Source organism: Kribbella sp. NPDC049174, from assembly GCF_043197365.1.
In the GTDB taxonomy this organism is placed as follows: Bacteria; Actinomycetota; Actinomycetes; order Propionibacteriales; family Kribbellaceae; genus Kribbella.
In genome coordinates this window covers 112286-169823 of the sequence record NZ_JBICSZ010000001.1, presented here as the reverse complement: position 1 = coordinate 169823, position 57538 = coordinate 112286, and the positions used below count along the sequence as shown (strand labels likewise).

Here is a 57538-nt window from a genome sequence, read left to right as displayed (position 1 = left end):
CGGTTCGTGCTCACCGCCGTACTGTTCACGATGCTCTTCGGGGCCGGCATCATCCCGAACTTCCTGCTGGTCAAACAGCTCGGCCTCTACGACACGTACGCCGCTCTGGTCGTGCCGGGTCTGGTCAGTGCCTTCAACTTCCTGGTACTGCGCAACTTCTTCCAGAACATCCCCGCCGAACTGCTGGACAGCGCCCGGATCGACGGCGCCGGCGACCTGGCGATCCTGCTGCGGATCGTGCTGCCGCTGTCCAAGGCGGTGCTGGCCGTGGTCGCGTTGTTCTACGCGGTCGGCCACTGGAACGCGTTCTTCAACGCACTGCTCTACCTCAGCGACACGGACAAATGGCCGCTGCCTCTCGTGCTGCGGCTCTACGTCCTGCAGGGCCAGCCGGTCGGCGCGGGCGCCGAGTCCCCCGGCGAGGCGGTCGCATCGATCCAGGCCGTGCAGATGGCGGTCGTGGTCGTGGCGCTCGTCCCGATCCTCTGCGTCTACCCGTTCCTCCAGCGCTACTTCACCAAGGGCGTCCTCACCGGTGCCATCAAGGGTTAGGAGAAAACCGTGACCACCTCATCGGCCGGCCTCAGCCGCCGGAGCTTCCTGCGCAGTGCCGTCGGTGTTGCCGTGATGAGTGCCGCCGGCGTCCCCACGCTGGTTGCCTGCAGCAACGGTAGTACGGCGGCCGGCACCGCCCGGGCCTCGTCCCTGACACTGCCGACGTACGTCGCCTTCGCCGGGCCGAAACCCGATCTGGCCGGCACCGCGGACGGCGTACCGCCGGGTTTCCGCAGCTACCCGAAGGACCTCGTCAAGACCGTCCCGCAACCGCCGTTGAGCGGCGGCAAGGTGTCGGTGATGACCAACATCTTCGACCCGCTGCCGCCGTCGAAGGACAAGAACGCCGCCTGGCAGGAGGTCGAGCGTGCGCTCGGCGGCAGCCTGGACCTGACCATCGTTCCGGCCAGCGACTGGGAGACGAAGTTCCAGACCGTGCTGGCCGCGAACGAACTGCCCGATCTGGTCCTGTTGTCCGATCCGTCGGTTGTCAACAATCTGCCGGCGTTCCTGGCCGCCAAGTGCACCGACCTGACGCCGTACCTGTCCGGTGACAAGGTGAAGGACTACCCGAACCTGGCCAACATCCCGGCCGTCATCTGGCAGGCGTGTGTGGTCGACGACAAGCTGTACGGACTGCCCATTCCGCGCAGCATCACCGGCGGCGCCGGCTTCTACAACAAGCACCACCTCGACCAGGCGGGCGTCGGGTATCCCACCTCGGCCGAGGAGTTCCAGGCCGCCTGCAAGACCCTGACCCGGCCGCAGCAGGGCCGGTGGGCGATCGTCAACTCCAAGGGCAACACGTTCTTCACGATGATCCAGCAGATGTTCGGCGTACCGAACGGCTGGCGGCTCGAGGGCGGCAAGCTGGTGCGCAGCTTCGAGACCCCGGAGTACAAGGCGGCGCTCGAGTTCGCCGTCGGGCTGGTCAAGGCCGGCGTCGTCGTACCGGGCTCGGACGGGATCGACAGCCAGGCCCGGAAGAACGCGTTCAAGGCCGGCAAGGGCGCCTTCGTGTACGACGGCTTCCCGGCGTACCCGGACTACCTGAAGGACATGAAGCGGCTCGACGCGGCCAACGACCCGCGGGCCTTCGTGCCGATGGCGCCGGCCGGCGGCACGGCGAACACCTGGTCCGACAACATCCTGTTCGCCTACACCCTGATGAAGAAGGCCGACGAGGCCCGAGCCAAGGAGTTGCTCGGGGTCGCCAACTTCTTCGCCGCACCGTTCGGCAGCACCGAGAACCTGCTGCTGACGTACGGCGTCGAGGGCGTCGACTTCACCCGGGACGGCAGCGGAAACCCGAAGCAGACCGCCAAGGGCGAAGCCGAGCTGACCGTGCCGTGGAAGTACATCGCCGGTCCCCCGCAGGCGCTCTTCAACGCGTCCGATCCGACGTACGTCGACAAGGCGCATGCCGACCTGGTGAAGCTCATCGGCATGGTTGTGAAGGACCCGACGGCCGCGATGATCTCGCCGACCAACGACAAGTCCGGCGGTGACCTGGGTCAGGCGCTGTCCGACGTACGCAACGATGTGATCGCCGGGCGCAAGCCGATCAGCGCGTTCGAGGCGGCACTGAAGAAGTGGGCGAAGGACGGCGGCGACAAGATCCGCGCCGAGTTCGAGTCAGCGCTGGGTGGGGCGAGCCCGCGGTGAGCTGGCTGACCGAGGCGAGGTTCGGGCTGTTCGTCCATTGGGGGATCTACGCGGCGGCCGCGCGGCACGAGTGGGTCAAGTCGTACGAACGGCTCACCGACGAGGACTACCAGCCGTACTTCGACCACTTCTCGCCCGATCTGTACGACCCGGTCCGCTGGGCCGACGACGCGTGGGACGCCGGGATGCGGTACTTGGTGATCACGACCAAGCACCACGACGGCTTCTGCCTCTGGGACTCGAAGCTGACGGCCTACTCGGCTCCGCACACGCCGTGGGGTAAGGATCTGCTCGCTCCGATGGTCGACGCGTTCCGGGCGCGTGGCTTCCGGATCGGGCTGTATCACTCGCTGCTCGACTGGCACCATCCGGACTTCCCGGTCGACCTCTACCATCCGCAGCGCGGCGACGTGGACTTCATCGACCGGACCGCGGACCGGGACGTTCGGAAGTACGCCGACTACTTGCACGGTCAGGTGCGTGAGTTGCTCACCGGCTATGGGCAGATCGACGTGATGTGGTTCGACTTCTCGTACGCCGATCGTGGCTTCAACGCGAAAGGACCGGACGAGTGGCGGTCCGAGGAACTGCTGGCGATGGTGCGCGAGCTCCAGCCGGGCATCCTTGTCAACAATCGACTGGGTCTCGGGCAGGGTGACTTCACCACGCCCGAGCAGGTCCAGCCGCCGGGTAACGAAGTTGCTGCCGGCAACGGTACGCAGGTGCCATGGGAAGCGTGCCACACGCTGAACGGGAGCTGGGGCTACCACCGCGACAACCACGACTGGAAGTCGCCGGCCCTGCTGATCCGGATGCTGGTCGACTCGGTCTCGAAGGGCGGCAACATGCTGCTCAACGTCGGCCCGAACGGACGCGGCGCCTGGGAACCGCGGGCGCTCTCGGTCCTCGCCGGCATCGGCGACTGGATGCGGCTCCACGAGCGGTCGGTGCGCGGGTGCGGTCCGAGCGCCTACGTGCCGCCTGCCGACTGCCGCTACACCCAGAACGGCAACCGACTGTACCTCCACATCTTCGCCTGGCCGATGGGCCACATCCACCTACCGAGGTTGGGCGACAAGGTGAGGTACGCACAGTTCCTGCACGATGCCTCGGAGGTGAAGCGGGTGACCGTCGATCCTGCGGCGCCCGCTCACACCTACCTGACCGGATTGCCGGACAACACGTTGACTTTGAAGCTGCCGAACCGCGCCCCCGAAGTCGACAGCTGTGTGATCGAACTCTTCCTCGACGACTGACCGCTCCGGCCGAGCTTCCTGGAACGGCGAAGGCACCCACCTCGACCCGGTGGGTGCCTTCGTCTTTCGCTCAGCTCGGTGGTGCTTGGCGGATGGTGGTTGGGTCGGTCGGCGGCGCGCTCAACCCGAGCTCGGCCAACTGTGCGACCGCCTCGGCATCGACCGGCACTCCCCAGGCTCGGAAGAAGTCACTCAGGTCGTACCCGGCGGTCCGGCTCGACAGCACCACCAGGTTCCGCAGCCGCAACGCTTCGTCCGTGTAGGAACCCGCGTACGGGCGCTCGACTCGCACGAGCTTGTGCAGATCAGGCCAGAAGTTGTCGCCGAACGCGATCCTGAGCTGCTCGAACATCACCAGCTTCTCGTACGGATCGAACGTCTTGCCGTAGTCCACCCCGGGCTGCCGGAGCTTGCCCGGCGCGCTCTCCCACGGTGTCAGCCCGGTCTTCGCATCCGGCGCGTGCAGCCGCGGCTGCTGCCCGTACTTCGTCGCGAAGGCTGCGTTGACCGCCAACGAGTAGATGTTGACCGTCACCTCGGTGAGCGAGCTCGGCTTGTACGTGATCTGCTGATGCTGGTGCCCGAGCTCGTGGTAGATCCCCCAGCCACGGGTCCGCAGCCCCGCGACGGTCAGCATCCGGTCCTGGATCGGCGGCGGGAACGACATGTGCCCGTGCGTCGCGTACGCACCGACCCCGGTGATCGCCGACGGGTAGCCGACGAAGTGGTACGGATGCGCCTGCCGCACGTGCAACGGCGACGACCCGTCGAACCCGCTGACCTCGTCCTCGATCCGGACGATCTCCTCGTACGTCGACAGCAGTGAGGTGTGGCTCTCGGTGCGGTAGGTGAGTGCCGAGGCCCGTTCGACGGTGATCAGCGTGTGCGGTGCGACGAGTTCGACGTACGGCGTGGGGCGTTCGTCCAACTGGCGCTGGAACTCCGACTCCGTCGTACGGCCGAGAACGAAGTACGGCATCGGCTGGATCGTGTCACCGAGGCTCACCTTCGCCTGACCGGTGGCTCCGATCAGCTTCAGGTAGACCACGCCACCGCCGGCGTCGGTGATGGTGTTGCGGCCGAGCTGGAGCGAGTACTGACGCGATGCCTTGAACTCCTTGCGGGCGTCCGCGTCCGGTGCGCCGACGACCAGGGTCGGCAGCAGGCTGCCCTGATGGACGACGACATTGAGCGCGGTGTCCGCGGGCAGGTAGAAGCCGGTGGTACGCAGTTCGGTGTTGCTCAGTGAGTTCTGCGTCCGTTCGATCTCAGTGGTCCGCGCCGAGGGCAGGGCGGGGATCACGAAGGTGTGGCACAGCTCGGCCGCCGCGGTCCGGCGGGCGGCCGCGGCGGTTGCCGTGGGTACTGCGGTCATTGCTGCACCGACCGCGGCGGCGGACAGGATCCGTCGCCTCGAGTAGCGGGTTGGTCGGACGTGCGGCATCAGAACCTCCTGGTGTGGTGCCAGCACCCGGCGACCCGGCCGGCTCCGTCCGCCGACCCCGGTTGCTTGCGAAATCTGTTCTCCGTCCCAGCCCGTCAGCTCCGGGCGTCAGCTCCGGGCATCAGCGGCGGGCATCAGCGCCGGCGTCAGGGCCGGCTGAAGGTTGCGGTGTGGGTTGCGCCGCGGCTGCCGCCGACGGCGATGTCGAGCACGATCTGCTTGCCCGCAGCAACAACGGTCACGGTGTCGTCCGCGCTCAGCACCCGGGCCACCCGGTTGTCGACAATCAGACGCAGCGTCTGGACGGTCCGGCTCGGGTCGGACACCGCGACGGTGATCGTGCGACCTTCCGTGCCGACGACGACCGACGCCGGCCCCGACGCGATGATCCCGTCGGCCGAGCCCGCGGTCCAGAAGTTGGCCAGCGTCAGGCGATCCCGACCCGACCGAACCGCTTGGACGTCCGCGGTGTTCGCCAGCACCGTGACGCCAGGGTCCGCCGCCCGCGCGGCCGTCCGCCACCTACTTGCCCCGGGCAACAGGATGTACGCGTACTCACCGACGTCCGTCCCATGCTCGACCACCAGCGACACATAGCGTCGGGTGTACGGCGTCGTCGAGCCGCCCGTGTCGTTGCCGGTGTTGATCTCCCGCCATGAGCCGGTGCGATCCTCCCGGGTGGCGCGCAGGCTTCCACCTCGCGGGAAGACATAACCACCCACGCCTTCGAGGTGCGCCCACCGCGGATCGTCGTACGAACCGTTCCCCGGCTGCGTGACGCCGTCGACCACGAGCGCCGCCGTACCGTCCGCGTGCAGGTTGCGGTTCTCGACCACGGTCTCGACCGGGAAGCCGTCGGTACCGGCGATTCCGGCGCCCAGGGCAACGATCGAGTCCGACAGGCAGAACCACGATTTCCTGGCCTGCAACGTCTTGTCGTGATTGATCAGATGCATGCCGACGGCTCCGGCTGTGTCGCAGTACGACGCTCCGCCGACCCACTCGGCGTACGCGGCGATCGTCCCAGTGCCGCCGCCGGTTCCGTGCGGCTGGCGTGGTTTCGTGCTGACCGTCGTCCCAGGCAGCCGCTGGGCGTCGACGGTCGGCCAGTACGCGTCGTAGAACTGGGCGTGGTCGTCGTTGTAGAGGTACGTCATGCCGTCGCCGACGTACCAGCCGCGAAGGTTCTCGCCGTTACCCCACTCGTAGCGGGCCATCCGCTTGGACGACATGGCGATCGCGAAGGTCCAGCCCGAGCGCCGGTGGACGACGCGGTCCTGGTTGTGGAACTGGAAATGCGCAGGGGCCGCGGGCGCGGGAGCCGTGCTGGTGTCGTCGAGGACCGCCTTGGCACGGGAGATCTCCGGGATCGATGCGCCCGTCACGTAGTCGGCGAGGCGGTCGCGCGTGATCCAGCCCTTGGCCAGCGCCTTGTAGCGGCTCGCGTACGGCTCGGCGACACCACTGGCCAGCAACAGCACGCTCGAGGTGCTGCCGTGACCATTGCGGTGGTCGCCGGCGCGTTCACGGGAGATGGCCCGGCCGGAGACGCAGTCCATCATCAGACCGTTCACGATGAACGGCGCGAAACTCGCCTCGACCGCGTCCAGGATCACCGCCCGGTTCGGGTCCGCGATCTGCCAGGTCGAACCGCCGAGCAGGGAGAACAGGTTCGCCACACCGCCGAGCGCGACGTTGCCGTAGGTGCCGACGTACGCGAGGTTGCCGTGCTGGACGAACGAGCCGTCCCGATAGAAGCCGTCGCCGCTGGTGACGTAGGTGAAGACACTGTTCTTGCCCGCCTCGGCGACGTCGCTGAGTGCGTCGCGCGCGGCGGCGATCTTGTCGGCCGACTTGCCGACGATGCCGCGGAGGGCGACGATCAGCGCCTTGTCGACGCGGTTGGCGCCGGTCTCGCGCAGGTTCGGGGAGTTGGTCCGGCGGTTCGGGTCGGGGACGAAGCGGTCGACGGCTCTCAGGTACGACGTGAGTTGGTCGGGGCTGAGGGCGTCGTACGCGAGGATGCAGGTGTCGAGCAGGGCGCGCGGTGCGCCGATCTCCCAGAACCACCAGTTGCCGGTCTCGGGGAGGGTCTCGTTGTAGGCGCGCTGGTTGAGGAAGTCGAGGGCGCTTGCGAGTCGGTCGGCCGGGTCGGCGGTGAGGGTGGTGCCTGGGGTCGCACGGGCGAGGGCGATGGTCTTCAGCCTGGTGTAGCTGATGGAGAAGTTTCCTGACGACGAACTGAGCGGAAGGTCCGGCCAGAGGGCGGTCCGGCCGGCGTCGATGATCAGATTGTCGACAAGGTCCTGTGCCTGCGCGGTCAACTTGGTCAGGGCGTCGGCGTACACCGGCTCGGTGGGGTCGAACGCCCCACCGGTGTTGAGGGCGGCCCACCGATCGCGCAGTACGTCGAACTCGTCGGCGGCCGCGGCCGGCCGGGTGCTGTGCAGACCACTGGCGGCCAATGCACCGGTGGCGAGTCCGGCCTGAAGTAGCAGACGTCGACTGACGAAGGGCGGCATCGAGACTCCTCGGGGCGGGAACAGTAAACGCTTACCGGATAGCATCGAGGGTGCACACAACAGTCGTCAACAGCTTGCTGTGATCACTTCTGATCACTTTGCGAGGCGGGTCAGGCGTGAGGTCGTCCGCGCCGAAGGGTCAGGGCAGGAGGTCGCGGACCACGGCGTCGGCGAGCAGGCGGCCTCGGTCGGTGAGGACCAGGCGGTTGGCCGCGATCTCGGCGAGGCCGTCCTTGACCACCTCGTCGACGGCTTCGCGTCCGGGCTGGTCGAGGACGTCCAGGGGGAGGCCGGCGGACAGGCGGATCTCCAGGAGGACGCGTTCGATCCGGCGGGTTTCGGGGTCCAGGGTCTCGCGGGCGTGGGCGGGGCTTTCGCCGGCGCTGAGGCGTTCGGCGTATGCGCTGGGGTGCTTGACGTTCCACCAGCGGACGCCGCCGACGTGGCTGTGCGCACCCGGGCCGATCCCCCACCAGGTGTCGCCGCGCCAGTAGAGCTCGTTGTGCCGGCAGCGCGCGTCCTCGGTGCGGGCCCAGTTCGAAACCTCGTACCAGGTGAGGCCTTGGGCGGACAGCAGCTCGTCGGCCAGCACGTACTTGTCCGCGAGGTCGTCGTCATCCGGCATCGGCAGCTCACCCCGGCGGACCCGGCGAGCCAATTGGGTGCCGTCCTCAACGATCAACGCATATGCGCTCACGTGGTCCGGGTCGGCCGATAGCGCCGACTCCAGCGACGTCCGCCAGTCCTCGAGGGACTCCCCCGGCGTCCCGTAGATGAGGTCCAGGTTCACATGCTCGAACCCGGCCGCCGTCGCCTCCTTGACCGCCTGCAACGCTCGCCCGGGCGTGTGCTGCCGATCAAGAATCTTCAACACGTGTGTCGACGCGCTCTGCATCCCGAAACTCACCCGCGTGAACCCCGCCTCGAGCAGACCTTCGAGATAGGCCGGATCCACAGACTCCGGATTGGCCTCCGTCGTCACCTCAGCTCCGGCCGCCAGCCCGAACTCGTCCCGCACGGCCGCCAGCATCCGCCCGAGATCCTTCGCCGGCAGCAACGTCGGCGTACCGCCGCCGAAGAACACCGTCTCCACCGGCCGGTCCAGCCCGCCGAGCACCCGGCGCGCCATCCGAATCTCTTCGACCGCGGTCTCGGCGTACGACGCCTGCGACCCACCGCCGCCGAGCTCCTTCGCCGTGTAGGTGTTGAAGTCGCAATACCCACACCGGGACGCACAGAACGGCACATGGAGATAGAAGCCGAGCGGCCTACTTGCGGCTTCGCGGACGGCGGCTTCCGGCAACGCCCCATCCCGAGGCGCAACCTCCCCCTCGGGCAATGTCGACGGCACGGCTCCATCGTACGGACCTTTTCGAGACGCGATCGCCGGGATGCCGTGGTAGCGGACGGCGGCCAGCTCGCAGGGCCAGTCCGTGACCATCGGCAAGCAACCGCCCCTGCCCTGGCCGGCGTGATCCATTCGTACCCAATGGAACTTTGGTGAGCGGCCGGAAGTTGTCCTCTGGGGTGTTCTCGAGAGGACCAGAGATGAGCAGGCGGGTCGAACAGAAGACTCAGGCGCGGCAGAAGAAGGTCGCGGAGCTTCGTGCCGCCCAGTTGCGGGCTGAACGGCGCAAACGTCTCCTGATCGCGTTCGGCGCGGTCGCCGTCGTCGTCCTCGTGGTGGCGGGGCTCGTCGTCGTACGGCTCGCGGGCGGTGGCAAGCAGACCGCCGCCGGGCCCTCGGGTGCTGCCGATGCGCAGATCGTTTCCGCGCTGGCCGCCGTACCGTCGACGACGTTCGACCAGGTAGGCATCGAGGGAGTCCAGGGCGGACCGGCGTCGATCACCGCTCCGGCGCTGACCGCGTCCGGGAAGCCGAAGGTGCTCTACATCGGCGCCGAGTTCTGCCCGTTCTGCGCGGCGGAGCGGTGGCCGGTCGCGGTGGCGCTGTCGCGATTCGGCACGTTCGGGAACCTCGGTACGACGCACTCCGCGGGCGACGACGTGTATCCGAACACACCCACGCTGTCGTTCCACGGGGCGACGTACACCAGCCAGTACTTGGCCTTCACCGGTGTGGAGACCACGACCAACGAGAAGGTCGACGGCCAGTACGCCCCGCTCGACACCCCGAGCGCGGCCGATGAGCAGACGTTCGAGACGTACAACCAGCCGCCGTACGTGAAGAGCGGAGGCTCGATCCCGTTCATCGACCTCGGCGGGAAGTACGTCTCCTCCGGAGCGACGTACAGTCCGGAGATCCTGGCTGGGAAGACACAGGCCGAGATCGCGACCGCACTCAAGGACCCGTCCAGCCCGATCGCCCGAGCCGTCGACGCGTCCGCCAACCTCTACACAGCTGCGCTGTGCCAGGTCACCGGTAACCAGCCTGGCACCGTGTGCACGAGCACCGCGGTCACCGCGGCAGCCGGCAAGCTCGGGAAGAGCTGAATCGGTGAGTGCACGCCGGGGTTCGGCTCGGCCGTTGGGCTGGATTCCGTGGACCACGCTGGTCCTGTCGATCGCGGGACTCGCGGTCGCGTCGTACCTCACCTATGAGCATTTCACCGCGGGTACGACGCTCGCCTGCCCTGACACCGGCGTGGTCAACTGCGTCAAGGTCACCAGCAGCGAGTACTCGCGGATGCCCGGGATCCCAGTTGCGTTGCTCGGTCTTGGGTTCTTCGCCGCGATGACCGTGCTGTCGCTTCCGCCGCTCTGGCGTACGTCGTCCCCTTGGCCCAGCCGTCTCCGCCTGGCCGCCGTCGCGGTCGGCGTCGTCTTCGTCTGCTACCTCATCTGGGCCGAGCTCTTCCGCATCGATGCGATCTGCCTGTGGTGCACGGTCGTCCACGCGCTGACTCTCCTCCTCTTCGCTCTCGTAGTGATCCGCCAGGCGCTGTACGACGACGTACCTGCCTGAGCCAGCCCTGGGTGAGACGGCACCGCATCGTGTGGTGCCCAGGTATGCGTGCTGGACATTAGTGTGTGTCACACAGTAAAGTGTTGCTCGTGACTTCCGATGAAGTGGTTGCCAGTCAGGCTCAGGAGCTGCGCCGCGGGACGGTGGTGCTGGCGTGCCTGGCTCTGCTGGAGGAACCGCAGTACGGCTACGCGCTGCTGGAGACGCTCAACGACGCCGGGGTCACCGTTGACGGCAACACGCTCTACCCCTTGCTCCGCCGGCTCGAGAAGCAGGGACTTCTCGTCAGCGAGTGGAACACCGACGAATCGCGACCACGGAAGTTCTACCGCGTCAGCCCGGAAGGGGCGGAGATACGCGGCGGACTCGTCCGCGAATGGCGGGACCTCGTCGCCTCGATCGCACGCATCACCAAGGAGAACTGATGAGCAGCACCACCCTGACCGAGCGCTACGTGCAGGAGGTCGTCCGGCGGATCCCGGCCGACCAGCGCGACGACGTGGCCGACGAGCTCCGCGCCACCATCGCGGACACCATCGACGCTCGCGACGACCGCGACACCGAGACCGCGGAGCGCGACGTGCTCACCGAGATGGGTGACCCGATCCGCCTCGCCGCCCGGTACGCGGACCGGCCGCTGGCGCTGATAGGACCGGACCTCTACCCGGCGTACATCAGGTTGCTGAAGCTGCTCCTGGTGACCGTGCTGCCGATCGTCACGGCTGTCGTCGTGGTGATCGATGTCTTCGACAACAACGACATCGGATCGGCGATCGGGACCGGTATCGGCACCATCCTGAACGTCGGCGCTCAGATGATCGCGTGGCTGACTGTGGTGTTCGCCGCGATGGAGCGGTTCGGGCCCAGCGGCGACGCGGTGCGGAAGACCCAGCAGTGGACACCCGCCGACCTGCCGGAGGCACGGCAGCCGGACAACGGCAGCGCCGGGGCGATCGCGTCGGCCGTCCTGCACACGTTGATGATCCTGCTGATCATCTGGCAGCAGGTGGTGCAGCCGTACCGCGCCGACAACGGCGAGAGGCTCCCGATTCTCGACCCGGCGCTGTGGTCGGGCTGGATCTGGCCGATGCTTGTGGGTCTCGCCGGCATCGTGGTGTTCGAACTGCTTCGCGTTGCTGCGCGCGGCTGGACGACTCCCCTCGCCACCGGGTACGCCGTCGCCGAGATCCTGTTCGCCGCCCCACTGGCCTGGATCCTGTACGACCAGCGCTTCTTCAACCCCGAGTTCGTTGCCGACTTCAACGGCAACTGGACGACACCCGACGCGGTCTACACCGTCGCAGCACTCGCCGTCGTAGCCGTCAGCATCTCCGAAATCCTCAAACGCTTCCGCCAGTCCCACGGCAAGTGACCCCGCAGTGTCCCGACGGACGGTGAGGATGCCGTCACCGCGGGTCTGCGTAGGAACTCGCGTCGGACCACGGAGCAGGTCCGTTGGTCGGTGTTGGCTTGATTCGTTCGGGGGTGGGTACCTGGCTCGCACCAATGCTCGAGACACCGGGTGCCGGTCTCGGGCTGGCGCGCGCGTGTCACGGGTTCTCCTGCTGGGCCAATGGCCCTTGTACGAAAGGCGCACGCCATGTCGATGAGTGCATTCGACCCCTGGAACTACCGAGAGACAGCCGGCTACACCGAGGGCACCGACCTGACCGGGTACAAGATCGCCGCCGTTGACGGCGATATCGGCAAGGTGGACGAGGCCACTGACAAGGCCGGCGTCCCCGGCCTGGTGGTCGACACCGGACCGTGGATCTTCGGGCGCAAGGTCCTGCTGCCGGCCGGTGTGATCGAGAGGGTCGACCACGACGATGAGAAGGTCTATGTCGACCGGACGAAGGACCAGATCAAGGACGCCCCCGAGTACGACGCGGACGCCGGGGTCGACGACGACTACCGGACCCGGCTCGGCGGCTACTACGACGACACCTACCGCTCCGGCATGTAGCCAAGCAAACAGGCCTTGAACAGCAGGGTTGCCCCCTCGAGATTTCGAGGGGGCAACCCAATCGTCAGGACGCCGACCCGTCAGTTCGGGTCGGCTCGGGCTAGTGGCGGGTCACCGCGGCGTAGGCATCGACGATGCCGTGGCCGTAGAAGCCGTTGAAGCTCCGCGTGCCCTCGCAGAGCGCGTTGAACTCGTCGGGCCGCCCTTCATTGGTGTAGGTCTGCAACGGCGGGACCGGGCACGCCCGCTCCTGCGCCGTGTCCATCAGGATCCTGCCGACCTTGTCCGGGTTCATCCCGAAGTTCCCGTGGCTCTTCTTGCCGAACTGGCTGACGATCAGCGCGGCCACACCGGTGGCATGCGGCGACGCCATCGACGTGCCCTGGAGCACGAAGTAGTACCCACACTTGGTGAAGTCCGTGACGCCGGCCGGGCACTGCTTCTGCGCCCCGAGCGCCACCCCGTCCGGTGTGATGTTGCCGGCCGCGTCGACCAGCCCGTCGGCTTGCAGCGAGTTCACCGGGTACGTCGACAGGATCAGGTTCTCGTTCGTCCGGAACTGCGGCGTCCCGAAGAAGTCGCGGAACCACCCACCCGGCGCGGACACCTCGATCTGCTCCAGGCCGTAGTTGGAGTAGTCGGCCTTCTTGGTCGACGGACCGAGCGCCGACACACCGATCACGTGCGGGCCCTCGACCGGCAGGTCGACGCAGGTCGCGTTGTCGATCGGCCGCGGGTACGCCGTGTTCACCGGGAAGTCGGGGCTGCTGATGTCGGTCCGCGGCTTGCCGAGATCCTCGTGGTTGTTGCCCAGCGAGCCGACGAGCGTGACACCGCGGTTGTGTGCGTAGTTCAGCGCCCGGTTCATCGCCCGGATGATGGTGCGCTGCTCGGCCTGTGCCTCCGGGCTGTCGGCCGGGTTGGCGGTGCAGTTGTACAGCCACGGGTCGACGTAGAAGGACATGTTGACGACGTCGAGCCCGACGTCGCCGGCGTACGTCAGCGCGTCCGTGACCGGACCGAGGAACAGGAAGCCGCTGTCCTGGCCACCGCGGATCTCCACCAGCGTCACGTTCGGCGCGACGCCGGAGACGCCGAAGCCGTTGGCCGCGGCACCGATCGTGCCGGCCACGTGGGTGCCGTGACCGCTGTCGTCCCAGCCGACCGGGTCGACACAGCCGCGGAACTCGCACACGCCGTCGATCTCCGGGATGTCCGGTGCGAAGTTGCGGGACAACTTCCAGTCGAAGTTCGGCGCGATGTCCGGGTTACGGGCATCGATACCTGAGTCGAGCACGCCGACCTTGACCGACTTCTTGCCCGGCTGGACCGTCCGCGCCAGGTCGGAGCGAACCATCCGCAGACCCCACAGCTGCGCGTCGAGCGGGTCCATCCCGACGGTCTTCTTGCCCTTCGCGGCGGCGGCCTTGCTGGTCTCACCGTTCTCGCGCTCGACCGTGCGCGGCTTCTGCTGCGGCATCTTGCCGATCGGCCGGCTGCGGGCCGCGCCCTCGACCGCGTTCGACGCGGACACGCGGGTGACGAACCCCGACGCGGCCGCGCGCACCGTCAGCGTGCCCAGGTGCGCGTTCTCCTTGACCACTTCACCGCCGGCGGCCTTGACCGCCGCGATGGCCTGGTTGCGGTCCGCGCCCGCCTCGAGCAGGACAAGGTACTCGGTGTCTCCCCCGGCAACTTCGGCAGCTCCGGCACCGGCTGTGACCGGTACCGCGAGCGTGGCGGCGATCAGGGCGAACGCCCCGGTCACCGCGAACAAACTTCTCCGGACGTCTCTCACGAGCGGATCCCCTCCCTGGAGAGTGAGTATGACGGGCCTCACGGTAGGTCGGGCCACGACAACCGAGAAGAGGGCCGACGTTGTCAGGTTTCCAAAACAAACGATTGACCGCCGATCCAAGCGGTGGGTGGGTGCATGTTCATGAGGTGGCGCCGGTGTAGCGGTGTAGGCCTTTGTGCCAGGTGGTGGTGGCTAGGAGGGACAGGGCTGCGGCTGCGAAGGCGGCGCCGAGGAGGACTGGCCAGTTGGGGCCGCGGAGGAGGGTGGCAGAGGGGACTGAGGCGATCAGGGCCATGGGGAAGACGTAAGTGAGTACGACGCGCAGCGGTCGGGCGAAGATGTCCGTCGGGTAGCGGCCTAGCTGCCAGGCGGAGTGGTAGAAGACGTCGAGCTGTAGCTTCGGGGCCCAGAACGCCAGGCAGGCCAGCAGGACGCTGAGCGCCCACGTGACCACCAGTGCGGCAACCACCAGCACCAGCCAGCCGAGCACACCCATCAGCCCGGGCCGCGTGTCGGCGACCGCGATTCCCCAGCCGAGTACGCCGAGGCCGGGCACCAACTGGATCAGGGTTAGCGGTGAGGACAGTGACAGGCTCGCGAGGAAGAGACTCGATGCCGGCTGCAACAAATAGCTGTCGAGCTTGCCGTTGCGGATCCCGTTGTCCGGGAACCACGACAGATTGGGGTCGATGAAGGTGCCTCGGAGCCCGGTGATCAGCTGGTAGGTGCCGATCAGGACGAGGGTCTCGGCCTTCGACCAGCCGGCCAGCGTGTCGGCCTGGGTGAACACGATCAGCAGCGGGGCGATCGCCGTACCGAGGCCGACGAAGGCCAGCGCCACGTCGAAGACCAGGTTGATCCGGAACGCCATGCTTCGCCGCAGCGACATCGAGAAGCTCGCGCCGAGGAGACTCATCAGCTTCATGAGCCCACCGCCGTGTACCGCCGTACGCCGGCTCGCCAGAGGAACCGAACCGCGACCAGCAACACCACCAGCCAGAAGAGTTGCAACACGAGCGCACCTCTCACCGGCCCGCCGTACGCCGCGATCTCGGCCGGGAGACCGCTCATCGCGTAGAACGGCGAGACTTCGGCGACCTGCCGCCAGACGTCCGGCAGCAGACCGATCGGCGCCGCCGTACCGCCGAACAGGAAGATCAGTGAGTGCCCGAAGCCGACGATCGAGTGGACGCGTTCGGTCCAGAAGGCGGTCATCGACAAAAGGAATGTCAACAAAAAGATCAACGCGGCAGCCAGTACGACGAACGGAAGGCTGAGCAGCACCGACCGCCAGTCGAATCCGGCGCCGAGCGAGATTCCGGTGATGAGTACGACGGGTGCGCCGAGGAGGGTCAGCCACGCGCGGATCGCCAGGTTCGCACCGAGTACGCCGATCACGACCGGCTGCGGCCGGAGCAGTTCGTGGCTGATCGTTCCGTCGTAGATCCGCTCCGAGAAGGTGTGCTGCTCGAACGACTCGGTCATCAGCGTCACCAGGATGATCGCGACGTAGTAGCGCGCGATCGTCGGATCGTCCGGGTAGACGGCCGACCAGACGAAGAGTCCGATCAACGGACCGATCACGGCCTGGACGACGAGGGTCGCCAGGAACCACCAGGCCCCCGACCACTCCAGCACCTCCTGACGAAGCCGGAACCTCAGCAAAACAAAGGTTCTCACCGCAAGCCCTCCCGGTACGCGCGGTCGATGACCTTCTCCAGCGGCGGTTCCTCGACCGCCAGATCCACGACGTCGAGGGCTTGCAACAGCCGCGACGTCGTCTGGGCGACCTCGTCCCTCGGCACTCGGAGCACCCACATCCCGTCCGACGACTCCACCACCTCGCCGAAATCAGGCCCCGGGCCGCCTCGCGCCGTGATCCGGATCAGTTTGTACGGCGATAGTCGTGCAGACAATTCGGCGAGCGGCCCGTCGTACTCGACCCGCCCCTGGTCGATCAGGATCAGCCGCGGACACAGGGATCCGACGTCGGCCATGTAGTGGCTGGTCAGCAGGACCGTGGCGCCGGTCTCGGTCACGTAGTCGGAGACGAACTCGCGGATCTGACTCGCGGCGGTGACGTCGAGACCGATTGTCGGCTCGTCGAGGAAGAGCACCTCGGGCCGGTAGATCAAAGCCAGCGCCAGACCGACCCGCATCCGCTCCCCGAGACTCAGCGCCCGCAATTGCCTTTCCAGCAAGGGCGTCAGTCGCAGCAGGTCCTCCAGGATCGTGAGCGTGCTGTCGAAGTCCGGCCGCGGTACGTCGTACAGGAGCCGCTGGTACTCGAGCGAGTCCATCACAGTCAGCTCCTGCGAACCACCCACCGGCTGACTCCCCCGGACGAACGCGATCCGCTTCAGGAATCCAGTACGACGTTGCCACGGCACCGACTCGAGGACACGGACGTCGCCACCGGTCGGGTGCAGGATGCCGGACAGGATCTTCATCGTGGTGGTCTTGCCGGCACCGTTCGGGCCGATGAACCCCACCACCTCGCCCGGCTCGATCGCGAACGACACGTCGTCGAGCGCCTGCACCTCGCGATACTCACGTCGTACCAGCGAACCCAACGCCGCGCGCAGCCCCGCCTTCCGGACCGGCGCGCGGAACGACATGGACAGGCCGGACACCTCGATCACAGTCATGAAGGCGACCGTAGAGAGAAAAGACGCCAGCTGATGGCTTGTTTTCCTGTCATAGTCGTACGGTGCGCGCCGAACGGCTCCTCCGGCTCCTGCTGCGGCTGCAGACCCGCGGCCAGTCGACCGTGCACGAGCTCGCGCAGTACCTGGACGTTTCACCGCGCACAGTCCAGCGCGATCTCGACGCACTCAGCCTCGCCGGGGTGCCGGTGTACTCAGTGCGCGGCCGAGGCGGCGGGTGGAATCTGCTGCCCGACTACCGCACTCGGCTCACCGGACTCGCGCCGGCCGAGGTGATGTCGGTGTTCGTCGGCGCGACCGCGCACGTGCTCGCCGACCTCGGCATGGACGCGTCGAGCGACCTGGCGATGTCGAAGCTGATCGCGGCGCTGCCCGAGAGTGCGCGGCGCGACGCAGAGTTCGCTCGGCAGCGACTGCTGATCGACCACGCCGGCTGGGACGACCGGCGGGAGGCGCCGCGCTGGCTGGACCTCTGCCGGCAGGCGATCTGGGAGGAACGGCGGATCACGATCACCTACCGCGATCCGGCCGAGCCGTTCGACGTCGAGCCACTCGGCCTCGTCGCCAAGAGCCGGACGTGGTACCTCATCGCGCGCCGACCGGACGGCGCGCTCCGCACCTATCGCCTGAGTCGGGTGACCTCGGCTCAAGAGACCGACAAGCCGTTCTCACGACCGACCGATTTCGACTTGTCGTCCTACTGGGCCGAGGCGCAGCAGCATTTCCTGGCCACGCGGCCGTCGTACCCGATCGTCCTCCGCGTCCGCGACCGCGCCGTACTCCGTTTCCGGCCGACCGCGCCACCGCTGCCCGACACCGACGGCTGGTTCATCGTCCACACCGATCTCGAGAACCCCAACGAGGCCTGTGCCAGCGTGCTTGCCCAAGCCGGCGACGCGAAAGTCCTTGCGCCGAAGGAACTCGCGGACATGGTGCAGCGCGCGGCCGACGAGATCCTCACCGCACACCGGCCGCGACCGTGAGTGTGCCCGCGGCGGGATCGATGGTCGCGACGGTGCCCAGCGGAACCGTCACCGGCTGACGACCGTGCCCGATCGGCAGACCGCCCAGCACGGGTACGTCGAGCAGGTCGAAGCGGTCCCGCATCACGTCCAGCACGGACCATCCGTTGACGCGCTCATCCTCGAAGCCGTTGAGCTGCCCGACCGCGATCCCCCGCAGACCGTCCAGCAAGCCGGACTTGATCAGTTGCGTCAACTGGCGGTCGATCATCCCGAGCCCGGTGCCGAGGTTGTCCTCGATCAGCAGGATGCCGCCGTCGAGGCTGGACAGTTCGCCACCGACCGCGTGCGCGACCGTGTTGAGATTGCCGCCCATCAGGAATCCCGTCGCCCGGCGGCCGTCGGTCAGTCCCGCGCTCAACTCCTTCGGGTCCTGCTTGATGACGATGTCATCCGTGGTCATCAGCACCCTGCGGAGACCGTCGGCGCCCTCGGACTCGTCGTTCACGAACGGCCCGTGGACACCGACGAGGCCGCATTCCTTCCACAGCGACAGGTGTACGGCGGTGATGTCGCTGAACCCGACCAGCGGCTTCGGATCCCGGCGTACGGCGCCGAAGTCGAGCTGATCGCTGATCCGGTACGCACCCTTGCCACCCCGGGTCGCGAACACGGCCCGGACGCCGGGGTCGCGGAAGGCGTCGTTCAGGTCGGCGAGCCGGTCCTCGTCGGTGCCTGCCAGGTAGCCCACGCTGTCGAACACATGCCGACCGAGCTCGACCTCGAGCCCCCACCGGGTCAGGGCCTCCACTCCCCGAGCCACGAACTCGCGGTAGGGAGTGCTCGCAGGAGACACAACCCGAACCCGATCACCCGGCGCGAGACGCGGCGGAATCAGCACACTCATGCCGGAGACTCTGGCAGCCCCCTCCGACAGTTCCACCAACCGACACACACGGCAGCCGGAGGCGGCGCAGGCGCCCGCCGGGATAGCCGGAGGAGGGAGCGGAAGCGGAACGCGGAAGCGGAACGCGGGAGCGGAACGCGGGAGCGGAACGCGGGAGGTGGAGGCTAGACGCGGAGGCGGGACGCAAGAGCCGGCGCCTGGGGAACGGTGTGTGGTCAGGTGCGGGCGTCGTAGGTTTCGCGGGCTGCGAGGACCTCTTCGATGTGTTCTTCGGCCCAGCGGCCGAGGGCTTGGAGGGGGACGTGCAGGGTGCGGCCCAGGGCGGTCAGTCCGTATTCCACCCTGGGCGGCATCTCGGCGTACACGTGCCGCTCGACGAGGCCGTCGCGTTCGAGGTCGCGCAGCGTCCCGGTGAGCACCTTGCCGCTGATCCCTTCGACCACAGTGCGCAGATCGCCGAACCGCATCCGGCCGTCGCTGAGCGCGATCATCTCAGACACCCCAGAAGGCGTCCTCGGCCTCCTGATCGCTGGAGAACAGCCGAACCTCCGCGATCCGATCCCCCTCGATCCGCAGTACATCGACGCCGTCCTGCCCGAGCTCACCCCCCGCGCGCTGCCCAGCGAAGTGGACCGGGATCGCCACCTGATCGGCATTCACCATCGGCACGCCGATCACCGACAGCTCGAACGACCCCCCGCTGATCGTCATCATTGCCCCGAGCAACTGGTCGACGGCCGCGCTCCCCCGATGTACACCCGAGAGCCGGTTCGCACCCGGCTGGTGCCAAACGATGTCCTCGGCAAACAACCCCGCCACCGCGTCAACGTACTTCCGGGCCACCGCAAGCGTGGAGTCCACAGTCATCCCCTTCAGAGAGTCAATTGCTTCACCCCCATGCTCACCATCGGTAACCAGGCACCTGAACGTAACTAATGGGACAGAGTGACCCACCTCACACTCAAGCTCGCGCGAAGCGGGCCGACCAGTCGGCGGCCAGCGTCTTGAGCTCTGGCGGGGCGATCACGGTGAAGTCGGCCCCGATCGCCCCGAGGGCGAACAGCGGGCCGTCGAGGCTGTCGGTTTCCATCAGCAGGGTGCAGCTCTGCGGCGAACGCGCTCGCACCTCGGCCCAACGCCCGACGAACCCACTGACGGTCTCGGCGGACGCTTCGACGACCACCTCAACCTGATACCGACCACCGGGCGACCCACCAAGGACCTTGGAGCGCACGAAGCCAGCGACATCGTCGAACGGCGGCCGGCGTGGCGCGAACGTCGTACCAGCGCCCTCGGCGGCGACGATGCGATCGATCCGGAAGGTCCGCCAATCACGACGATCGACGTCGTAGGCAACGAAGTACCAGCGCTGCCCGAGCGGAACGAGCTGGAACGGCTCGACCAGCCGGGACGACCGCGTTCCGTTGGCCGCCCGGTATTCCAGCCGGATCCGTTCCGAGTCACGGCAGCCAAGGGCAAGCGTCGACAGCACGGTGTGGTCGATCGACACGCCCGGACTCCACGGCGCCGGCGTTGTCGACAATCCGACGGCGTTCAGCCGCGCCCGCAGCCGTCGCGGCAGCACCTGGACGATCTTGGTCAACGCGCGCAACGCGGCCTCGCCCCCGTCCCCGCTCGCGAGGTGGGACTGGATGGCCACCGCCAGCGCCATCGCCTCGTCGTCATCAACCACCAGCGGCGGCAACGCGGCACCGGGCGCAAGGGCGTAGCCGCCGTCGACCCCCGGATTCGCGTCGACCGGGTAGCCGAGCTCGCGCAGGCGGTCCACGTCACGCCGCAACGTACGCGCCGACACCCCCAGCCGCTCGGCCAGCAACGGACCGGGCCAGTACCGACGGGCCTGCAGCAACGACAACAGCCGCAGGGTCCGGGAACTCGTGTTCGCCATGTCTCCACGATCCCCGATATTGCGGTCAGGAACTGGCCGCGATGGTTCATACCGTCGGGGAAACACCCTGAAGGAGGAACGAATGTCCATCACCACGACCACGCACCTGAACTTTCGCGGCGACGCCCGCCCGGCGCTCGAGTTCTACCAATCCGTCTTCGGCGGCGAACTCGCCGCCGTCAGCTACCAGGACGCCCACAGCGTCCAGGACCCGTCCGAGGCCGACCAGATCATGTGGGGTCAGGTCCAGGGCGACAACGGCATCCACGTGATGGCGTACGACGTACCGTCGAGCCTGCCGTACGACGCGGGCGTCAACTCGGTCTTCGTCTCCGTCCGCGGCAAGGACGCCGACGAGATCACCGCCCACTGGACCCGCCTCGCCGAGGGCGCGACCGTCATCCAGGACCTGGCCCCGGCCGCCTGGTCCCCGCTCTACGGCATGCTCAAGGACCGCTTCGGTATCACCTGGGTCCTCGACGTCACCGGCTAGCCAGGCCGGCAGCGATACTGGTCGGCGTGACGAGAGAGCCACGGTTGGAAGTTGAGTACTGCACGCAGTGTCGGTGGCTGTTGCGGGCGGCCTGGACCGCGCAGGAGTTGCTCACCACCTTCACCACCGAACTCGGCGAGGTCGCGCTGATTCCCGGGACCGGAGGTGTCTTCGACGTCCGCCTGGACGGCGAGACCCTCTGGTCCCGGAAAGCGCAGAACGGTTTCCCCGAGATCCCCACCCTCAAGCAGTTGGTCCGCGACCGCATCGCCCCCGACCGCGACCTCGGCCACTCCGACCGCCGCTGATCACGGAATCTGCAGGACCGGGGCGATCGTCTTGGTGCGGGCGCCTTCGTAGGCGGCCAGGAGGATTCCGAGTACGGCGATGCCCTCCTCCTCGGTGTGGATCGGACGTGTCTTGCCGAGCAGGGAGTCGGCGAAGTGGCCGATCTCGGCGACGAAGGTGTCGACCGGTTCCAGCTCGAAGGTCTCGGTCTCGCCGGACCGGAGCTGGTAGGTCAGCGAGCTGCCGTTGCTGGTCAAGGACCCGAGTTCGCCGACCGCGGAGAAGCGTTCGGTCGCGGGAGCAGGCTGGTAGGCCCAACTGGTCACCAGCTGACCGACCGCTCCGTTGTCGAACCTGATCAGCACCTGCGCCGAGTCCTCGCCTTCCATGAACTTCAGCCGATGCGTGGACAGCATCGCGGTCGCCTCGACCGGTGAGCCGCCGGCGAGGTGCAGCATCAGGTACGTCGGGTGGTACCCGGTGTCGATCAGCTCGCCACCACCACTCGTCTTGCTGCTCGCCCGCCACCCCATGCTGCTCGGATCGAAGTCGTTGTAGAAGCTGTCCGTCGTACGCACCTCGTAGACGGTTCCGATGGTCCCGGCCTCGATCAGCTCCTTCGCCTTGGCCACGGCCGGCAGGAACAGCTGGTTGTGCGCACACATCAGCGTCACGCCGTTGTCCTGCACCGCCTTCCGGACATCCGCAGCCTCGTCCGCGGTGAGACACAGCGGCTTCTCGCAGAGGATGTGCTTCCCGGCCTCGGCAGCCGCGACGATCGCGTCCCGGTGCAGGTGGTGAGGCAGACAGATGTCGACCGCATCGATGTCCTCGGTCTCGAGCATCCGGCGATAGTCGACGTACGGCGTGGCACCCAACTCATTGCCACGCGCAACAGCCGTCTCCTCCACCGCGTCGGCCACCGCGGTGATGCCGATCCGCTCGGCGTGCTCGACGTACCCCCGGATGTGGGCGCCCGCGATGCCGCCGCCGCCGATCAACCCGACCTTGATCTGTGGCATATCAGCCTCCGTAGGAGATGGTTCGGCCCTGTTCGGCAGCCTCGTTGGCGGCGACGACCAGGCGGGTCAGTTCGACCGCCCGGTGCAGGTTGTCGTCGGCCCGGGTGCCGTCGTTGATGTGGTCGACCCACTGAGCGAACGGGTCCTTGTTGTGGTCAGGCACCGGTACCTGCCGCTCGCCGACCTGCAGAAGGTTGCCGGCGTCGGTGTAGGTCAGACTGCCCTCGGTGCCGAAGATCTCGATCGTGAACGGGTTCCGGCTGGTGAAGCCCGCCTCGATCACGCCGACCTTCTGGTCCGGATAGCCAACGGTGACGACCGCGTTGTCCTCGAGACCCCGGCCGTTCACTGAGCGGTAGATCGCGTTGACGTTGTCGGGCTGCGTACCGAGGAACAGCTGCACCAGGTAGACCGGGTGGCAGCCGAGGTCGGTGAGGGCTCCCCCGATGGCGGCCTTCTGGTCGAAGAACCGCTGCGGCAGCCACCCCTCCGATCCCTCCCGCGGTACGGCGCCGTCGTGCGACAGCCGAACCCGACCGTACGTGAGCTGCCCGAGCTCGCCGCTCGCGATCACCTCACTGATCGCCTGCGTGTACCCGTGGGCGAGCCGAGGCAGCGACACGGTGAGCTTGACGCCGTTCGCGTCGGTCGCCGCGATGATCTCCTCCGCTTCCGCCACCGTCGGCGCGAGCAACTTCTCGGTGAAGATGTGCTTCCCCGCACTTGCCGCCTTGACCATGACGTCGCGATGCTCGTTGGTCGGCGTGGTGATGACGACCCCGTCGACCTCACTCAGCAATCCGTCGAGGTCCTGGCTGAACGGAACCCCGAACTGGTCAGCCCCCGCCTGCCCCAGCGCCACGTCGTCATCCCACACCCCGACGAGCTCCGTCCCAGGATGCGCCTGGGCCTGTCGCGAATAGTCCCCCGCATGAACATGCCAGAACCCCAGAACCGCAACCTTCAGCGGCTTCGACACCTTGCCTCCTCGCTGAACCACTAGGTCGGAAAACGATCTCCCGCCCTACCTTGCCAACCTCAGCCCCACCCCACACCCCCACCGGCGATTCGTCCCAACCCCCGGACTGTCCCCTCACCACTCGCGAGCAGACCAGTAACAGCACAGGTCCGATCGAACGGACTGCCCGGCACCCGATCGAGTCGCCGATGCTCGGTTCAGTCCGTCGACCTGCTCACTGAGTCGCCTTACGCCCGACATCGAGGCGACTCCACGAGGCATTCACCAAGCGGGAGACAGCGCGCCAATCTGAGCGGGCGACAGCACGCGCACACGGGCGGGTGGGAGCGGCGGCGAGCACGGCGACGGAGGAGCCGCGCGTAGCGGACGCGTGGGGCAGACCACAGTTCTACGGTTCGGAGCCGTCTTCGTTGAGGCCTAGGTCTGACATGCCGAGGAGTTTGTCGGCGAAGTGTTGGTGCATCCAGGCGAGGTGGTCCCAGCGGCTGTCGATGATGCGGTGGGTGTCCCAGGCGGGGAGGTCCTGCTGGGCGAAGATCGCCATCTTCTCGGGGTCGACCTCGTAGACGTGGTCGAACCGCATCACCACGTCGTCGGTGATCCGCCGGGCGTCGGGCGGTTTCTGTGCGGAGAGCCGGAAGCCGAACATGTCACTCCTCGTACGCCTGGTCGAGCAGGTACTTGCCCGGGTTCATCACGTTGTTGGGATCCAGCGCCCGCTTGATCTTCTTCATCACGTCGAAGGCGCCACCGAGTTCAGCGGGGACATACTCCACGTCGCCCGCGCGACTCGCCCCGTGGCAGGCGCTGATGGAGCCGCCGTACTTGAGCGTCACCTCGGTGATCTCACGTTTGCAGTTGAGCCACGCCTCCCACATTTCGTCGTCGAGTTTCTGCTCCCAGATGCCGATGTCGATCTCGACGAGGTAGTCACCCCACGGCTTGTACGCACCGTTGGTGTAGGCGAAGATCCCCCAGTCGTCGAAGATCCCGTACCGCCGGATGTAGTGGTCGGCAATCGCGTGCCACTCCTCGCGGACCCGCGGCAGCACGCTGTAGTTCAGCGCGGCGTCCTCGCAGTGCCACGACATCGGTACGACTTCGCCGGTGCGCAACCGTCCGTGCAACGGGATCGCGTACCGGTCGTGCCGGGCAGCCCAGTCGCCCTGACTGACCTCGTCGCCGAGGTAGGTGCCACCGGACTCCCGCCCGATCCGCATGATCTCCTTCGCCGCGGGAACGACCTCGGCTTCGTTGCCATACATCGCAACCGCCACGACACTGCGAAGCCAGTCCGGCTGCTCGATGTAGGCCTCGTCGTCCCGCCGCAGGTAGGCGAGCTTCCACTCGTCGAACAGCACCACCCCGGCAAGCGTCGCAAATCCGGACTTGGCCAACGCACCCGTGCTCTGCCAAGCGGTCTCGTAGTCGCGAAAGCCGAAGAACGCCGCGAACTCCACCTGCGGCCGCGGCACCAGCTCGAGCGTCGCCTCGGTCACCACGCCGAGCGTCCCCTCGTGCCCGAAGAACAGCGGCTTGATCGTGTACCCGGTCGATGCCTTGCGCAACTTGCGTCCGCCGCCCTCGCCGACCCGGATGACGTCGCCGGTCGGCAGTACGACCTCCATCGAGCAGACCAGGTCGCGGGTGTGGCCGTAGCGGGCCCCGATCAACGACCAGCCGCTGGTACCGATCCGGCCGCCCACCATCGAGCACGGATAGCTCGCCGGGTTGTCGGGGAACATCACGCCGTGCGGCTGGAGTACTTCGTTGAGCTTGAGCATGTTGATCCCCGGCTGCACCGTGACCGTGCGATCCACCAGGTCGATCTCGCGGATCTCGTTCATCCGCTTCACATCGAGCAGGATCCCGCCCTTCAGCGGAGTCGCCCCATCGGTCAGACCTGTCCCGGCCGCGCGCGGCACGACCGCCGTACCAGTCCGATTGGCGAGGCGGACGATCTCGGCGACCTGTTCCGTGGTGCGGGGCAACACCACCACGTCGGGGACGTACTCCTTCCAGCGGTGCACCGGGAACGGCGCCGGCGTCCGCGTGCGGTTCCACCGCGCCGGCTTCCCCGTCAGTACGCCGTCCTCGCCGAGGATCCCGACCAGTTCGTCGTACAGCGCATCCGAGATCGCCATCGTGGTCATGTGGTCACCGCCGTCACCTCGATGCCGGCAGCCTCGGCCACCATCTCCATCAAGTCACGAACCTCGATCGGCGACTCCAACTGTTCGCCGGCGGCCGCGAGCGGACGCTCCGACCAGACGCATGCACTGACCAGCAGATCGACGTCCAGCGCGGCCGCGCGATCGAGCCGTTGCCCGCTGATCGCCGCGGTGATCTCCGGCCGTTCGATACTCAGACCGCCGCCCCCGCCCGAGCAGTACGACCATTGCGTCACGTGGTCGACGTCGCGGAAGTCCAGGCCCGGGATCGCGCGCAGGATCTCCCGCGGCGACTTGTGGATGCCCTTGCGCTTGTTCAGCCGGCAGGGATCGTGGTACGTCGCCACGCGCTCGATCGGCACCGTCAGCGACAGCTTGCCCTCCCGGATCAGCTCGGCGACGAGTTCGATGATGTGCACGATCTCGAACTCGTACGACTCCCCGAAGTACTTCGGATAGTCCTCGGTGAACGTGATGTAGTCGTGCGGATCGAGCGTGATGATCCGGCTGGCCCCGATACTGCGCCAGTCGGCCACATTGTGTTCGGCGAACTCCCGCGACCGAGTCACATACCCCATCTCGGCCGCCGGTCCGCCGCAGCACCATTGCTCTTGCATCAGCCCGAACTCGACGCCACCTTTCACCAGGATCTGGGCCACCGCGCGGGGCAGCGTCGTGCGGTAGAACGCCGCCTCGCAGTCCACGAACAGCACGGTCTCGCCGCCGACGCCGAGTCCGAGTCCGTCCGCCCAGTTCGCGACGTTCTCCTGCGAGACCGGTACGTCCAGAACAGGTTCGTTCTTCCGGTCGACGGTCGCCTCGACCCAGCGCTTCCAGTTCGGCTGTTCGATGCCTGAGTCAACGGCCAGTGCCCGCATCGCCTTGACGACGTCCACCGTCCGCGTCCGGGCGCGGTAGAACTCGCCGGCCATCAGCGTGTTCGGGCAGCGCAACTCGCAGGCGCCGCACTGGGTGCAGTGGACGTAGTCCTCGGCGACGTCGGCAACCGTCAGCGCGCCCTGCTCCATCGCCACGATGTTCGCGTGGAACGCGGTCGGTGAGTGGTTCTCGTTCTGCGTGACCTGCAGGACCGGGCACACGTTGCGGCAGAACTTGTGACCCGAGCTGAAACAGTTGTACGCCGGGTCACGCCACTGCTTCACGAAGTCCCGCTGCTGGTCCTCGGCTTCGGTGGTCATAGGGCCTCCCGGCCAAAAGCACGGTGCTTATCCGAGTTCGGGCATCACCTTGTCGTGGATCAGGCGCAGCTGTCCCTGGACGTCCGGAACGCCCTCGATCTCCTTGCCGCTGAAGGTTTTCACCATCACCGGGTCGGTGACCGCGGCGATGATGTGGTTGACCCCGGTGGGCAGGATGTCGGTCTTCAGCTTGGCGACGCACTCCTCCGGCGTACCGGCCACGGACAGGGTGGCGGCGATCTCCGGCGAGGTCAGTTCGATGGCCCGGTCGATCTCGCCTGCCCCGAGGGCGTCGATGATCGGCTGCAGGTCGTCGCGGTTCAGACCGTGCCGGGCGAGCTGGTTGGCCGGCATCGACGAGATGTAGAAGCCGACCATGATCCGCGCCGCCCGCTTGGCCGCCTCGGAGTCCTCCGCCACCGCGAAGACCACCCACGCGCCGAGGTCGAAGTCGTCCAGGTTGCGGCCGGACTTGTCCAGGCCGAGTTTCACGTGCTCGGCGACGTACTCGTAGTTCTCCCGGGAGTAGCCGAGTGCGTGATGCATGCCGTCGGCAATCTCTCCCGCGACCTCGAACGAGCGCGGTCCGCCCATCGCGCCCATCTTCAGGGGGATCCGCTCCTGCACCGGGCGGGCGAAGGTGAACATCCCGGTGTACTTGAAGAATTCGCCGTCGAAGGTGATCGCGCCCTCGTCGAGGAAGCGGCGCATCACCTCCATCGCCTCCCGCACCCGGGACAACGGCTTCATCGACTTCCAGTCGATGTGGTACTGCTCGAGCAGGCCGAGGTTGCCGAAGCTGACCACCGCCTCGGCCCGCCCGCCGGACAGTTCGTCGAGCGTGGCCAGCATCTGGCAGATGTGCGTCGGCTCGCGCAGGATCACGTGTGTGACGTTGGGGCCGAGACGAATGTTCCTCGTCTTGTCGGCGGCTGCCGCGAACAGCAGCCACATGTCCTTGTGCCAGGTCTCGTCCACGCTGTACGCCGCGTAGAAGCCCAAATCGTCCGCGGTCTTGATCATGTCGATACAGTCCGTGAGCGGATAATCGGGCAACTGGACGTAACTGAACCGCACCATCGCCTACTCCTCCCCATCACACCGAGCGCTCGGGCAGCAGTGAAAAACGGGCGGCAAACTGCGGCTCGGTCCCCATCTCCGAATCTTTTTACTGTAAACAGCGAACCGCGAGTTTGTCTCTGCCTCACCATCCCCAGGCGCCGAGGGACTTTCGGGGAGCGCTATCTGGCAGGCCAGCTCGTGCAGGTGGTGGGGCTGGCGACGGCTGCCGCAGCGGCTGCGGCATGCGAGCGGATGAGCGGGTTGGCGCGGTCACGACCGAGGTTCCACTCGAGCCAGTCGTCGTTGCTCGGCTCGCGATTGACCAGTGCGCAGCCGACCACCTTGTCCGGGAGGGTGGCCAACACCGGTACGGCGTCGTCGGACAGGCCCTCCAGGTAGTTCCAATCCACCTTGCCGGTCGCGGTGTAGCGGTCGATGTTGTGCTGGGCGATCCAGGCGTCCGGGTTGATCGCAGCAAGCCCGAGCAGCAGACTCGCGCCGCTGAGCAGCGCGGCCCTGGGCAGCCAGGATGCCTTCATGGTCACGCCGGCCACCATCACTCCGATGACGAGCAGACCCAGCCAGCCCTCGAAGACGTCGACGAGCAGGCGGAGCTCAGTGAAGCCATACGCCTCCTGGTACACGTGCATCCGGTAGAGCGCGGACGCGACCACAACCAGGGTCAGCAAGCAGAGCAGCCCGAGTGACCCGCGCAGCCAGACGACGTCCGCCTTCGTGGCCCGCGGTGCCTTGCGAGCGGCGGCCCACACCACGAGCAGGGTGAGCGCAGTGGCCACGGTGAGCTGGCCGAAGCCCTGGTGGACGTACTCCGCGTAGGTCAGGCCGGTGATCCGCTCGAGGTATGCGTGCCCGCCGAAGTTGGCGGTGGCCTGTGCGGCCAGGAAGACCAGGAAGACCGCGTCCACGAGCAGCACCGGCACAAGCCATTCGTAGCGACGTGCGACCGGGCGCGCCGGGCCGCCGCCAGGCTCGACGTTCGGGGGATTCAGCCCGAGGTACGTCGCTGCCAGCACGACGCCACCAACAGCGACGGTGACGAAGGCCCGCAGTACGAACGAGTCGAGCTTCAGATCCGGGATGATCACACCCGCCCACTCCGCGAAGACCGCATCGGCCGAGGCGAACAGCAGTCCGAAGACGATGACCCCCAACAACGACCACAGAACCGTCCGCAGCGCTGCCGCACTCGTCCGCAGCCCCTTGACGGCCTGCGCCGAGCGACCCAGCCACGGCAGTCCCCGCAGTCCGGCGAGCGGCCAAGCCACCCCGGCTGCCACGAACGACGGCAGGGTGCGGCCGTTCACCAGGCCGGCCATACAGACTGCGGTGCCCGCCATCAGGCAGAAGACCACGATCCACTCCGCATCCCGCAGTACTGAGGTTGCCGCCAGGAGCACGCACAGCGCGGCACAGGCCTGAGTGAAACGGGACCGGCGGTTGACGCTGAACCTGACGATCGCCGCCCCGGCCGCCAGCAGTACGACGAACGTGCCGAGACCGAGATCGCGGAACGGCAGGATGATGCCGGCGAGCACGCCGACACCCAAGCAGTAAAGGACGGCCCGGACGTTGCCGGGAACACCGGTCTCCGGCCAGAACTTGCCGAACAGCATGTCCATCCCGGACTCCGGCTGCCGCGCGACCACTGGCGCTACAGCGGGTGCGGGCGTCTCGACCGGTTTCGTCATGACTGGCTCCTGTGCCTTCCTGGTGACGTGAGTGTGTTGCCGTGGTTCGCGTGGTAGGTCGACGCGGACCCTGGCACCGGTACTGCGTGGCGCGGGGTCGACGAAGTGGATGCTGCCGCCGTGGAGGTCGGTCACCCAGCGGGCGATCGCGAGTCCGAGACCGGTGCCGCCGCCACCGTCTGCCTCGGTCAACGTCCCGAACCGTTCGAAGACGCGGTCCCGGTCGGCGACGGGGACGCCAGGCCCTTCATCGGCGACCTCAAGCCGCCACCCCGCGGCCGTGGACTCGGCGGTGATCTGGACGGCTCCACCGGTGGGACTGTGCCGGGACGCGTTGTCGAGCAGGTTGGAGATCAACTGGTGGAGCCGCGCCGGGTCCGCGGGGACAGTCAGGTCGGGCGGTGTGACGCGTACGTCGTACCGGACCTCACGACCGACCACTCGGGCCTCGGCCACGGCACGTGCGAGCAATTCCGAGACGGAGACCTGCGTGGTTGACAGGCGGGCCGCGCCGGCGTCCACGCGGGCCAGGTCGAGCAGGTCGGAGGCGAGGGCCGAGAGTCGCTCGGCCTGGGCGAGCGCCGTACGCAGAGCCACGGGATCCGGCTCGGCGACGCCGTCGACCAGGTTCTCGAGTACGGCGCACAAGGCGGCGAGCGGCGTACGAAGCTCGTGGCTCACGTTCGCCACCAACTCACGGCGCTGGCGGTCGACAGCGGCCAGGTCTTCGGCCATCCGGTTGAAGGCTCTGGCCAACTCGCCGACCTCGTCGCTCGAGGTCGCGGTGACCCGGGCCGAGTAGTCGCCGCGCGCCATCCCCCGGGCCGCAGCGGTCATCTCGCGCAGCGGTGACGTCATGCCAACCGCCAGCAGTTGGGTCACGCCGAGGGCCAGGGCGACCGTGACCGGGATGCTGAGCCAGATCGGCACGCCGCCGACTGCCCCGACGGCCGCGACGATCGAGGCCACGGTGACACTGACCGCGACGAGCAGCCCGAGCTTGACCTTGACCGACGTGACCTGGTCCAGCACTGGGCCGCTCACGTCGTACTCCCGGGCTCGAGGGCGTAGCCGACCCCATGCACCGTCCGTACGCGATCCGCGCCGATCTTGGCTCGCAGCGCCTTCACGTGGCTGTCGACCGTGCGGGTGCCTGACGCACCAGGCCAGCCCCAGACCTCGGCGTACAGATTCTCCCGGGTCAGTACGACGCCCGGCGTGGCCGCCAGACAGAGCAGTAGATCGAACTCGGTCGGCGTCAGATGAACCTCGGTATCGGCGACCCAGGCCCGGCGAGCGGCCGCGTCGATCCGCAGGTCACCCAGCTCGGTGGCTGGGCGGCCGGCCAATTCAGCAGCCCGGTCGACCCGTCGCAGCAGGGCTGCCACCCGGGCCACCAACTCCCGCATCCGGAACGGCTTGGTGAGGTAGTCGTCGGCTCCGACGCCGAGCCCGGCCAGGATGTCCGCCTCGTCGTCGCGCGCGGTCAGCATCAACACCGGCACCGGGCGCGCGGCCTGGATCCGCCGGCACACCTCGTGACCGTCGAACCCAGGCAGCATCACGTCCAGGAGGACCAGATCCGGCGCGGTCGCCGCGAACTGCTCGACCGCACCCGGCCCGTCCCAGGCCTGGACGACGTCGTACCCCGACCCGCGAAGCCGGTCGGTCACCGCCTGGTTGATCACCGGCTCGTCCTCGACCACGAGGATCCTGCGAGCTCCTTCATCGACTGCCACGCTTCGAGACTAGGAGCCAACCTGTCCAGAAGCCCCCCACAACTCGTGAAGGTTCTGTGCAGGTCTGTGACGGCGTCGCGGAGCGAGGCTCGACTTATCCGAGCTGTCCGATCGGGTGACCGTTGATCGCGCAGGCGTGGATCACGTCGTCCACCACCTGATCCACCGGCTGCCGGGCGTCGATGACGTGAGCCTCCCGCTGCCGGAGTTCCGTCTCCACCGTGCGGCGCCACGATAGAGACCAGGCGACCTCGTCGGCCGTCCTCCCGAAGATGTTGTTGCGCTTCGGGTCGGCCAGCCGGGTCTCGAGGGTCGCCTCGTCGATGTGAAGGAGGATGACGAGGTCGAACCGATCGAGCTGGCTGAACATGTTGTAGGCCGTGCCCGCCAGGACAGCCGTGTGGCCGGCGCAGTCGGCCAACGCCGAGGTGAGGCGGTCGGGGTCCCAGTTCCACCGATGCTTGTTCAGCCAGGCCAGGCTCGGTGAGTCGGGGTAGGTTACGGCCGATCCGTTCTCGTCCTCGTGGCGGGCGTAGCCGAAGTCGAGGTCGATCGATCGCAGTTGCCGGTCGCGCAACTGCTCGGAGATCGTCGACTTGCCCGCGCCCGGTGCGCCTGCGAGGAGGATCGCTGCCATGGGGCATGACTATTCAGTGGCCCAGAGCGCGCCGCAATTGGATTCTGCTGTGGACAGGCTTCAAGTGAAAGGGCAGTGCCGACGTGAGATCGCGGGATGAGAAGACGCCGGGGGTTCTGGTCTCGCACCTCGGGTATGGGGGTACGGCCGGGAGTGCTGTGGTTGCCGTTGTGGCCAATCGGCCGTTGAGCGCTGAGCTCGTGGGGCCTGGTGGGGCTGTGGAGTTGCGGGTGGGGGTGGTGGAGCGGGTGGTGGGGTGGACGGGTGGGCCGTATGTGCGGATTTCGTTGCCGGAGGGACTTGGTCCTGGGCGGTACGTGGTCCGGGTCAGGGGTGATGGGGTCGAGTTGTGCTCTGAGGAGTTCGAGGTTGGGGCGGAGCGGCTTCAGCGGCAGGCGATGTCCGACGTACTCGCGTATTTCAAGGCGATGCGGTCCAGTGGGGAGATCGACCGGAAGGATCGGGCCGCGAGGTTGTGGGACGACTCATCCGGGGCGACTGTCGACGCGCGGGGTGGGTGGCTGGACGCGAGTGGTGATACCAGCAAGTTCCTGTCTCATCTGACCTATACCTCGACGATGAGTCCGCAGCAGATTCCCTTGTGTGCCTGGGCGATGCTCGCTGCTCGCGATCAACTCGTCGCGCACCACCCATCGCTCGTGCCGGTTCTGGGGGCGCGGCTGCGGAACGAGGCGTTGTGGGGAGCGGACTTTCTGGTCCGCTTTCGCTCCCCGGAGGGCTACTTCTACACGGGGATCTTCGACGCACTGACCAAGCAGCTGGACGAGCGCGTGATCACCGCTCCGCTGCAGGACAGCGTCCGGACCAGCCGGTACCAGGCCGGGTATCGGCAGGGTGGTGGGATGGCGATCGCCGCGCTGGCCCGGGCCTCCACGGTGGATGATGACGGCGACTACACCCGGGCCGAGTACCTCGCGGCGGCGCGGGATGGTTTCGCTCATCTGGAGGAGCACAACCTCGCCTACCTGTTCGATGGCACGGAATCGATCATCGACGACTACACGGCCCTACTGGCCGCCACCGAACTCGCCGCCGCCGGGGTGGCAGCCGATGCGCTCGCCGCCGATGCGGCTGGCGGCGCCGATGCGGTCGACGACGTCGCGCGGGAGGCCGCACGTCGGCGGGCCAGGTCGCTGGTCGAGCGATACACCCGCCCCACCGACGGACCAGGCTGGTTCCGCGCCGACGACCTCGGCCGCCCCTTCTTCCACGCTGCCGAACCCGGCCTGCCCATGCTCGCCCTCCTGCGGTACGCCGAGGTCTTCCCCGACACCCCCGAGGCGAGCACCGCGCGCGACACAGCCGTCCGGGCGATGCTCGACATCCTCGACCGTACGGCGTCCGTCCCCAACCCGTTCGGCTACCCACGGACCCTCGTCCAGCCGCTCGGCGAATCCCCGCGCGAAGCGTTCTTCTTCCCCCACGCCAACGAAACAGGCTACTGGTGGCAGGGCGAGAACGCTGGCATCGCCTCCCTGTCAGCCGCGGCCAGCACCTGCGCCCAGCTGGGCGCGCTAGCCACCGACGACCGAGCCCGCCTCCACACCTTCGCCACCAACCAACTCTCCTGGATCGTCGGCTGCAACCCGTTCGACACCTGCATGCTCCAGGGCCGCGGCCGCAACAACGCCGACTATTCCTCCGACTTCCCCAACCTCCCTGGCGGAATCCTCAACGGCATAACCTCCGGCTACACCGACGAGCAAGACATCGCCTTCCTCCCACCAGACGCCCCCGACGGTGACTCGTGGCGCTGGTCCGAACAGTGGATCCCCCACACCGCTTGGTTCCTCCTGGCCACCGCCACGGCTCCCTGACAGCAGACCGCGGGCAGTTCGGAGGTGTGGTCGCGGGTACCGGGAGCCGACCGCATCGCTCATGAGGAGTCCCATGCCCCCGAAACGCAAAGCCTCCAGTGCCCCGCGCCGATCGACCGCAGCGCCGGCAACCCCCGCGAAGCGTCCCGAGGAGCACCCGGTTGACGTTGCCGAGGGCCGGCTCCAGACGAGTTCGCTGCTCACCACGGCGCAAGGCGTCCGGCTGCCGGACACCGATCACTCGCTGAAGGCCGGCCCGCGCGGCCCGAGCCTGATGGACGACTTCCATCTGCGGGAGAAGATCACGCACTTCGACCACGAGCGGATCCCGGAGCGGGTGGTGCACGCCCGCGGCGCGGCCGCTCATGGCACCTTCACCGCCTACGGCAACGCCGGTTCCGCCACCAAGGCCGGTTTCCTGCAGCGTGGCCGGGAGACGCCTGTGTTCGTCCGGTTCTCCACCGTGCTCGGTTCCCGCGGATCGGCCGACACCGTCCGCGACGTGCGCGGATTCGCGGTGAAGTTCTACACCGACGAGGGCAATTTCGACCTGGTCGGCAACAACATGCCGGTCTTCTTCATCCAGGACGGGATCAAGTTCCCCGACATCATCCACGCGGGCAAGCCGCATCCGGACCGCGAGATCCCGCAGGCGCAGACCGCCCACGACACCTTCTGGGACTTCGTCTCGCTGCACACCGAAGCGACGCACCACGTGATGTGGGCGATGTCCGACCGCGGTATCCCGCGTTCGTTCCGCACGATGGAGGGTTTCGGCGTCCACACGTTCAGGCTCCTGAACGCCAAGGGGGAGACGTGTCTGGTCAAGGTCCACTGGAAGCCGGTGGCCGGCATCCACTCGCTGGTCTGGGAGGAGGCGCAACTCGCCGCCGGGACCGATCCCGACTTCCACCGGCGCGACCTGGCCGACGGCATCGAGGCGGGCGCACCACTGGAGTTCGAGCTGGGACTGCAGATCATGCCCGACTCCGCCGACCAGACCTTCGAGGGCATCGATCTGCTCGACCCGACGAAGATCGTGCCGGAGGAGCTCTGCGAGGTTCAACTGGTCGGCAAGCTCACCCTCGACCGGAACCCGACGAACTACTTCGCCGAGACCGAGCAGGTCGCCTTCCACACCGGCAACCTGGTGCCCGGGATCGAGGTGACCGACGACCCACTGATGCAGGCGCGCCTGTTCTCCTACCTCGACACCCAACTCACCCGCCTCGGCGGTCCGAACTTCACTCAGTTGCCGATCAACTGCCCGCATGCCGCAGTGAACGACAACCTCCGCGACGGGATGCACCAGACCGCGGTCCACCGTGGCGTCGCGCCGTACCTGCCGAACAGTCTCGGCGGTGAGGGCGAGCCTGTCGTCGCCGAGCCGGACGAGGGAGCGTTCGTCCATGTCCCCCGCGAGGTCAGCGGGGTCAAGGTACGGGCGAACCCGGTATCGTTCTCCGATCATTTCTCGCAGGCCACGCTGTTCTGGGCGAGCATGACGGACGTCGAACGCCTCCACATCATCGAGGCCTTCACCTTCGAGCTGAGCAAGTGCTACGAGCAGCCGATCCGCGAACGGATGCTCGGCGTCCTCGCCAACGTCGACGCCGGCCTGTGCGCGGCCGTAGCCGCCGGACTCGGCCTGCCGGCGCCGAACGGCACACTGGTCACCGATGCCGTCCCGTCCCCCGCGCTGTCCCAGATCGCCACCACTCCCGGCCCGATCGCCGGCCGCGTGATCGGGGTCGTGGCAGCCAACGGCTCCGACCTCGCCGGCATCAACAAGCTCCGTCGAGCCGTCGAAGCCCAAGGCGCAGTACTGCGTCTCCTCGCTCCGTCCGGTGGCACGATCAAACGCGGTCGCTCGACGCAGACCGCCGACCGCACCTTCCTGACCAGCCGTTCGATCGAGTACGACGCTGTGGTCGTTGCCGCAGGCACCCCGTCCCTGACGCACCCCAAACTGACGGTCCTGTTCGACGAACTCTTCAGGCACTGCAAGGTGATCGGCGCCTGGGGCGACGGCGACCAGGTCCTCGTGGCCGCCGGAATCGACACCAAGGCACCAGGCATCCTCCTCGCCGAAGAGGTCGCCAAGTCCTACACAACCGACCTCTTCGCCGCCGTCGGCCTACACCGCACCTGGGACCGCATGGAACACCAACTTGCGGGCCGCGAGGTCCTGCCACAGCGCTGACGGGACTCGCGTTTCGAGACGATCGACGTTCTGGCGGACCTGGTCGGGGGTGGCGGCGCCGACGACGACGGAGCTGACTCGGGGGTCGAGGAGCGGGTAGTGGAGCGCGGCGGTGGGGAGTTCGACACCGTGCTGCGTACAGACCTCGTCGATCTCGAGCGCGCGGCCGAGAACGTCGTCCGGGACGTCGCCGTAGTCGTAGGTGGCGTCCCGGCTGGGTTTGCGGGCCAGGAGTCCACTGTTGAAGACGGCCGCCGCGACGATCCGCGTGCCGTGCCGATCGCACGCCTCGAGCACTTCCGGTACGACGCTCTGGTCGAGCAAGGTGTAGCGGTTGGCCACCATCAGTACGTCGGCAAGCCCGGTCCGGACCGTCGCCAGTAAGGCGTCCACACCGAGGGAACCGGTGCCGACGGCCGCGACGACGCCCTCGGCGCGCAACGTAGCGAGAGCGCACATCGCCGTCTCGGTGGCACCGGGGATGCCCGACAGTTCGGGATCGTGCACGTAGAGGATGTCGACCCGGTCCAGGCCCATCCGGGTGAGCGATTCCTCGACGCTCGCCCGGACCCCGGCGGCCGAGTAGTCGAGCTCACGACGCCACCGTGCCGGTACGGCGAATCCGGTGTCGTCCAGCGAGATCCCGTCCCAAGCGGGGTTCTCCCGCAGCAGCCGGCCGACCTTCGTCGACACGACGTACTCGTCCCGCGGCTTGGTCGAGAGGAACCGGCCCAGGCGTTTCTCGGACAAGCCCAGGCCGTAGTGCGGCGCCGTGTCGAAGTGCCGGACGCCGGCCTCCCAGGCCGCCTCGAGGACCGCGGCGGCCTCGTCATCGGAGAACCGGCGGAAGAGATTACCGAGCGGTGCGCAACCGAGTCCGAAGCGCGGCACGTCACTCAACTGCATCGACTGCTCCAGGGTGTCTGATGGGTGGAATGAGGCTAGACATCACATGTTTGAGGTGTCAATCTGACCCAGATGGCACCAAACGTGCCGATGAAGCCTTGAAAGATACGATCTCTGTGGAGGTAGTCCGATGATGTTCGCCCGCCTGGGTCCGGTCGGCGCGGAGGTGCCCGTCGTCGTGGCCGACGACGGCGTCCGCAGCCTTGCCGGGCTGACCGACGACATCGACGCGCGGTTCTGGGAGTCGGACGGCCCGGCCCGCGTGGCAGCAGCGCTCGCGGCGGGTGACCTGCCGATCGTCGAGGACGCCGGCAGCCGGCGGATCGGCGCTCCGATCGCCAGGCCCGGCGCGATCGTCTGCATCGGCATGAACTACGCCGCCCACGCCGCCGAGTCGGGCGCCGAGCCGCCGACCAGCCCGGTCATCTTCTTCAAGGCGCCGAACACGCTCGCCGGTCCGAACGACGCGGTGACGATCCCTCGCGGCAGTACGAAGACCGACTGGGAGGTCGAGCTCGGAGTGGTCATCGGCAAGCGGGCGTCGTACCTCGACTCCCCCGCGGACAGCCTGGACCACGTCGCCGGATTCGTGGTGGCCAACGACCTGTCCGAGCGGGAGTTCCAGCTCGAGGTCTCCGGCGGGCAGTGGAGCAAGGGCAAGATCGCCGCCGGGTTCAGCCCGGTCGGTCCCTGGCTCGTCACCCCCGACGACGTCGAGCACCAGAAGCTCGCCCTGCGCAGCTTCGTCAACGGTGAGCCGCGCCAGGACTCCAGCACGGCCGACCAGATCTTCGACGTCGCCACCGTGATCCACCACCTGAGCCAGTACATGGTGCTCGACCCGGGCGACCTGATCATGACCGGGACGCCGGAGGGCGTCGCGCTGTCCGGCCGGTTCCCGTACCTGCGACCCGGCGACGTGGTCGAGATCGAGATCGACGGACTGGGCCGCCAGCGTCAGGAGTACGTCGCGTTCGAGGCCGGCCGGTGACCGCCGGACCGGAGTTCGCGGATCTGGTCGCGATCGTCACCGGTGGCGGGTCGGGCATCGGCGCGGCCGTCGTCCAGGAGCTCACCGCCCGCGGTGCGCGGGTGGCGGCGATCGACCTCGATCCGTCGGACGTTCCGGCGGATGTACTGGGGATCAAGGCCGACGTGACCGACGACGAGAGTGTGCGTGCGGCGGTCCAGCAGGTCGCCGAGGCCTACGGCCGGATCGACGTGGTGGTGAACAACGCGGGCATCGGTGCGCAAGGCACCGTCGAGGACAACCCCGACGACCAGTGGCACCAGGTGTTCGACGTCAACGTGATGGGTGCGGTCCGGCTCAGCCGGGCCGCCCTCCCCTACCTGCGGCAGTCCCCGGCCGCCGCGATCGTGAACGTCGCGTCGGTCGCCGCGACCACCGGCATCCCGGAGCGGGCGCTGTACTCGACGACGAAGGGTGCTGTGCAGTCGCTGACCATCGCGATGGCCGCCGACCATCTCCGCGAAGGCATCCGGGTCAACTGCGTCAACCCCGGCACCGCCGCCACACCCTGGGTCCAGCGCCTGCTCGACGCCGCTCCGGATCCCGAGGCCGAGCGGGCCGCCCTCGACGCGCGGCAGCCGCACGGCCGGCTGGTCACGGCCGAGGAGGTGGCGCTCGCCGTCGTCTACCTGGCCGGCCCGGCGTCCGGTTCGACCGCGGGTACGGCGCTCGCCGTCGACGGCGGCATGGCTACGCTGCGACTGCGTCCGCGCACCTGAGTCCGCACAGAGGAGTCGCATGGCCCTGACCGACGTCGCGATCGAGAAGATCAAGGCGATGATCCTCGACGGCCGGCTCAAACCGGGCGACCGGCTGCCGCGCGAGGCGGACCTCGCCGAGCAGCTCGGCATCTCGCGCAGCCCGCTGCGCGAGGCGGTGAGTGTGCTGTCGATGTTGCGCATCCTCGACGTCCGCCGGGGCGACGGCACCTACGTGACCAGCCTGTCGCCCGATCTGCTGCTGGAGACGATCGGCTTCATCATCGACTTCCACCAGGACTCGAGCATCCTCGACCTGTTCGAACTGCGCCGTGCCCTCGAACCCATGGCCGCGGAGAAGGCAGCGCTCCTGATGAGCGACGACGACGTGGCCCAACTGCTCGCGCTGACCGAGGCTGTCGACGCCGACAGCCCGGTCGGCGACGTGGTGGCGAACGACCTGGAGTTCCACCACCGCATCGCCGCGGCCGCGGGCAATCCAGTGCTGTGCTCCTTCGTCGACAGCGTCGCCGGCCGGACCCAGCAGGCCCGGATCTGGCGCGGCGTCACCCAGGAGGACTCCTTCGAGCAGACACTGCGCGAGCACCGGGCGATCGCGCTGGCCATCGGCGACCGGCAACCCAGCGTCGCCGCTGCCCTCTCGCTCTCGCACGTCGCCGGCATCGAGAACTGGATCCGCCGCAACCTGTCCTGACGCAGCAGGTCCTGCCTCGACGAGCTCCTTCGTTCAGGCTCGGACGAAGCGCGGAGGACGTTTCTCGGCGAACGCCGCTCTGCCCTCAGCCGCGTCGTGGGTGGCGAAGCAGACGGTCTGGATGTCGCGCTCGTAGGCAACCGCCTGGTCGAGCGGCATGTTGTAGGCGGCCGAGAGGTTGGCCTTGGCGGTCTCGACGGCGATCGGTGCCCGGGAGGCGATCGTCGTGGCCAGTTCCAGGGCCCGAGGCAACAAATCGTCCGGCGCCAGCACCTCGCTGACCAGTCCCCAGTCGAGTGCCCGCTGTGCGTCGATCGGGTCTCCGGTCATCAGCATCAGCGCGGTGTTGCTCGGTCCGATCGACCGGGCCAGCAGCGCCGACATCCCGCCGCCGCCGATCCACCCGAGCTTGACCTCGGCGGCCGCGAAACTCGCGGTGGTGGCCGCGATCCGGATGTCACAGATCAGCGCGGTCTCGAGTCCGCCGCCGAGCGCATACCCGTTGACCGCGGCAATCACCGGCTTGCGCAGTACCTTGAGCGAGTCGCAGTAGTCCCCGCGATTCCGGAAGTCCCAAGGGGTGACGTACTTGTCGAGCTCGCGGATGTCCGAGCCGGCGCTGAACGCGCGCCCGGAGCCGGTCAGCACGACCGCACGGACGTCGTCGGCCTCGTTGCAGTACCTGGCTGCCTTGACCAGTGCGCCGGACATCTCCTCGGTGACGGCGTTCAGCTTGGCCGGCCGGTTCAAGGTGATGACGGCGACGTGTCGCTGCTGCTCGAAGAGCACGTCCTCGGTGGCAAGGTCGATCACGACGAGATCCCTTCCGCGACCTGACGGTGCAGGGTGTTGATCCGGTCCAGTCCCGCGTCGGCCGGCAAGGTGCCGGACACGACCTCACGGACCACCTCACTCGCCGCGGACTGAAACCCGACGTACCCGGCGAACCGCGGCCGGATCCAGGCCGAGCTGATCGTCCGCAGTGTGGCCCGGTAGAAGTCCGACACCGGCGCGTTGACCCGGTCCGACAACCACGCGCTCGATCGGGCCGGCTGCCCGGAGTGTGCCGGGATGAAGGACTCCTGCGCAGTTGCCGACAGCAACCAGAGCAGATGATCGGCGAGCTCCGCCGTCACCTCGCACCGTGTGCTGATCGCAAGGCCGGTGCCGCCGATCGTCGAACCTGGCCGCGACCCCGGTCGCTCGCTCGGCGCGTCGGTGAACGTCACCCGGCGATCCAGCGCGATCGAGGCATAGTTCACGTACCCGTAGACCAGCGGGCAGTGCGCCACGGTGTCGTCCGAGATCATGTCCTCGAGCAACCCGATCGGATCCAATGACAGCGAGTGCCGGGGTGCACGGGAGGTCAGCTCTGTCATCAACTCGAGTGCCCGTCGGCCGGTCCCGGTCGGCACGAACCGATCCGGCTCCTCGCCCAGGGCTACGCAGATCGATGTGAAGGTCAGGAACGCGTGCGGACCGGCCAACGACAGCGCGACCGGTGCGCGACGTGACAGCTCCAACACCTCCGACCACAGTCGCGGGGGCACGCCGACCAGGTCGACCCGGGTCGCGGCGACCTGTGTCGCGGCATCGAGCGGCCACGCCCACAGCCTGCCGTTCATCCGGTACGACGCCACACTCGGCCCCACGAAGTCCGCATCGACGAGCTCGTCGAGAGGCTGGAGGCAGTCGTGCCGGATCGCGTCGCCGAGATGCGGGTGGTCCAGCACGATGACGTCGTACTGCTCGGCCAGCTGCTCGATCGGCGTGGACTCGAAGCCGCTGAGCGGGTGCACGTCCCAGGTCAGGTCGATGCCACTATCCTTCGCCGCGGCGATCAGCGCGTCCCGGCCGCGTGGGTGATCCCAGGTCAGCCCGCGGTACGACGTACGTCCCATCACCGCACCTGATCCGGCAGCCGGGTCTCGGTGACGACCCCGGCGTCCAGCAGCTTCGCGATCTCGTCCGGCGAGAACCCGGCCTCACCGAGCAACTCGCTGCTGTGCTCGCCCACCAGCGGCGCGCCACGCTCGACGGTCGCCGGCGTCTTCTCGAAGGAGTAGGGGAAGCCCGGTGTCTTCACCCGGCCTTCGGTGGGATGGTCGTACTCCACGAAGGTGCCGTTGTGCCGGATCTGCGGATCGTTCACGAGCTGCTCGTAGTCGTAGACCGGACCGCACCAGATCCCGGCCGCGGTCAGGTCGGCCAGCCAGTCCTCGGTGGTCCGGGACAGCAGCCGGTCCGCGGTCCGGCGGAAGATCTCGTCGCGATCCGTCCAGCCGTGCACTTCGGAGTCCATGTCGAGGAAGGTGTCCTCACCGATGACGCGACCCAGGGTCGGCAGGTCCGGCATCGCCAGGGCCAGGAATCCGTCGGCGGTCTTGAAGGTCCCGTACGGCGCCCTGATGTAGACGTGAGCGTGTGGCTCGGAACCGCGCCGCTGCGGCACGCCACCGGCGGTGAACACCGACAACTCCTGCATCTGCAACGTTGTGATCGCGTCGAGCATGTTGACCTTGACCAGCTGTCCTTCACCGGTGCGCTCACGGTGCAGCAGAGCTGCGAGGACCGCCTCGAACGCCGTCGATGCGGTGACCGCGTCGACCAGGTACTGCCCGGCCGACTGTGGCGGCTCGCCGTGCCGACCGGTCGACAGCATCGCGCCGGACTTTGCCTGCAGCAACAAGTCCTGTCCGGGCAGGTTGCGGTGCGGGCCGTCCTCGCCGTACCCGGACATCGAGACGTACACCAACCGCGGATTGATCGCGGACAGGGTCGGGTAGTCGACCCCGAGCCGTTCGGCCACGCCCGGACGGTAGTTCTGCAGGAACACGTCGGCGGTCTCGACCAGGCGCAGCAGCACGTGCTTGCCCTCGGCGGACTTCAGGTCGACGGCCAGGGAGCGCTTGTTCCGGTTCAGCGAGAGGAAGGACACGTTGATGGCGTTGCCCTTCGCGCCGCCGGCGGCGGCGTGCCGTTGCCACTCGCCGGTCACGGGCTCGACCTTGACGACGTCGGCGCCCAGGTCACCAAGGCGCTGCGCGGCGAACGGGCCGGCCATCGCGATCGAGCAGTCGAGCACGCGGTACCCGTCCAGGATGCGGTGAGTCATCTGTTCCCTTCCGGAATCGTCAGTCGGGTTGGCCGGCGACGCGCCGGATGGCGTCGCGGGCGGAGCTGGTGGCGTCGATACCGTCGAGGACGCGGATCGTGGTGCGGTAGGTGCGGGACTCGCCGTGCTCGAGCCAGGTCATCGATCCGTCGTCACGCGCCGCGGCGTCCCCGGCGACGTGATGGGTCGAGGGCTCCAGGCCGACGGCGTACTGGCCGCTACGCAGGTTCTGCCACTCGAAGAAGCACGGCATCGTGGCCGCGTCCCAGGTCACCTCGATGCCGAGGGTGCTGTCACCGCGGATGAGCGCTACTCGATGCCGGCCGTCGGCGTGGGGGACCAGTCGGTGCTCGTACACCTGCTCAACGAAGCCCGGCTGCGGATCAGGCTGCACGCGGTACGACACGCCCTGTTCGGCCACGGAGTCACTGCGCCAGGTCGTCTCGGCGATCGGGGCGACGAACTCGGTGCCTGCGTCAACGATCGGCCAGCCGAAGTTCAGGTGGTACAGGAACATGTGCGGCGTCCGCTCGAAGCCCAGGTTGTCGACGACGTCGTACAACCGGAGTTCGAGCCCGTCGAAGTCGGCCTCCACGGTCCGCGTCAGCCGCAGGTGCTCCCCGAACGACGTGGCCTGGACGACCTCGCCACGAACTCGCAAGGTGCACCGGTCGCCCTCCCACACTTCACCTGCCTCGAGCAGCCTGCCAGGGATTGCGGTCAGCCGGCCGTGCAGGCCGTGCGACACGGTCTGCTTCGGCGGGTAGCGGTAGTGATCGGCATCGACCTCCGCGCCGAACAACGTGTGGTCGAGTCCGCCGGACACCAGCAGACCGTCGAGCGCTCGCAGCCAGGACAGCCCGCCCTCATCGTTGTTCTCGTGCAGGCCCGGGTGCCGGAAGCCGTTGCCGGAACGCCAGCCGACCGGTACGCCGCGGAAGCGGGCCGCGCCCAGATCCAGAGCACGGTCGACCAGCACCTCGAACTCGAGTCCGGCGGACGTCCGTACCTGGACTGCCCGCACCCCGCGCTCCACACCGTTGCTCAACTCGATCTCGCGGACACCTGCGACGCTGGCCAGGTCACCGGTCCGCTCTCGGAGCGCCGCGGCGGACAGTTGTTCCCCGAAGACGTTCAGACTCACTCCATCACCCATCCACCATCGACGTTGACCGTCTGCCCGGTGACGAACGACGCGTCCGGGCCGGTCAGGAACGACACCACCGACGCGATCTCGGCCGGCGTACCCCGGCGCTTGATCGACTGGTGGTCGAGCACGAACGCGGTGTAGGCCTCGGGATTCTCGTGGATCGTCTCCGCCTTGGTCGGGAACGCACCCGGCGAGACCGCGTTGACGCGGATGCCGTGCGGCCCGAGCTCCCGGGCGAGTGCGCGGGTGAAGGCGACCGCCGCACCCTTGGTGCTGACGTAGCTCGCCAGCTTCTCCCATCCGCCATGCCAGGTGATCGAGGCGATGTTGACGATCGCCCCGTCCTTCCGGGCGCTCATCGACCGGGCGGCGGCCTGGGCGGCGACGAAGTACGCGCGCTGGTTGACCGCGACGACGTCGTCGTACTCCTCGAGCGTGATGTCCAGGAACGGCGTCGCCGGGTAGATCGCGGCGTTGTTCACCAAGGCATGCAGCGGGCCGAGCCGGTCCTCGGCCACATCGATCGTCGCGACCAGCGCGGCGGAGTCGCGCAGGTCGACCGGCAGTACGGCGGACCGGCCGCCCGCTGCCTTCACCGCAGCCTCGGACTCGGCCAGCGTCTCACCGGGCAGGTCCAGCAGCGCGACGCCGTACCCGTCGGTCGCGAGTCGTACCGCGATGGCCCGCCCGAGAGAACCGCCTGCTCCGGTCACCACTGCGGATCTGGTCACGCTCGGTCCCCTCGGATCGCGGGTTTGCCGACCAGCCGGCGTCCGGCGCGATCGGGCCGGACATGTGGGCCGGCCTTGTCGCCCCAGTCAGCGGAGTCGCCGAGCCGCGCGATCGCTGCCTCGTCGACCGTGTACCCGAGGCCGGGCGACTCCCCCAGAACCAGGTGGCCGCCGACGATCTCCTGGTCCGCGGTCATCCCGACCGGGAACGTCAGATCCTGGATCTCGATGGAGAGATGGTTCGGTACGACGGCCGCCGCGTGGCCGAGCGGGTTGAGGTCGTACCCGACCGGGCTGATCGGCAGATCGAAGGCGTGCGCCAGCGCCGCCACCCGCAGGAAGTGCGTGATTCCCCAGACGCTTCCCGTCTGCACGATGTCCACCGCGTTGGCAGCGAGCAGCGGGCGGAACTGTTCGAGACCGGTGAGGTTCTCCCCGGTCGCGACTGCCGCCTTCACCGACTGGGTGACGAGCGCGAGTCCGTCCACGTCCCAGCGCCGTACGGGCTCCTCGACCCAGGCGAGATCGGCATGCTCCTCGATCCGCCTGATGTGCCGCACCGCTTCCTTGCGTGACCAGGACTCGTTGGCGTCGAGCATCAGCGCCGGCGCATGCCCGGTCTCGTCGCGATAGAGCTCGGTCAGCAGGTCGAGGCGACGCAGGTCCGCGGCCACGTCCAGACCACCCTTGAGCTTGACCGCGTGCAGACCGCGCTCGGCGAACTGCTTGTGCAGCCTCGTCAGGTCGTCGTCGGCCAACGGCCCGTCCAGGCCGGACGCGTACGCCGGGACGACGTGGTCACGGGCACCCAGCAGTCGCCACAACGGCTGCTCGGCGGCCCTGGCCTTCAGGTCCCACAGCGCCATGTCGAGTGCACCGATGGCGCCGAAGACCGCACCGGCGTGGCCGCGCTTGAACACCCAGGCGAGCATCCGGTCGTACAGCGCCACCACGGCCCGCGGGTCCTGCCCGTCCAGAGCCGGGAAGACGACATCGATGCCGTCGAGCGACCCGATGCCGATTCCTTCGAGACCGGCATCGGTGGTCAGGACGACGATCGGCACCGACGTCTTGCCGGAGTTCACCGCTCCGTTGACGTCGCCGATGGGACGGCCCCAGTCGTGCACCGTCGTGACAGTGCGATAACCCGTGATGCGCATGCCGCTATCCCTTGGTCGAGCCGGCGGTGACGCCGTCGGTGATCTGGCGCTGGAAGAACAGGTAGATCGCGATCACCGGCAGCGCAGCCACCAGGACGCCGCCCGCGAACAGCGGGATGTCGTCGGAGTACTGACCGCGCAACGCGGTGACTCCGACCATCAACGTGCGGTTCCCCTCCGACTGCATCACGAGCAGTGAGATCAGTACGTCGTTCCAGCAGAACAACGCGTTCAGAATGCCGACCGAGAGCAACGCCGGCCGGCCGAGCGGCAGCATGATCCGCCGGTAGACGCCGAGCGTCGTACTGCCGTCGACCCGCGCTGCCTCGACCACCTCGGCCGGGATCCGCGCGTAGAAGCTCGTCATCAGGAAGATCGTGAACGGCAGGAACTGCCCGGTGTAGGCCAGGATCAGCCCCAGGTGCGTGTCCAATAGACCGGTCTGCCCGAGCACCCGGAAGAACGGCACCATGATCACCTGGAACGGGATCATCAGCGCCCCGAGGCAGACCAGGAACAGCCACCGCCGCCCGCGGAACGTGAGCTGGCTGAACGCGAACCCGGCCATCGATCCGAGCAGCAGCAACAAGGCGACGGCGCCCGCGGTGACCACCACCGAGTTGAGCGTGTAGCGGCCCAGCCCCGAGGAGTTCCACGCCTCGGCGACGTTCACCGCGGTCAGCTGATCGGCCAGCGAGAACCGGTCGAGCACGTACTCGCGCCGCGACTTCATCGCCACGTTGATCGTGAACAGGATCGGGTAGATCGTGGCCAGCGCGAGCAGACACATCGGCACGGCGACGATCCAGCGGGAGAATCCACGTTCGCGCATCGGTCACACCTCCTTGGTGGCGCGCTTGATCAGCCGGATCTGCGCGAGCCCGACCAGCAGCATCAGGACGAACAGCACCATCGACGCGGCCGACGCCAGCGCCGGGCTGTTCATCTGGCCCTGGGTGACCCAGATGTAGAACTCGGGCAGGTACGTCGACCCGCCCGGACCGCCCGCGGTCATCACGTAGATCAGGCCGAACATCCCGGTCAGCATCCCGATCATCGTCGTGACGAAGACGAACTGGATCGTCCGGCTCAGCTCCGGGATCACCACGTGCCGGATGGTCTGGACCAGGCTCGCCCCGTCACACCGGGCCGCGTCGAGCAACGACTGGTCCAGGGTGGAGAAGCCGGCCATGAAGATGACCAGCGCCATCCCGAACGTCGCCCAGATGTGGACGCCGATGACCGAGAAGATCGCGATGTGGGAGTTGCCCAGCCAGTCCACCGGTGCGATGCCGAGCGTCCCGAGCAGCTGGTTGAGCGGACCGTCGAAGGACAGCAGGATGTTGAAGATCGCGCCGATGATGACCGGTGAGAGCACCACCGGGAAGAAGTACACGCTGCGGTAGAGCCGGTGGCCGGGCACCTTCAGGAACAGGAAGGTGGCGAGGATCCCCGGCACCGCGACCGCCACCGGCAGGGCGAGGAACAACAGTCCGACGTTCTTCAGCGCGGTCCGGAAGACCGGGTCGGCGGCCAGCGTCTGGTAGTTGCTCAGGCCAACGAACACGCCGTTGCGCGCCCCGTCCCCGGTGAGCGAGTACTGCGCACCGAGGACGAGCGGCACGATCCGCAGCCCCACGATCACCAGCAGGGCCGGTGTCACCAGCACCAGCACGGCGAGCTTGTGCTCACTGAGGTGCCACCGGCGGACAGCCGTCGTCCGCCGGGGCGCCGTGATCGCCTGTGCCATGGTCGAGTCTCCTGCCGAGCTCACTTGTCCGACGCCGCCAACTGGGTGAGGGCCGCGTCGACGGTGACGTCACCGCTGATCAACTGCTGGGACAGCCGGTGCATCAGATCGAGCGTCTTGGCCGACAGCGCGGTGTGCAGCAGCGGCTTGCTCTCGGGCAGCCACGAGACGATCTCGCCCGCGGACTTCACCTCGACCGACGAGGTGTCGACGGTCTTGTCGGCCGCGATCGCACCGGCTTTGTCGAAGAACAGCTTCTCCGCGTCCGTTCCGGCCAGGCTCTTGATCAGGTCGACGGCCAGATCGGGACTCTTGGCCCACTTCATCACGCCGTACCCGATCCCGCCCTCGGCGGGCAGGAAGGTCGACGACACGTTGGCCGGGTTCAGCACCGGCGGCTTGTAGACGCCCAGGTCGGCGCCGAGGAACTCATCGAAGTCCTTCCAGTGCGCGGTGTCGGAGATCAGGCCGATCACGTTGCCGCCCTTGCCACCGGAGAACATCGTGAACTGGTCCATGAACATGGCAGTCGAGTTGACGCCCTTGTTGTACCAGCCCTCGTCGTTGGACTTCTTCCACAGGTCGAAGATCTGCTTGACCTCGGGCGACTTCCAGTCCCGCTTGCCCGCCAGCCAGGCGTCGTACTGCGCGGGGCTGAAAACACCGGGGGCGAAGCCGGACAGGAAGAACTCGATCCCGATGCCTTCCTTGTTGCCGAGGTTGAAGCAGGCGTTGCCCGACTTCTTGATCGCCGCGCAGCCGGCCTCCAGCTCCGCGAGCGTCTTCGGCGGCGTCTCCGGGTCGAGCCCGGCCTTCTTGTAGACGGCCTTGTTGTAGTAGAAGGGGAAACCCTGCAGCGTGATCGGTACGGCGTACGTCGTACCGGCGTTCTTGAACGCGTCCCAGCCGACGAGCCGGTCCTTCAGGTCACCGGTCTTGTCGTCCAGCGGCAGCAGCGAGGTGACCCGCTCGCGCAGCTGCGCGCCCCCGTTGAACATCGCGATGTCCGGACCCTTACCGGCCTGGATCGCTGTTCCGAGCAGTGTGTAGTACTGGTCATACGGCTGCGCCACGAACTCCACTTGCACGCCCGGGTGCTTCGCCTCGAAGTCCGACTTGGCCTTGGCGTAGTACTCCTTGGTCTTCGCATCGCCGGAGTGCCAGTCCCACACGACCAGCTTCCCGGACTCCGTCGTACTGCCTGCCTGCCCTGAGCTCTGTGGTGCGGCCGCACCACAGCCGGCGGCGACGGCGAGCAGTGGCGCCAGGGCGAGCGCCGTCCAGCGTCGCCTCGATCTGCGGTTCCTCCGGTGGGCCGGAGCTGAGGCGGTCGACATGACGCCCTCCTGAAGTGGTGAGTACTGGCTTCTGGGCGTTGATTGTTAGTTGTCTGTTGTCTGTTGTCAAGGGTTTGTTGACAGCCAAGGGATGGGCGACAATCCAGTACGTCCACGAATCAGACCTGGAGGAACAGTGGCCACAGAGATCGGACAGGCAACCGTGCGGCTCGCTCCCGCGGCGGCAGCACGACGCCCGGCCCGGCTGGCCGACCTGGTGGTCGAGTCGATCGTGGACGGCGTCGTCTCCGGATCGATTCCACCCGGTGCGGCCCTGCCACCGGAGTCCGCGCTGTCCGAGCAGTTCCAGGTCAGCCGGATCACCGTCCGCGAGGCGGTCAAGCTGCTCGAGGCCAAAGGCCTGGTGGAGGTACGCCGTGGCGTCGGTGCCGTGGTCAAGGACGACTCGAACTGGAACCTGCTGGACTCCGCCGTCCTCGCCGCGGCGGTCGAGCACGACGCGAATCTGACGATCCTCGACGAGCTGGTCGGCGTCCGGATCGCGCTCGAGTCCAGCCTCGCCGGCCTGGCCGCGGCGAACGGCTCCGACGAGGATCGGGCCGCGATCGAGGCGATCTTCCACCGGCTCGAGGCCGACACCGCCCGGCCGGAGGTATTCATCCAGACCGATGTCGAGTTCCACGACCGGATCATGGCCGCGTCCGGCAACCGGCTGGCACGCTCGATCGTGAGCACGGTGCACGGGCAGGCCCGGACGAGTATGCGCTACCAGGGACACCCCAGCGTCGAGGACGTGCGCATCACCAACTCCGAACACCGGGTCGTCCTGGAGCGCATCCTCGATCGGGACGCGACCGGCGCCGCGCAGGCCATGACCGACCACATTCGCTCCGCCTGGGAGCGCCGGCGCCCGCCGGTGCCACCCGCCTGATCCACGATCGCGGCGATCTCGGCGACTGAGACCACTTGTTGACTGGTCCGTCGCCCGCTTCTAGTTTGCTCCTCACAGATGTCAGACAACAGATGACATAGGAGTGAGCATGACCCGACATCGTCCGCCCCGGGTGATCGCCGCCGCCTCCGCACTCGCGCTGGGCATCGCCGTTCTCACCACCACCGCGACCTCCGCCGCCCCCGCCCGTACCGAAGTGATCCTGGTCGTGCCCGACGGCAAGAAGCCCAAGGACCTCCGAGCCGACCACGTCGTCCGCACGCTGGACGCCGCGCAGGCACTGGTCCGTGCGAAGAACTCCAAGTCCGACGTCCGCGTGCTGCTGGCAGGCGGGACCTACGAACTGCGCAAGCCGCTGCGGTTCGACGCCCGGGACGGTGGCCGCAACGGTCATACCGTCACTTGGCAGAGCGTCCCGGGCCAGCACGCCGTCCTGTCCGGCGGGTCCAAGGTGACCGGCTGGACCCTCCACGACCCGGCCAAGAACATCTGGTCCGCCGACGTACCGGTCGGCACCAAGTCACGGCAGCTCTACGTCGACGGGCAACTCGCTCAGCGCACCCAACTGTTGGTGGCCGAGTCCAAGAAGACCCGCGGCCACCTCGTCTTCAGTCAGCGCGGCCTCACCGTCAACGATGCGGCGCTGGCCGAGCGCATCGCCGGGCTGTCGAACCCCGGCGACCTCGAGATCGAGGAGATGGGATCGTTCACGGACCGCTACTCCCCCGTCCACACGGTCGACGGCAACACCCTGGTGATGGAGCAGCCGGCCTGGGACAACAACAACTTCGGGTACGACACACTCAAGTCGCCGTACAACCGGGGCGCGGTCTATCTCAACAACGCCTACGAACTGATCTCCGGCGCGAACCAGTGGTACCTCGACTCAGCGAAGGGCAAGGTCTTCTACCGGCCCGCTGACGGACAGTCGATGACGGCGGCCGACGTACGGCTGCCCCGGCTGGAATCACTCGTCCAGGTCAGCGGCAGCTACCGGCAACCGGTGCAGAACCTTGCCTTCAGCAACCTCACCTTCGCCCACACCACCTGGAACTTCCCGAGTGGACCGAACGGGTACGTCGACCAGCAGAGCGGCGCCCACATCGTCGGCGAGTACGCCAAACCGGCCGACTTCCTGACCAGCTGTCAGGACGGCTGCCCCGAGTTCGAGAGGACCCGCAACGAGTGGCATCAGATCCCCGCCGCCGTCCAGGTGTCGGTCGCCGAGCACGTGAGCTTCGGCCGCAACCGCTTCGAGCAGCTCGGCTCGGTCGGACTGGGCCTCGGTATGGATCCGAACGCACATGCTTCCGGCGTCGGCTACGGAGTGGGCCACATCGACGTCCGCGGCAACACCTTCACCAACAGCGCCGCCTCCGGCATCGTCGTCGGCGGTGTCCAGCCGGACGCACACCACCCGCGGGACGAGCGGATGACGAACCACGACGTCACGATCACCGACAACACGATCACCGGGACCGGCAAGGAGTACCGCGACAGCGCCGGCATCCTGTCGACGTACGTGACCAGGGCAACGATCACCCACAACACCCTGACCGACCTGCCGTACGACGGCATCGACATCGGCTGGGGCTGGGGCATCAACGATCCCGGCGGCAACCTGTACTACCTGGAGGCAGGCCTGTACAACTACCAGCCGATCTACCAGACACCGACCACGTTTCGCGACAACTACGTGGCCTACAACCTGATCCACGACACCAAACAGGCCATGCACGACGGCGGCAGCATCTACACGCTCTCCTCGAGCCCCGGCACCGTGATCGAACGCAACTACGTCTACGACAGCCGGGTCACCTTCGGCGCCCTGATCGACCAGGGCACCAGGTACGTCGTGATGCGCGACAACGTCTTCCTCGGCAGCAGCCGCTGGGTCTACATCAACTCCGACGACGGCAACCCGGACACCTTCAACACCAAGGACAACCTGATCACCGGCAACTGGTGGGACGTCGGGCCTGCCCGCAATCCCGAAGGCCCTGGCTACAACAACCGGGTTGTCGACAACATTCAGGTGACCGACGGGGTCTTCCCACCTGAAGCCCAGAAGGTGATGAACGAGGCGGGCGCCCGGACGTCCTGAGCAGCACCCGTGGGGTCGCCTGACGATGAACGTGCAGGCGACCCCACGGGAATGCCACCCGATACGGCTGAGAAGTCCTGGTCCTCGCGCAGTGGAGTGCGGGCGTCAGTGGATCGCCGAACGGTAGCCGTCGGCTGCTCGGCTGAGGCTTGCTCCTTGAGTCGATGGGCCCGGGCGATGGCTCGAAGAGTGATGATGACCACCGTCAGCCCAGTCAGTATCAGAAGCACCATGTCGCTTCCGTCGAACGTCGTCATCCTGACCATTCCTCCTTCGCGTCACCGCTCGAGATTTAATCGCTACACTTGCTGTAGCGTAAATCGGCGCCGTTCTATTCCCAGGAGGCACGGGAGTCCACGCGGTCGCATCGGCAGCGGGCGCCGGCGATGGCCATCGGGTGGCTCGCCGCGGATCCGAAGTTGCGCCGGAACCTGGCAGGGCACCGGGACCTTGGACCGAGGAGAATCTGATGACAGACGTGGACACCTCACGAAGGCCCGTGGTCGTAGGGGTTGACGGTTCCGAGCACAGCCGGCGGGCGCTGGAGTGGGCAGCGGGTGAGGCACGGCTCCGCGGAGCGGTGCTGCATATCGTTCATGCGTTGCCCTTCGGGCTGTCCCCGAGCGGTGGACCGGATCTGCACGTCGATGCCGCTACACGCAGCCTCACGGAACTGGCCGCGGTGGCCCGGAGCCTGGACAGCCGGCCGCTGACCGTGACCAACGACGTCGTCGATGGGCTGCCCGTCAAGATGCTGGTCGAAGTGTCGCGGCACAGCGCGCTCGTGGTGTTGGGCAGCCGCGGCCAGGGTGGCTTCGCGAACCTACTGCTGGGATCCACCGCCGTCGAAGTGAGCGCGCGGGCCGCCTCGCCAGTCGTTGTGGTCCCGCCAGGTGCCGACGTCCTGAACCGGTCGGGCGACGTCATGGTCGGCGTCGACGGTTCCCACGACGAGCCGGCACTGGAGTTCGCCTTCTCTCGCGCGTCGCAGCGCTGGGCTCGCCTTGTCGCAATCCATGTGTGGGATCTGCCGGACGGCGAAAGGGCTGAAGAAGAGTCGGATGCGTTGCTGGCCCGCACTCTGACCCCTTGGCAGGACCGCTTTCCTGACGTGATCGTGGAGACCCGTTCGATCAGGGGGCAGGTCGTCGCCGCGCTCGTGGCGGCATCCGCGGCCCATGGCGAGGTCATCGTCGTAGGCGGAAGGGGACGATCGGTCCTCGCCGGAGCGCTCCTGGGCTCGGTGAGCCAAGGCCTGCTTCGGCACGCAGCGGTCCCGGTCGTGATCGCGCGATGACTCTGCACCTGTTGCCAGGACTGGCGTCGTCACGGCACTCACTTAGTGTGGGTCCGAAGCAGGTACGCGAATCGTTCCGGCTGTCGGAGGCGCCTAGATGCTGATCCTGGTGCTCGCCCACTTCCTGGCCGCGGCCGTGGCGCCGACAATCGTCGGCGTCCTCGGCAGGCGGGCGTTCCTGGCGCTGGCGTTGGTTCCCGCGAGCGCGTTCGTGTGGGCACTGACCTGGACTGGTCCGATTGCCGACGGCGCGGTGCGGACGGAAGTGATCTCGTGGGTCCCGACGCTGAATCTGGACCTGGCCTTCGCGCTGGGCCCCTTGCAATGGGTCATGATGCTGGTCGTCACCGGGATCGGCGCGCTCGTGCTGGTCTACTGTGCGTGGTACTTCTCCGCCGACGAGCCGGGACTGTCGGCGTTCGCCGGCCACTTCGTCGCCTTCGCCGGCGCGATGCTGGGCCTGGTCATCTCTGACGACCTGCTGGTGCTCTACGTCTTCTGGGAGCTGACCACGGTCTTCTCCTATCTGTTGATCGGCCATGACCCCACGAAACGTGCGAGCCGGACCGCCGCGATGCAGGCACTGATCGTGACCACCTTCGGCGGCCTGGCCATGCTGGTCGGCATCTTGCTGATCGGGACCGAGGCGGGCACCTTCCGGATCAGCGACGTACTCGCTGATCCCCCGGACGGCGCGGCGATCACGGTGGCCGTCGTACTGCTCCTGCTCGGTGCCATCAGCAAGTCGGCGATCTTCCCGTTCCACTTCTGGCTGCCCGGGGCGATGGCGGCGCCCACCCCGGTGAGCGCCTATCTGCACGCCGCGGCCATGGTCAAGGCCGGCGTGTATCTGGTGGCGCTGACCGCGCCGGCCTTCGCCGGCGTCCCCGGCTGGCGTGGACTGCTCCTTTCCCTCGGGCTCTTCACGATGCTCATCGGCGGCTGGCGGTCGTTGCGCCAACGGGACATCAAACTGCTGCTCGCCTATGGAACGGTCAGCCAACTCGGTTTCCTGTTGGTCATCCTGAGCGTCGGCACCCGGGCCGCAGCGCTGGCCGGTCTGGCTCTGCTGGTCGCCCACGCGCTGTTCAAGGCGGCGCTGTTCCTGGTCGTCGGAATCGTCGACCACCAAACCGGGACCCGGGATCTTCGCAAGCTTTCCGGAGTCGGCCGTTCCGCACCGGTCCTGGCAGGCGCAGCGGTGCTTGCCGGCGCCTCGATGGCCGGGTTGCCTCCGCTCGCCGGCTTCGTCGCCAAGGAAAGTGTGTACGGCGCCCTGATCGGTGTGGCGCGCCACGGCGACGGAACGGGACTCGGCGGGTTCGTCGGCTGGGTCGTGCTGATCGGCGTGGTCCTCGGGTCGGCGCTGACGGTCGCCTACACCGCGCGGTTCCTGTGGGGCACGTTCGCGACCAAGCCCGGCGTCGGCCGCACGAATGTGGCGCCGATCGACGTGGGGTTCCTGGCCGCGCCCGTTCTGCTCGCCACGCTGTCCCTCGCCCTCGGCTTCCTCAGCGGACCGCAGAACACGATGCTCGGCCTGTACGCCGACCGCTTCGTCGCCGGCCAGGACCATGCGGAACTGGCTCTCTGGCACGGGCTCGGTCTCGCGCTGGCGTTGTCGGCCGTCTCCCTGGCACTAGGACTGATCCTTTTCTGGCGGAAGGAGTCGGTCACCCGGCTCCAGACCGCGCTCGCCGGACCGTGGAGCGCCGAGCGCGGGTACGTCGGCGTGATGCGACGACTGGACCGTGTCGCGGTCGAGGTCACCGGCCTCACCCAGCGCGGCTCGGTGGCGATCTATTTGAGCGTGATCCTCCTCGTCGTCGTGCTTCTGCCGGGCTCTGCCATGCTCGCCGCGGCTGAGGGCCGGCCCGAGCTCGTCTTGTGGGACAACCCCGGGCAGTTGCTGGTGGCGGTGGTTGTCGCGATAGCCGCGGTCCTCACGACCAGGTCGCGGCGGCGTCTCAAGGCAGTCGTCTTGGTGGGTGTCACCGGCTACGGAACGGCGACGCTGTTCTTCTTGCACGGTGCGCCGGATCTCGCGCTGACCCAGGTGCTCGTCGAGACGGTCAGCCTGGTGGTGTTCGTGCTGGTGCTGCGGCGGCTGCCGGAGTACTTCACCGACCGCCCGCTGACTCGACGCCGCTACTGGAGGGTCGCGATCGGGGCGATCGTGGCAGCCACGGTGGCCGGATTCATGATCGTCTCCACCGGTGCGCGCACTGCCGTCCCGGTCTCGGCGGGCTATCCCGAGGAGGCGGTGGCGTACGGCGGAGGCCGGAACATCGTGAACGTGACCCTCGTGGACATCCGCGCGTGGGACACGATGGGTGAGATCGCCGTCCTGGTCGCCGCGGCGACGGGCGTGGCCAGCCTCGTCTTCATCGGGACGCGTACGTCGGTGATCCGCAGGGTCAGGGATCTCTCCACTCCAGACCTGAGGCAACGAGGCCGACCGGTGTGGCTGCCGGGTGGAGCGACACTCACTCCCGAGCGACGCTCGATCATCTTCGAGGTGGTCACCCGGCTGATCTTCCACACGATCGTGGTCTTCTCGATCTACCTGTTGCTGTCCGGGCACAACAACCCCGGCGGCGGGTTCGCCGCCGGTCTGGTTACCGGTCTGGCCCTGATGGTCCGGTACCTCGCCGGCGGCCGGTACGAGCTGGACGAGGCCGCGCCGGTGGATGCCGGCGCACTGATGGGACTGGGGTTGTTCGTCGCCACCGTCTCGGGCCTGGCTCCGTTGGCGTTCGGAGGCGCCGTACTGCAGAGCGCCGTGGTCGATCTGCACCTGCCCTTGCTGGGAGACGTCCACCTGGTCACCTCGGTGTTCTTCGACGTCGGCGTCTATCTGGTGGTCGCCGGCCTCATGCTCGACCTGCTGCGCAGCCTCGGCTCGGGGATCGACCGGCAGATCCTGCGAGACGAATCCGAGGAATCCGAGGAAGCGACGAAGAGTGAGGTGTCGCCGTGAGTGCGAGTCTGTCGCTGATCCTGGCCGCCGCGGCGATGATCGGCTGCGGCGTCTACCTGATACTGGAGCGAAGCCTCACCCGGGTCCTGGTCGGGCTGGTGATGCTGGGCAACGGCGTGAACCTGCTGTTCCTGATCTCCGGCGGTCCCGCCGGACGAGCCCCGATCGTGGGCCGGTCCGACCCTGCCGAGATCAGTGACCCACTCCCGCAGGCGCTCGTCCTCACCGCGATCGTGATCAGCCTCGGCACGGTCGCCTTCCTGCTCGCCATGGCCTATCGCAGCTGGCTGCTCACCGGCCACGACGACGTACAAGACGATGTCGAGGACGCGACGATCCGGCGTCTCGCCGCCGACGACGAACCGTCGGAGAGCTTCGACCTGTCCGTCGAGGACGGCTCGGACGAGGACGTCCAGGTACCAGAGGAACAGGAGCGGCCGGCATGAACGCCCTGGTTCCGCTGCCGGTCATCCTCCCGCTTCTCGGCGCGGGATTGACCCTGATCCTCAGCAGGCGGCCGGCGCTCCAGCGCGCGGTGAGCACGACGGTGCTGGCGACGGTCGTGGCGGTCGCCGCGACGCTGGTGTACCAGACCGACCGGCACGGTCCGCAGACGATCTGGATCGGCGCCTGGAAGGAGCCACTCGGCATCTCGCTCGTCGCTGACCGGCTCGCCGCGCTGATGCTGCTCGTCTCCGCTGTGGTCACGCTCGGCGTCCTGGTCTACTCGATCGGCCAGGGCATGACCGGCGACCAGCGCGACACACCACTGACGATCTACCACCCGACGTTCCTCGTTCTCGCCGCCGGCGTCTCGAACGCCTTCCTCGCCGGTGACCTGTTCAACCTGTTCGTCAGCTTCGAGATGCTGCTGTTCGCGAGCTACGTGCTCCTCACCCTCGGCGGAACCCGCGCCCGCATCCGGGCCGGGACGATCTACGTCGTGGTCAGCGTGCTGTCCTCGATGCTGTTCCTGATCTCACTCGCCGCCATCTACGCCGCCACCGGCAGTCTCAATCTGGCCCAGCTGTCCGGACGGCTCAGCGAACTTCCTCCCTCGGTCAGCCTGGTGCTCCAACTGCTGTTGCTCACCACGTTCTCGATCAAGGCAGCCGTGTTCCCGCTGTCGTTCTGGCTGCCCGACAGCTACCCGACCGCCCCGGCGCCGGTGACCGCCGTTTTCGCCGGTCTGCTCACCAAGGTCGGCGTGTACGCGATCATCCGCACGCAGACCCTGCTGTTCCCTGACAGCCCGCTCAACGATCTGCTGCTGTGGGCCGCGCTGCTGACCCTGGTGATCGGCATTCTGGGTGCGGTCGCCCAGTCCGAGTTGAAGCGGATGCTGTCGTTCACGCTGGTCAGCCACATCGGCTACATGATCTTCGGCGTCGCCCTGGGGACCGTCGCCGGCTACTCCGGCGCGATCTTCTACGTGGTGCACCACATCACCATCCAAACGGCGCTGTTCTTGGTGCTGGGGCTCGTCGAGCGACGCGCCGGCAGCACCAGCCTGATCAAACTCGGTGGACTGGCCCGCATCGCCCCGGTCCTCGCCGTGCTGTACTTCGTGCCCGCGATGAACCTGGCCGGAATCCCACCGATGTCCGGCTTCCTCGGCAAAGTGGGACTCACCGAGGCGGGCCTGAGCGTCGGGACACCGCTCGTCTACGCGGTGGTTGCCGCGGGCATGCTCACCAGCCTGCTGACCCTGTACGCCGTGGCGAAAGCCTGGAACC

52 protein-coding genes (2 of these 52 cut by a window edge) are annotated in these 57538 nt (G+C 67.7%); 22 read left to right on the top strand and 30 right to left on the bottom strand.

Annotated features, from left to right (window positions below; genetic code table 11):
* The 3 genes in view from ACGFIF_RS00800 to ACGFIF_RS00790 are tightly spaced (at most 9 nt apart) and all read left to right on the top strand, a layout consistent with a single transcriptional unit that may run on beyond the window.
* Positions 1 to 552: the 3' portion of a carbohydrate ABC transporter permease gene (locus tag ACGFIF_RS00800; protein WP_393149939.1), read on the top strand. 315 nt of this gene lie to the left of the window's left edge; the window shows 552 of its 867 coding nt (coding positions 316-867); its start codon lies beyond the left edge, outside the window; its stop codon occupies positions 550 to 552.
* A gap of 9 nt (positions 553 to 561) precedes the next feature.
* Complete coding sequence (locus ACGFIF_RS00795) at positions 562 to 2220, top strand: hypothetical protein (protein WP_393149937.1); 1659 nt, start codon at positions 562 to 564, stop codon at positions 2218 to 2220.
* Positions 2217 to 3476 (top strand): alpha-L-fucosidase, encoded by a 1260-nt coding sequence (locus tag ACGFIF_RS00790; protein ID WP_393149935.1) that lies wholly within the window; start codon positions 2217 to 2219, stop codon positions 3474 to 3476. The genes ACGFIF_RS00795 and ACGFIF_RS00790 overlap by 4 nt, the downstream gene beginning before the upstream one ends.
* 70 nt (positions 3477 to 3546) lie before the next feature.
* Here ACGFIF_RS00790 and ACGFIF_RS00785 read toward each other — a convergent pair whose 3' ends face one another.
* From ACGFIF_RS00785 to hemW, 3 genes are all read right to left on the bottom strand, one after another.
* The gene (locus ACGFIF_RS00785) at positions 3547 to 4920 is read right to left on the bottom strand and encodes a M60 family metallopeptidase (RefSeq protein ID WP_393149933.1); all 1374 of its coding nucleotides are present in this window, start codon (positions 4918 to 4920) and stop codon (positions 3547 to 3549) included.
* Between the two features lie 146 nt (positions 4921 to 5066).
* Entirely contained in the window at positions 5067 to 7442 is a 2376-nt protein-coding gene (locus ACGFIF_RS00780; RefSeq protein ID WP_393149931.1) for a polysaccharide lyase 8 family protein, read from the bottom strand.
* A 139-nt stretch (positions 7443 to 7581) separates the two neighbouring features.
* Positions 7582 to 8793, bottom strand: coding sequence for a radical SAM family heme chaperone HemW (hemW, locus tag ACGFIF_RS00775; RefSeq protein WP_393149929.1), 1212 nt, complete (start codon positions 8791 to 8793; stop codon positions 7582 to 7584).
* Positions 8794 to 8990: 197 nt separating this feature from the next.
* Here hemW and ACGFIF_RS00770 point away from each other — a divergent pair, with 197 nt between their 5' ends.
* From ACGFIF_RS00770 to ACGFIF_RS00750, 5 genes are all read left to right on the top strand, one after another.
* Complete coding sequence (locus ACGFIF_RS00770; RefSeq protein ID WP_393149927.1) at positions 8991 to 9896, top strand: DUF929 family protein; 906 nt, start codon at positions 8991 to 8993, stop codon at positions 9894 to 9896.
* Positions 9897 to 9900: 4 nt separating this feature from the next.
* Entirely contained in the window at positions 9901 to 10368 is a 468-nt protein-coding gene (locus ACGFIF_RS00765) for a vitamin K epoxide reductase family protein (protein WP_393149925.1), read from the top strand.
* Positions 10369 to 10457: 89 nt separating this feature from the next.
* Positions 10458 to 10793: a PadR family transcriptional regulator gene (locus ACGFIF_RS00760; RefSeq protein WP_393149923.1), complete on the top strand. Its 336-nt coding sequence runs from the start codon at positions 10458 to 10460 to the stop codon at positions 10791 to 10793.
* The gene (locus ACGFIF_RS00755) at positions 10793 to 11740 is read left to right on the top strand and encodes an HAAS signaling domain-containing protein (RefSeq protein ID WP_393149921.1); all 948 of its coding nucleotides are present in this window, start codon (positions 10793 to 10795) and stop codon (positions 11738 to 11740) included. The genes ACGFIF_RS00760 and ACGFIF_RS00755 overlap by 1 nt, the downstream gene beginning before the upstream one ends.
* A 228-nt stretch (positions 11741 to 11968) precedes the next feature.
* Positions 11969 to 12334: a PRC-barrel domain-containing protein gene (locus tag ACGFIF_RS00750; protein WP_393149919.1), complete on the top strand. Its 366-nt coding sequence runs from the start codon at positions 11969 to 11971 to the stop codon at positions 12332 to 12334.
* A 100-nt stretch (positions 12335 to 12434) separates the two neighbouring features.
* Here the strand turns inward: ACGFIF_RS00750 and ACGFIF_RS00745 are convergent, their stop codons facing one another.
* The 4 genes from ACGFIF_RS00745 to ACGFIF_RS00730 form a co-directional block, all read right to left on the bottom strand.
* Positions 12435 to 14132 (bottom strand): S8 family serine peptidase, encoded by a 1698-nt coding sequence (locus ACGFIF_RS00745; protein ID WP_393149917.1) that lies wholly within the window; start codon positions 14130 to 14132, stop codon positions 12435 to 12437.
* Positions 14133 to 14271: 139 nt separating this feature from the next.
* A complete protein-coding gene (locus tag ACGFIF_RS00740; RefSeq protein WP_393149915.1) occupies positions 14272 to 15057 on the bottom strand; it encodes an ABC transporter permease in 786 nt (261 codons plus the stop codon).
* A complete protein-coding gene (locus tag ACGFIF_RS00735; RefSeq protein WP_393149913.1) occupies positions 15054 to 15812 on the bottom strand; it encodes an ABC transporter permease in 759 nt (252 codons plus the stop codon). Before ACGFIF_RS00735 ends, ACGFIF_RS00740 begins: the two co-directional genes overlap by 4 nt.
* Positions 15809 to 16780: an ATP-binding cassette domain-containing protein gene (locus tag ACGFIF_RS00730; protein WP_393149911.1), complete on the bottom strand. Its 972-nt coding sequence runs from the start codon at positions 16778 to 16780 to the stop codon at positions 15809 to 15811. The genes ACGFIF_RS00735 and ACGFIF_RS00730 overlap by 4 nt, the downstream gene beginning before the upstream one ends.
* Before the next feature lie 62 nt (positions 16781 to 16842).
* On the opposite strand from ACGFIF_RS00730, the gene ACGFIF_RS00725 reads away from it, so the two are divergent.
* Positions 16843 to 17781, top strand: a complete 939-nt coding sequence (locus ACGFIF_RS00725) for a helix-turn-helix transcriptional regulator (protein ID WP_393149909.1) — start codon at positions 16843 to 16845, stop codon at positions 17779 to 17781.
* On the opposite strand, the gene ACGFIF_RS00720 is transcribed toward ACGFIF_RS00725, so the two are convergent.
* From ACGFIF_RS00720 to ACGFIF_RS00705, 4 genes are all read right to left on the bottom strand, one after another.
* Positions 17756 to 18667, bottom strand: a complete 912-nt coding sequence (locus tag ACGFIF_RS00720; protein ID WP_393149907.1) for an LD-carboxypeptidase — start codon at positions 18665 to 18667, stop codon at positions 17756 to 17758. The two genes, ACGFIF_RS00725 and ACGFIF_RS00720, sit on opposite strands and share 26 nt — an antisense overlap.
* Before the next feature lie 215 nt (positions 18668 to 18882).
* Positions 18883 to 19158 carry a winged helix-turn-helix transcriptional regulator gene (locus tag ACGFIF_RS00715; protein ID WP_393149905.1) on the bottom strand — a complete coding sequence of 92 codons (276 nt, stop codon included), beginning with the start codon at positions 19156 to 19158 and terminating at the stop codon, positions 18883 to 18885.
* A 1-nt stretch (position 19159) separates the two neighbouring features.
* Positions 19160 to 19528 (bottom strand): nuclear transport factor 2 family protein, encoded by a 369-nt coding sequence (locus tag ACGFIF_RS00710; RefSeq protein ID WP_393149903.1) that lies wholly within the window; start codon positions 19526 to 19528, stop codon positions 19160 to 19162.
* A 100-nt stretch (positions 19529 to 19628) separates the two neighbouring features.
* Positions 19629 to 20576, bottom strand: a complete 948-nt coding sequence (locus ACGFIF_RS00705; protein WP_393149901.1) for a helix-turn-helix transcriptional regulator — start codon at positions 20574 to 20576, stop codon at positions 19629 to 19631.
* A gap of 82 nt (positions 20577 to 20658) precedes the next feature.
* Between ACGFIF_RS00705 and ACGFIF_RS00700 the strand changes: the two genes are divergently transcribed.
* Positions 20659 to 21069, top strand: coding sequence for a VOC family protein (locus tag ACGFIF_RS00700; RefSeq protein WP_393149899.1), 411 nt, complete (start codon positions 20659 to 20661; stop codon positions 21067 to 21069).
* 26 nt (positions 21070 to 21095) lie between these two features.
* The gene (locus ACGFIF_RS00695) at positions 21096 to 21377 is read left to right on the top strand and encodes a SelT/SelW/SelH family protein (protein WP_132207394.1); all 282 of its coding nucleotides are present in this window, start codon (positions 21096 to 21098) and stop codon (positions 21375 to 21377) included.
* On the opposite strand, the gene ACGFIF_RS00690 is transcribed toward ACGFIF_RS00695, so the two are convergent.
* The 9 genes from ACGFIF_RS00690 to ACGFIF_RS00650 form a co-directional block, all read right to left on the bottom strand.
* The gene (locus ACGFIF_RS00690; protein ID WP_393149896.1) at positions 21378 to 22379 is read right to left on the bottom strand and encodes a Gfo/Idh/MocA family protein; all 1002 of its coding nucleotides are present in this window, start codon (positions 22377 to 22379) and stop codon (positions 21378 to 21380) included.
* 1 nt (position 22380) lies between these two features.
* Complete coding sequence (locus tag ACGFIF_RS00685; protein ID WP_393149894.1) at positions 22381 to 23358, bottom strand: Gfo/Idh/MocA family protein; 978 nt, start codon at positions 23356 to 23358, stop codon at positions 22381 to 22383.
* A 388-nt stretch (positions 23359 to 23746) separates the two neighbouring features.
* Complete coding sequence (locus tag ACGFIF_RS00680) at positions 23747 to 24007, bottom strand: hypothetical protein (protein WP_393149892.1); 261 nt, start codon at positions 24005 to 24007, stop codon at positions 23747 to 23749.
* 1 nt (position 24008) lies between these two features.
* Positions 24009 to 25511, bottom strand: coding sequence for an FAD-binding oxidoreductase (locus ACGFIF_RS00675; protein WP_393149890.1), 1503 nt, complete (start codon positions 25509 to 25511; stop codon positions 24009 to 24011).
* A complete protein-coding gene (locus ACGFIF_RS00670; RefSeq protein ID WP_393149888.1) occupies positions 25508 to 26728 on the bottom strand; it encodes a (Fe-S)-binding protein in 1221 nt (406 codons plus the stop codon). Before ACGFIF_RS00670 ends, ACGFIF_RS00675 begins: the two co-directional genes overlap by 4 nt.
* A 27-nt stretch (positions 26729 to 26755) precedes the next feature.
* Entirely contained in the window at positions 26756 to 27808 is a 1053-nt protein-coding gene (locus tag ACGFIF_RS00665; protein WP_393149886.1) for an LLM class flavin-dependent oxidoreductase, read from the bottom strand.
* A gap of 161 nt (positions 27809 to 27969) precedes the next feature.
* Positions 27970 to 30543, bottom strand: coding sequence for a DUF4153 domain-containing protein (locus tag ACGFIF_RS00660; protein ID WP_393149884.1), 2574 nt, complete (start codon positions 30541 to 30543; stop codon positions 27970 to 27972).
* Positions 30540 to 31238, bottom strand: a complete 699-nt coding sequence (locus ACGFIF_RS00655; protein ID WP_393149882.1) for a response regulator transcription factor — start codon at positions 31236 to 31238, stop codon at positions 30540 to 30542. The genes ACGFIF_RS00660 and ACGFIF_RS00655 overlap by 4 nt, the downstream gene beginning before the upstream one ends.
* Before the next feature lie 94 nt (positions 31239 to 31332).
* The gene (locus ACGFIF_RS00650; protein WP_393149880.1) at positions 31333 to 31875 is read right to left on the bottom strand and encodes an AAA family ATPase; all 543 of its coding nucleotides are present in this window, start codon (positions 31873 to 31875) and stop codon (positions 31333 to 31335) included.
* Positions 31876 to 31958: 83 nt separating this feature from the next.
* Here ACGFIF_RS00650 and ACGFIF_RS00645 point away from each other — a divergent pair, with 83 nt between their 5' ends.
* On the top strand, positions 31959 to 33713 hold the full coding sequence (locus ACGFIF_RS00645) for a glycoside hydrolase family 9 protein (protein WP_393149878.1): 1755 nt from the start codon (positions 31959 to 31961) through the stop codon (positions 33711 to 33713).
* Between the two features lie 73 nt (positions 33714 to 33786).
* A complete protein-coding gene (locus ACGFIF_RS00640) occupies positions 33787 to 35916 on the top strand; it encodes a catalase (RefSeq protein WP_393149876.1) in 2130 nt (709 codons plus the stop codon).
* Here ACGFIF_RS00640 and ACGFIF_RS00635 read toward each other — a convergent pair.
* Positions 35851 to 36822 (bottom strand): aldo/keto reductase, encoded by a 972-nt coding sequence (locus tag ACGFIF_RS00635; RefSeq protein WP_393149874.1) that lies wholly within the window; start codon positions 36820 to 36822, stop codon positions 35851 to 35853. The genes ACGFIF_RS00640 and ACGFIF_RS00635 overlap by 66 nt on opposite strands.
* 130 nt (positions 36823 to 36952) lie before the next feature.
* Between ACGFIF_RS00635 and ACGFIF_RS00630 the strand changes: the two genes are divergently transcribed.
* Genes ACGFIF_RS00630 through ACGFIF_RS00620 form a run of 3 tightly spaced genes read left to right on the top strand, consistent with a single transcriptional unit; the run spans position 36953 to position 39265 of the window.
* A complete protein-coding gene (locus ACGFIF_RS00630; RefSeq protein ID WP_393149872.1) occupies positions 36953 to 37813 on the top strand; it encodes a fumarylacetoacetate hydrolase family protein in 861 nt (286 codons plus the stop codon).
* Complete coding sequence (locus ACGFIF_RS00625; protein ID WP_393149870.1) at positions 37810 to 38571, top strand: SDR family NAD(P)-dependent oxidoreductase; 762 nt, start codon at positions 37810 to 37812, stop codon at positions 38569 to 38571. Before ACGFIF_RS00630 ends, ACGFIF_RS00625 begins: the two co-directional genes overlap by 4 nt.
* Positions 38572 to 38590: 19 nt before the next feature.
* On the top strand, positions 38591 to 39265 hold the full coding sequence (locus ACGFIF_RS00620; RefSeq protein WP_393149868.1) for a FadR/GntR family transcriptional regulator: 675 nt from the start codon (positions 38591 to 38593) through the stop codon (positions 39263 to 39265).
* Positions 39266 to 39298: 33 nt separating this feature from the next.
* On the opposite strand, the gene ACGFIF_RS00615 is transcribed toward ACGFIF_RS00620, so the two are convergent.
* From ACGFIF_RS00615 to ACGFIF_RS00575, 9 genes are read right to left on the bottom strand one after another with little or no spacing between them, the layout of a single operon-like run.
* Entirely contained in the window at positions 39299 to 40078 is a 780-nt protein-coding gene (locus tag ACGFIF_RS00615) for an enoyl-CoA hydratase/isomerase family protein (protein WP_393149866.1), read from the bottom strand.
* Entirely contained in the window at positions 40075 to 41166 is a 1092-nt protein-coding gene (locus tag ACGFIF_RS00610; protein ID WP_393149864.1) for a hypothetical protein, read from the bottom strand. The genes ACGFIF_RS00615 and ACGFIF_RS00610 overlap by 4 nt, the downstream gene beginning before the upstream one ends.
* Entirely contained in the window at positions 41166 to 42380 is a 1215-nt protein-coding gene (locus tag ACGFIF_RS00605) for a CaiB/BaiF CoA transferase family protein (RefSeq protein WP_393149862.1), read from the bottom strand. The genes ACGFIF_RS00610 and ACGFIF_RS00605 overlap by 1 nt, the downstream gene beginning before the upstream one ends.
* Before the next feature lie 19 nt (positions 42381 to 42399).
* Entirely contained in the window at positions 42400 to 43524 is a 1125-nt protein-coding gene (locus tag ACGFIF_RS00600; RefSeq protein WP_393149860.1) for an aldose 1-epimerase family protein, read from the bottom strand.
* A complete protein-coding gene (locus ACGFIF_RS00595) occupies positions 43521 to 44261 on the bottom strand; it encodes an SDR family NAD(P)-dependent oxidoreductase (RefSeq protein WP_393149858.1) in 741 nt (246 codons plus the stop codon). The genes ACGFIF_RS00600 and ACGFIF_RS00595 overlap by 4 nt, the downstream gene beginning before the upstream one ends.
* Positions 44258 to 45421, bottom strand: coding sequence for a mandelate racemase/muconate lactonizing enzyme family protein (locus ACGFIF_RS00590; protein WP_393149856.1), 1164 nt, complete (start codon positions 45419 to 45421; stop codon positions 44258 to 44260). Before ACGFIF_RS00590 ends, ACGFIF_RS00595 begins: the two co-directional genes overlap by 4 nt.
* A gap of 4 nt (positions 45422 to 45425) precedes the next feature.
* Positions 45426 to 46253, bottom strand: a complete 828-nt coding sequence (locus ACGFIF_RS00585) for a carbohydrate ABC transporter permease (protein ID WP_393149854.1) — start codon at positions 46251 to 46253, stop codon at positions 45426 to 45428.
* Between the two features lie 3 nt (positions 46254 to 46256).
* Positions 46257 to 47171: a carbohydrate ABC transporter permease gene (locus ACGFIF_RS00580; protein ID WP_393149852.1), complete on the bottom strand. Its 915-nt coding sequence runs from the start codon at positions 47169 to 47171 to the stop codon at positions 46257 to 46259.
* A 20-nt stretch (positions 47172 to 47191) separates the two neighbouring features.
* The gene (locus ACGFIF_RS00575; RefSeq protein WP_393149850.1) at positions 47192 to 48508 is read right to left on the bottom strand and encodes an ABC transporter substrate-binding protein; all 1317 of its coding nucleotides are present in this window, start codon (positions 48506 to 48508) and stop codon (positions 47192 to 47194) included.
* 136 nt (positions 48509 to 48644) lie between these two features.
* On the opposite strand from ACGFIF_RS00575, the gene ACGFIF_RS00570 reads away from it, so the two are divergent.
* The 6 genes from ACGFIF_RS00570 to ACGFIF_RS00545 all read left to right on the top strand — a co-directional run.
* Complete coding sequence (locus tag ACGFIF_RS00570; protein WP_393149848.1) at positions 48645 to 49400, top strand: FadR/GntR family transcriptional regulator; 756 nt, start codon at positions 48645 to 48647, stop codon at positions 49398 to 49400.
* 109 nt (positions 49401 to 49509) lie between these two features.
* A complete protein-coding gene (locus ACGFIF_RS00565) occupies positions 49510 to 51525 on the top strand; it encodes a right-handed parallel beta-helix repeat-containing protein (protein ID WP_393149846.1) in 2016 nt (671 codons plus the stop codon).
* A 469-nt stretch (positions 51526 to 51994) separates the two neighbouring features.
* On the top strand, positions 51995 to 52822 hold the full coding sequence (locus tag ACGFIF_RS00560) for a universal stress protein (RefSeq protein WP_393149844.1): 828 nt from the start codon (positions 51995 to 51997) through the stop codon (positions 52820 to 52822).
* A gap of 97 nt (positions 52823 to 52919) precedes the next feature.
* Positions 52920 to 55802: a Na+/H+ antiporter subunit A gene (locus ACGFIF_RS00555; RefSeq protein WP_393149842.1), complete on the top strand. Its 2883-nt coding sequence runs from the start codon at positions 52920 to 52922 to the stop codon at positions 55800 to 55802.
* On the top strand, positions 55799 to 56248 hold the full coding sequence (locus ACGFIF_RS00550; RefSeq protein WP_393149840.1) for a Na(+)/H(+) antiporter subunit C: 450 nt from the start codon (positions 55799 to 55801) through the stop codon (positions 56246 to 56248). The genes ACGFIF_RS00555 and ACGFIF_RS00550 overlap by 4 nt, the downstream gene beginning before the upstream one ends.
* Positions 56245 to 57538, top strand: the 5' portion of a protein-coding gene (locus ACGFIF_RS00545) for a Na+/H+ antiporter subunit D (RefSeq protein WP_393149838.1). It continues 389 nt past the right edge of the window; the window shows 1294 of its 1683 coding nt (coding positions 1-1294); its start codon is at positions 56245 to 56247; its stop codon lies off the right edge, out of view. The genes ACGFIF_RS00550 and ACGFIF_RS00545 overlap by 4 nt, the downstream gene beginning before the upstream one ends.

Excerpts from the sequence above, each read along its gene's own strand:
- ACGFIF_RS00555 (WP_393149842.1), top strand. The coding sequence starts at position 52,920 with ATGCTGATCCTGGTGCTCGCCCACTTCCTGGCCGCGGCCGTGGCGCCG.
- ACGFIF_RS00665 (WP_393149886.1), bottom strand. The coding sequence starts at position 27,808 with ATGGTGCGGTTCAGTTACGTCCAGTTGCCCGATTATCCGCTCACGGAC.
- ACGFIF_RS00590 (WP_393149856.1), bottom strand. The coding sequence starts at position 45,421 with ATGCGCATCACGGGTTATCGCACTGTCACGACGGTGCACGACTGGGGC.
- ACGFIF_RS00580 (WP_393149852.1), bottom strand. The coding sequence starts at position 47,171 with ATGGCACAGGCGATCACGGCGCCCCGGCGGACGACGGCTGTCCGCCGG.
- ACGFIF_RS00605 (WP_393149862.1), bottom strand. The coding sequence starts at position 42,380 with ATGACTCACCGCATCCTGGACGGGTACCGCGTGCTCGACTGCTCGATC.
- ACGFIF_RS00650 (WP_393149880.1), bottom strand. The coding sequence starts at position 31,875 with ATGGCAGCGATCCTCCTCGCAGGCGCACCGGGCGCGGGCAAGTCGACG.
- ACGFIF_RS00700 (WP_393149899.1), top strand. The coding sequence starts at position 20,659 with ATGTCCATCACCACGACCACGCACCTGAACTTTCGCGGCGACGCCCGC.
- ACGFIF_RS00635 (WP_393149874.1), bottom strand. The coding sequence starts at position 36,822 with ATGCAGTTGAGTGACGTGCCGCGCTTCGGACTCGGTTGCGCACCGCTC.
- ACGFIF_RS00780 (WP_393149931.1), bottom strand. The coding sequence starts at position 7,442 with ATGCCGCCCTTCGTCAGTCGACGTCTGCTACTTCAGGCCGGACTCGCC.
- ACGFIF_RS00560 (WP_393149844.1), top strand. The coding sequence starts at position 51,995 with ATGACAGACGTGGACACCTCACGAAGGCCCGTGGTCGTAGGGGTTGAC.
- ACGFIF_RS00750 (WP_393149919.1), top strand. The coding sequence starts at position 11,969 with ATGTCGATGAGTGCATTCGACCCCTGGAACTACCGAGAGACAGCCGGC.
- ACGFIF_RS00755 (WP_393149921.1), top strand. The coding sequence starts at position 10,793 with ATGAGCAGCACCACCCTGACCGAGCGCTACGTGCAGGAGGTCGTCCGG.
- ACGFIF_RS00785 (WP_393149933.1), bottom strand. The coding sequence starts at position 4,920 with ATGCCGCACGTCCGACCAACCCGCTACTCGAGGCGACGGATCCTGTCC.
- ACGFIF_RS00690 (WP_393149896.1), bottom strand. The coding sequence starts at position 22,379 with ATGCCACAGATCAAGGTCGGGTTGATCGGCGGCGGCGGCATCGCGGGC.
- ACGFIF_RS00575 (WP_393149850.1), bottom strand. The coding sequence starts at position 48,508 with ATGTCGACCGCCTCAGCTCCGGCCCACCGGAGGAACCGCAGATCGAGG.
- ACGFIF_RS00720 (WP_393149907.1), bottom strand. The coding sequence starts at position 18,667 with ATGAGTGTGCTGATTCCGCCGCGTCTCGCGCCGGGTGATCGGGTTCGG.
- ACGFIF_RS00730 (WP_393149911.1), bottom strand. The coding sequence starts at position 16,780 with ATGACTGTGATCGAGGTGTCCGGCCTGTCCATGTCGTTCCGCGCGCCG.
- ACGFIF_RS00630 (WP_393149872.1), top strand. The coding sequence starts at position 36,953 with ATGATGTTCGCCCGCCTGGGTCCGGTCGGCGCGGAGGTGCCCGTCGTC.
- ACGFIF_RS00565 (WP_393149846.1), top strand. The coding sequence starts at position 49,510 with ATGACCCGACATCGTCCGCCCCGGGTGATCGCCGCCGCCTCCGCACTC.
- ACGFIF_RS00620 (WP_393149868.1), top strand. The coding sequence starts at position 38,591 with ATGGCCCTGACCGACGTCGCGATCGAGAAGATCAAGGCGATGATCCTC.
- ACGFIF_RS00585 (WP_393149854.1), bottom strand. The coding sequence starts at position 46,253 with ATGCGCGAACGTGGATTCTCCCGCTGGATCGTCGCCGTGCCGATGTGT.
- ACGFIF_RS00740 (WP_393149915.1), bottom strand. The coding sequence starts at position 15,057 with ATGAAGCTGATGAGTCTCCTCGGCGCGAGCTTCTCGATGTCGCTGCGG.
- ACGFIF_RS00715 (WP_393149905.1), bottom strand. The coding sequence starts at position 19,158 with ATGATCGCGCTCAGCGACGGCCGGATGCGGTTCGGCGATCTGCGCACT.
- ACGFIF_RS00675 (WP_393149890.1), bottom strand. The coding sequence starts at position 25,511 with ATGACCACGATGGCGATCTCGGATGCGCTGTACGACGAACTGGTCGGG.
- ACGFIF_RS00705 (WP_393149901.1), bottom strand. The coding sequence starts at position 20,576 with ATGGCGAACACGAGTTCCCGGACCCTGCGGCTGTTGTCGTTGCTGCAG.
- ACGFIF_RS00610 (WP_393149864.1), bottom strand. The coding sequence starts at position 41,166 with ATGGGACGTACGTCGTACCGCGGGCTGACCTGGGATCACCCACGCGGC.
- ACGFIF_RS00640 (WP_393149876.1), top strand. The coding sequence starts at position 33,787 with ATGCCCCCGAAACGCAAAGCCTCCAGTGCCCCGCGCCGATCGACCGCA.
- ACGFIF_RS00680 (WP_393149892.1), bottom strand. The coding sequence starts at position 24,007 with ATGTTCGGCTTCCGGCTCTCCGCACAGAAACCGCCCGACGCCCGGCGG.
- ACGFIF_RS00770 (WP_393149927.1), top strand. The coding sequence starts at position 8,991 with ATGAGCAGGCGGGTCGAACAGAAGACTCAGGCGCGGCAGAAGAAGGTC.
- ACGFIF_RS00670 (WP_393149888.1), bottom strand. The coding sequence starts at position 26,728 with ATGACCACCGAAGCCGAGGACCAGCAGCGGGACTTCGTGAAGCAGTGG.